The sequence below is a fragment of the Paenibacillus sp. MY03 genome, from assembly GCF_002165585.1.
Taxonomy (GTDB): domain Bacteria; phylum Bacillota; class Bacilli; order Paenibacillales; family Paenibacillaceae; genus Pristimantibacillus; species Pristimantibacillus agaridevorans.
On record NZ_MXQD01000067.1, the window covers coordinates 1 to 48,289 of the forward strand.

At 53.4% G+C, this 48,289-nt stretch carries 44 protein-coding genes; 38 read left to right on the forward strand and 6 right to left on the reverse strand.

All coding sequences use genetic code 11. The annotated features are described in order from the left end of the window. Nucleotides 1-322 precede the first annotated feature (322 nt). The 22 genes from B1748_RS32890 (at nucleotide 323) to B1748_RS32990 (ending at nucleotide 28,837) form a co-directional block, all read left to right on the forward strand. Nucleotides 323-715, forward strand: a complete 393-nt coding sequence (locus B1748_RS32890) for a hypothetical protein (RefSeq protein WP_087572206.1) — start codon at nucleotides 323-325, stop codon at nucleotides 713-715. Nucleotides 716-833: 118 nt separating this feature from the next. Next, on the forward strand, nucleotides 834-1,046 hold the full coding sequence (locus tag B1748_RS32895; protein ID WP_087572207.1) for a hypothetical protein: 213 nt from the start codon (nucleotides 834-836) through the stop codon (nucleotides 1,044-1,046). A 112-nt stretch (nucleotides 1,047-1,158) separates the two neighbouring features. Next, entirely contained in the window at nucleotides 1,159-1,704 is a 546-nt protein-coding gene (locus B1748_RS32900; protein WP_087572208.1) for a GNAT family N-acetyltransferase, read from the forward strand. A 3-nt stretch (nucleotides 1,705-1,707) separates the two neighbouring features. Further along, complete coding sequence (locus B1748_RS37860; protein ID WP_179215944.1) at nucleotides 1,708-2,817, forward strand: GNAT family N-acetyltransferase; 1,110 nt, start codon at nucleotides 1,708-1,710, stop codon at nucleotides 2,815-2,817. Between the two features lie 32 nt (nucleotides 2,818-2,849). Continuing rightward, on the forward strand, nucleotides 2,850-4,622 hold the full coding sequence (locus B1748_RS32910; RefSeq protein WP_087572209.1) for a helix-turn-helix domain-containing protein: 1,773 nt from the start codon (nucleotides 2,850-2,852) through the stop codon (nucleotides 4,620-4,622). 102 nt (nucleotides 4,623-4,724) lie between these two features. Continuing rightward, nucleotides 4,725-5,735 (forward strand): ABC transporter substrate-binding protein, encoded by a 1,011-nt coding sequence (locus B1748_RS32915; protein WP_256976097.1) that lies wholly within the window; start codon nucleotides 4,725-4,727, stop codon nucleotides 5,733-5,735. Further along, the gene (locus tag B1748_RS32920) at nucleotides 5,732-6,793 is read left to right on the forward strand and encodes an NAD(P)/FAD-dependent oxidoreductase (protein ID WP_087572211.1); all 1,062 of its coding nucleotides are present in this window, start codon (nucleotides 5,732-5,734) and stop codon (nucleotides 6,791-6,793) included. Before B1748_RS32915 ends, B1748_RS32920 begins: the two co-directional genes overlap by 4 nt. Before the next feature lie 267 nt (nucleotides 6,794-7,060). Continuing rightward, a complete protein-coding gene (locus B1748_RS32925; RefSeq protein WP_087572212.1) occupies nucleotides 7,061-9,325 on the forward strand; it encodes a helix-turn-helix domain-containing protein in 2,265 nt (754 codons plus the stop codon). A 116-nt stretch (nucleotides 9,326-9,441) separates the two neighbouring features. Continuing rightward, nucleotides 9,442-10,341: an ABC transporter permease gene (locus tag B1748_RS32930; RefSeq protein WP_087572213.1), complete on the forward strand. Its 900-nt coding sequence runs from the start codon at nucleotides 9,442-9,444 to the stop codon at nucleotides 10,339-10,341. A 32-nt stretch (nucleotides 10,342-10,373) separates the two neighbouring features. Then, nucleotides 10,374-11,270, forward strand: coding sequence for a carbohydrate ABC transporter permease (locus tag B1748_RS32935; protein ID WP_087572214.1), 897 nt, complete (start codon nucleotides 10,374-10,376; stop codon nucleotides 11,268-11,270). 73 nt (nucleotides 11,271-11,343) lie between these two features. Then, entirely contained in the window at nucleotides 11,344-12,627 is a 1,284-nt protein-coding gene (locus B1748_RS32940; RefSeq protein ID WP_087572215.1) for an FAD-dependent oxidoreductase, read from the forward strand. A 43-nt stretch (nucleotides 12,628-12,670) separates the two neighbouring features. Then, a complete protein-coding gene (locus B1748_RS32945) occupies nucleotides 12,671-13,849 on the forward strand; it encodes a glycosyltransferase WbsX family protein (RefSeq protein ID WP_179215945.1) in 1,179 nt (392 codons plus the stop codon). Between the two features lie 239 nt (nucleotides 13,850-14,088). Then, nucleotides 14,089-15,726, forward strand: coding sequence for an extracellular solute-binding protein (locus B1748_RS32950; protein ID WP_087572217.1), 1,638 nt, complete (start codon nucleotides 14,089-14,091; stop codon nucleotides 15,724-15,726). A 49-nt stretch (nucleotides 15,727-15,775) separates the two neighbouring features. Then, nucleotides 15,776-16,798, forward strand: a complete 1,023-nt coding sequence (locus B1748_RS32955; protein ID WP_087572218.1) for a Gfo/Idh/MocA family protein — start codon at nucleotides 15,776-15,778, stop codon at nucleotides 16,796-16,798. Between the two features lie 50 nt (nucleotides 16,799-16,848). After that, a complete protein-coding gene (locus tag B1748_RS32960) occupies nucleotides 16,849-17,841 on the forward strand; it encodes a Gfo/Idh/MocA family protein (protein WP_087572219.1) in 993 nt (330 codons plus the stop codon). Next, the gene (locus tag B1748_RS32965) at nucleotides 17,838-18,707 is read left to right on the forward strand and encodes a sugar phosphate isomerase/epimerase family protein (protein WP_087572220.1); all 870 of its coding nucleotides are present in this window, start codon (nucleotides 17,838-17,840) and stop codon (nucleotides 18,705-18,707) included. The genes B1748_RS32960 and B1748_RS32965 overlap by 4 nt, the downstream gene beginning before the upstream one ends. A 325-nt stretch (nucleotides 18,708-19,032) precedes the next feature. After that, nucleotides 19,033-22,767 carry an apiosidase-like domain-containing protein gene (locus tag B1748_RS32970; RefSeq protein WP_179215946.1) on the forward strand — a complete coding sequence of 1,245 codons (3,735 nt, stop codon included), beginning with the start codon at nucleotides 19,033-19,035 and terminating at the stop codon, nucleotides 22,765-22,767. A gap of 197 nt (nucleotides 22,768-22,964) precedes the next feature. Further along, nucleotides 22,965-23,210: a hypothetical protein gene (locus tag B1748_RS37090; protein ID WP_179215947.1), complete on the forward strand. Its 246-nt coding sequence runs from the start codon at nucleotides 22,965-22,967 to the stop codon at nucleotides 23,208-23,210. Continuing rightward, nucleotides 23,186-23,371 carry a hypothetical protein gene (locus B1748_RS36615; RefSeq protein WP_143810432.1) on the forward strand — a complete coding sequence of 62 codons (186 nt, stop codon included), beginning with the start codon at nucleotides 23,186-23,188 and terminating at the stop codon, nucleotides 23,369-23,371. The genes B1748_RS37090 and B1748_RS36615 overlap by 25 nt, the downstream gene beginning before the upstream one ends. After that, the gene (locus B1748_RS32980) at nucleotides 23,334-25,766 is read left to right on the forward strand and encodes an alpha-L-rhamnosidase-related protein (RefSeq protein WP_179215948.1); all 2,433 of its coding nucleotides are present in this window, start codon (nucleotides 23,334-23,336) and stop codon (nucleotides 25,764-25,766) included. The genes B1748_RS36615 and B1748_RS32980 overlap by 38 nt, the downstream gene beginning before the upstream one ends. A 271-nt stretch (nucleotides 25,767-26,037) precedes the next feature. Then, on the forward strand, nucleotides 26,038-26,991 hold the full coding sequence (locus B1748_RS32985) for an ABC transporter substrate-binding protein (RefSeq protein ID WP_179215949.1): 954 nt from the start codon (nucleotides 26,038-26,040) through the stop codon (nucleotides 26,989-26,991). 208 nt (nucleotides 26,992-27,199) lie between these two features. After that, nucleotides 27,200-28,837, forward strand: coding sequence for an AraC family transcriptional regulator (locus B1748_RS32990; RefSeq protein WP_087572224.1), 1,638 nt, complete (start codon nucleotides 27,200-27,202; stop codon nucleotides 28,835-28,837). A gap of 90 nt (nucleotides 28,838-28,927) precedes the next feature. Here B1748_RS32990 and B1748_RS32995 read toward each other — a convergent pair whose 3' ends face one another. After that, nucleotides 28,928-30,157 (reverse strand): aminopeptidase, encoded by a 1,230-nt coding sequence (locus B1748_RS32995; protein WP_256976095.1) that lies wholly within the window; start codon nucleotides 30,155-30,157, stop codon nucleotides 28,928-28,930. A gap of 162 nt (nucleotides 30,158-30,319) precedes the next feature. On the opposite strand from B1748_RS32995, the gene B1748_RS33000 reads away from it, so the two are divergent. Both B1748_RS33000 and B1748_RS33005 read left to right on the forward strand, forming a co-directional pair. Beyond that, a complete protein-coding gene (locus B1748_RS33000) occupies nucleotides 30,320-31,027 on the forward strand; it encodes a DNA alkylation repair protein (protein WP_087572226.1) in 708 nt (235 codons plus the stop codon). Nucleotides 31,028-31,246: 219 nt separating this feature from the next. Further along, nucleotides 31,247-31,759, forward strand: coding sequence for a hypothetical protein (locus tag B1748_RS33005; protein ID WP_087572227.1), 513 nt, complete (start codon nucleotides 31,247-31,249; stop codon nucleotides 31,757-31,759). Between the two features lie 31 nt (nucleotides 31,760-31,790). On the opposite strand, the gene B1748_RS33010 is transcribed toward B1748_RS33005, so the two are convergent. Then, entirely contained in the window at nucleotides 31,791-32,573 is a 783-nt protein-coding gene (locus tag B1748_RS33010; RefSeq protein ID WP_087572228.1) for a class I SAM-dependent methyltransferase, read from the reverse strand. A 625-nt stretch (nucleotides 32,574-33,198) separates the two neighbouring features. On the opposite strand from B1748_RS33010, the gene B1748_RS33015 reads away from it, so the two are divergent. The 9 genes from B1748_RS33015 (at nucleotide 33,199) to B1748_RS33055 (ending at nucleotide 42,039) form a co-directional block, all read left to right on the forward strand. Then, nucleotides 33,199-34,812, forward strand: coding sequence for an ABC transporter substrate-binding protein (locus B1748_RS33015; RefSeq protein WP_087572229.1), 1,614 nt, complete (start codon nucleotides 33,199-33,201; stop codon nucleotides 34,810-34,812). 79 nt (nucleotides 34,813-34,891) lie between these two features. Beyond that, entirely contained in the window at nucleotides 34,892-35,842 is a 951-nt protein-coding gene (locus B1748_RS33020) for an ABC transporter permease (RefSeq protein WP_087572230.1), read from the forward strand. Between the two features lie 39 nt (nucleotides 35,843-35,881). After that, a complete protein-coding gene (locus B1748_RS33025; RefSeq protein WP_087572231.1) occupies nucleotides 35,882-36,754 on the forward strand; it encodes an ABC transporter permease in 873 nt (290 codons plus the stop codon). A 31-nt stretch (nucleotides 36,755-36,785) separates the two neighbouring features. Continuing rightward, nucleotides 36,786-37,802 carry an ABC transporter ATP-binding protein gene (locus B1748_RS33030; RefSeq protein ID WP_087572232.1) on the forward strand — a complete coding sequence of 339 codons (1,017 nt, stop codon included), beginning with the start codon at nucleotides 36,786-36,788 and terminating at the stop codon, nucleotides 37,800-37,802. Further along, nucleotides 37,792-38,784 (forward strand): ABC transporter ATP-binding protein, encoded by a 993-nt coding sequence (locus tag B1748_RS33035; protein WP_087572233.1) that lies wholly within the window; start codon nucleotides 37,792-37,794, stop codon nucleotides 38,782-38,784. Before B1748_RS33030 ends, B1748_RS33035 begins: the two co-directional genes overlap by 11 nt. A 34-nt stretch (nucleotides 38,785-38,818) precedes the next feature. Next, nucleotides 38,819-39,205 (forward strand): OsmC family protein, encoded by a 387-nt coding sequence (locus tag B1748_RS33040; protein ID WP_087572234.1) that lies wholly within the window; start codon nucleotides 38,819-38,821, stop codon nucleotides 39,203-39,205. A gap of 181 nt (nucleotides 39,206-39,386) precedes the next feature. Further along, complete coding sequence (locus B1748_RS33045; RefSeq protein ID WP_087572235.1) at nucleotides 39,387-40,640, forward strand: mechanosensitive ion channel family protein; 1,254 nt, start codon at nucleotides 39,387-39,389, stop codon at nucleotides 40,638-40,640. A gap of 85 nt (nucleotides 40,641-40,725) precedes the next feature. Next, nucleotides 40,726-41,199 (forward strand): hypothetical protein, encoded by a 474-nt coding sequence (locus tag B1748_RS33050; protein WP_087572236.1) that lies wholly within the window; start codon nucleotides 40,726-40,728, stop codon nucleotides 41,197-41,199. A gap of 252 nt (nucleotides 41,200-41,451) precedes the next feature. Continuing rightward, a complete protein-coding gene (locus B1748_RS33055; RefSeq protein ID WP_087572237.1) occupies nucleotides 41,452-42,039 on the forward strand; it encodes a LysM peptidoglycan-binding domain-containing protein in 588 nt (195 codons plus the stop codon). On the opposite strand, the gene B1748_RS33060 is transcribed toward B1748_RS33055, so the two are convergent. Next, complete coding sequence (locus tag B1748_RS33060) at nucleotides 42,036-42,872, reverse strand: helix-turn-helix domain-containing protein (RefSeq protein WP_087572238.1); 837 nt, start codon at nucleotides 42,870-42,872, stop codon at nucleotides 42,036-42,038. The two genes, B1748_RS33055 and B1748_RS33060, sit on opposite strands and share 4 nt — an antisense overlap. A 236-nt stretch (nucleotides 42,873-43,108) precedes the next feature. Here B1748_RS33060 and B1748_RS33065 point away from each other — a divergent pair, with 236 nt between their 5' ends. The 4 genes from B1748_RS33065 (at nucleotide 43,109) to B1748_RS33080 (ending at nucleotide 45,181) form a co-directional block, all read left to right on the forward strand. Beyond that, the gene (locus B1748_RS33065) at nucleotides 43,109-43,468 is read left to right on the forward strand and encodes a GIY-YIG nuclease family protein (RefSeq protein ID WP_087572239.1); all 360 of its coding nucleotides are present in this window, start codon (nucleotides 43,109-43,111) and stop codon (nucleotides 43,466-43,468) included. A gap of 53 nt (nucleotides 43,469-43,521) precedes the next feature. Then, entirely contained in the window at nucleotides 43,522-44,157 is a 636-nt protein-coding gene (locus B1748_RS33070) for a hypothetical protein (protein WP_087572240.1), read from the forward strand. Between the two features lie 5 nt (nucleotides 44,158-44,162). Then, nucleotides 44,163-44,615, forward strand: a complete 453-nt coding sequence (locus B1748_RS33075) for a GNAT family N-acetyltransferase (protein WP_087572241.1) — start codon at nucleotides 44,163-44,165, stop codon at nucleotides 44,613-44,615. Nucleotides 44,616-44,704: 89 nt separating this feature from the next. Continuing rightward, complete coding sequence (locus B1748_RS33080; RefSeq protein WP_087572242.1) at nucleotides 44,705-45,181, forward strand: hypothetical protein; 477 nt, start codon at nucleotides 44,705-44,707, stop codon at nucleotides 45,179-45,181. A 102-nt stretch (nucleotides 45,182-45,283) separates the two neighbouring features. Here B1748_RS33080 and B1748_RS33085 read toward each other — a convergent pair whose 3' ends face one another. Both B1748_RS33085 and B1748_RS33090 read right to left on the reverse strand, forming a co-directional pair. Then, nucleotides 45,284-46,090 carry a DUF4367 domain-containing protein gene (locus tag B1748_RS33085; RefSeq protein WP_087572243.1) on the reverse strand — a complete coding sequence of 269 codons (807 nt, stop codon included), beginning with the start codon at nucleotides 46,088-46,090 and terminating at the stop codon, nucleotides 45,284-45,286. 1 nt (nucleotide 46,091) lies between these two features. Beyond that, the gene (locus B1748_RS33090; protein WP_087572244.1) at nucleotides 46,092-46,661 is read right to left on the reverse strand and encodes an RNA polymerase sigma factor; all 570 of its coding nucleotides are present in this window, start codon (nucleotides 46,659-46,661) and stop codon (nucleotides 46,092-46,094) included. 155 nt (nucleotides 46,662-46,816) lie between these two features. On the opposite strand from B1748_RS33090, the gene B1748_RS33095 reads away from it, so the two are divergent. Next, complete coding sequence (locus tag B1748_RS33095; protein WP_087572245.1) at nucleotides 46,817-47,872, forward strand: M42 family metallopeptidase; 1,056 nt, start codon at nucleotides 46,817-46,819, stop codon at nucleotides 47,870-47,872. 285 nt (nucleotides 47,873-48,157) lie between these two features. Here B1748_RS33095 and B1748_RS38150 read toward each other — a convergent pair. Continuing rightward, a partial coding sequence (locus tag B1748_RS38150; protein ID WP_143810434.1) for an IS3 family transposase occupies nucleotides 48,158-48,289 on the reverse strand: 132 nt, incomplete at its 5' end.

Here is a 48,289-nt window from a genome sequence, read left to right on the forward strand (position 1 = left end):
CCGCATAAATGAGGTTATTCAACAGTCTGAAATCCTCCATCTAATTTATGGAGTATCGGTTGTGGGGCCTAGAATGCTCAGAAATAGAGGGAGCTTTTCCCTTTGTTCCGTTCTATAAGAGCAAATATCTCGAAATAGAGGGCAGTAATCCCCTTAATTGTTCAAGCTGAGGTCAGCCAGTCCCAAATAGCTGGTTTTCCGCTATAATCAACGTGCCAGGTATGTCCGAGGCACGTCGCCCTATGCACAGGCCCATTACCGTGTTATAGTCGGCTTGAAGGTTTTGGAAGATTATCCAGTGATGCGAGAAGGGAGAAGCGGAATGGTCCGATCATTTGGACATGAAATGGGGTTTGCGATGACCATGGGTCCCAAACTTAAGCGCGAAGTTGAAAGACAGCTGCTTCTTGATTTGAACCATTACCATCCATTTCCTGATGAACTAAGGTTTGATTGGTCAGACAGCTGTACTGAGGGCAAATGCTTGAATTATCTGGATGGATCGTTAGACTGTTTTTCCAGCATCTACGTTTACAATAAAGAAGATGAAGTAGTAGGTGACGGATGGATGGATTTTCTGTATGTAGTGGAGATCGATCAACTAATTGTGCACTGGAAATTCCTTGTTATTTATATAGATGAAGCAATGGTTATTGCAAAATCCGACGTTGGAGTACCGGAACATATTAAACAAATATACCGTTTAGGAGGATAGTGGTTAATGATGGAAATCGTAAGGGACAAGTAGAGAAGAGAGAGGGAGCAACGGGAAGGCTCACTCTAACGAATGGTGTGGTCATCATTATGTCACGCAGCGACGAAGAGGAGAATACGTGATAAATAAAAAGTGGCTCGCTGCGGACATCGCTATGAGTATTTCTGGTACATACTACCTGCTGTCCAAATGGGAAAATGCCGAGATTCATAATACTGTTAATGGTTTTTATCGCGGTTTTGTGGCGTTGACGTCGATTATGTGTTGTGGATCGGAAAAGGCAAAAAGGTCGTTTATAGCACCGTTAACTACGGCGATATCGGCGAATTAAAAAAGGGCAGGGATAAAATATTCATAAAGAAGATACAAAACGAGTGGCTCATCACCGAATATCGTTCAGGAGCACCGTGGAACTTGCCCTAATACGAAAGGTGGCTAACGTCATGAATAAGATCCCCGTTATCGAGACGCCGAGGCTGCGGCTTAGGCCGCTAAGGATGAAAGATGCATCTGATGTGTTCCATTACTTCGCTCGGGACGAGGTGACGGAATATTACGATGTGGAGAGCTTCACGGAGCTGGAGCAAGCGGAGAAGCTGATCCAGTTCTGGCATGACAGATTCCACAATCAGCAAGCCGTCCGATGGGGAATTACGCTTCGATCACAAGATCGGGTTATCGGCACGTGCGGTTTCCACAATTGGACCCAAAAGCATTGCAAAGCCGAGGTGGGCTACGAACTGTCTCCCGAGTACTGGCGGCAAGGGATTATGGCCGAAGCTTTGCATGCGATTATGCATTTCGGTTACGGGCGTATGGCGCTGAACCGTATCGCCGCAATCATTCTGCCGGGCAATACGGGCTCCCGAAGACTGCTGGAGAAGATGGGCTTCTATGAAGAAGGCACGCTGAAGGAGTATTATTATAAAAAGGCAAGCTTTAGAGATGCTATTATTTTTTCGAAGCTGAACGCGGGAAAGGAAGCATAACGAATGACCTATCAAAACATCTTGTTCGATCTGGACGGAACCATAACGGATCCCAAGGAAGGCATTACGAAGTCCGTGCAATACGCGCTGGCCAAGCTAGGCATCTACGAAAAAAACCTCGAAGCCCTTACGTCGTTTATAGGACCGCCGTTAGCCCAATCGTTCCGGGAGCTGTACGCGTTCGGCGAATCGGATGCCAGGCAAGCCGTAGAGTACTACAGGGAATATTTCAAGGAGACGGGAATCTTCCAGAATGCGTTATTCGGCGGAATGGTAGACTTGCTGGCCGGGTTGCAGCGGCAAGGGCGCTCGCTCATTCTGGCGACCTCCAAGCCGACCGTATTCGCGAGGCGGATTCTGGAGCACTTCCGGATCGAAAAGTATTTCGCGGAAGTGCATGGCAGCGAACTGGACGGCACGCGGTCCGACAAGACGGAGCTCATCGCGTACATTATGCAACAACATAAGCTGGATAAGTCGGGGACGGTCATGGTTGGCGATCGTAAACACGACATCATCGGCGCCCGCAACAACGGGATATCGTCCATCGGCGTCACGTTCGGCTACGGCAGCCTGGAGGAGTTGACGGGGGCAGGTCCGACGACCGTATGCCATTCCGTAGATGAGTTGAAGAAGACGCTACTTTTGCGGGGGTCTAATCAGGCAACAGTGGCAGAAGTGCGCGCCATTGGGATTCGCGACTCCGAAACCGTGGACCGCCTGACGGCCGTCTGGCATTCCTCCGTGGCGGCGACGCATGATTTTCTGACCGCCGAAGAGATCCGTTCCATTGAACCCGAGGTTCGGCAGGGCTTGCAGCTAATCGAGTATCTGTATGGTTGTTATGACGAAGACAGGCAGCCGCTCGGTTTCGTCGGCATGCAGGGTGACAAGATCGAGATGCTGTTCGTGGAGGCGAAGCAACGCGGGAGGGGCATAGGCAAAAAGCTGCTGGAGGCCGCTCTCAAGCACGAGGGAGTGCGATACGTCGACGTGAACGAGCAGAACGGGCAGGGCTGTGCTTTCTACGCAAACAGAGGTTTCCGGATCGTCGGCAGGTCCGAACTTGATTCGCAAGGCCGACCGTATCCGATTCTTCATTTGGAAATATAGTACATTGTTATGACCTGAGGAGGGAGACATCCATGTCCAACAAACCCGAATTTGAGCCTGCTCGCGCCAAGTCCGCCAGGGTAGCTCCCTCGCTCTATGGGGGAATCCCGGGCGGACGTTTGGATGGATCGTCGTCCCTGCTTCGAGTCCCACCCGGAGAGGAGCTGTTGATCGGGGAGGGACAGCCGCTTGCCTTCCTTCGGCGGGCCGTTCATTATACGGGGCAATGGCCCTCCACAATGAAAAGAAGGCGCGTCGGCGTTTTCGCCCTGCTGTACGTCAAGCACGGCCGTGGCGAATTAACCGTCGACAATGTCCCCATCTCCATTGCCGGCAATCAGCTTCTTCTGCTCACGCCTGGCATGTATATGATCGAACAGGCTGATGCGCTTGCAGACTGGGATGTCCATTACATCGCCTTCAAGCTGATGCGTTCGGTTCGAGAGGATGGGGGTTGGTCGCTTGCACCCTTCGAGCCGTCGCATTTCCCGAGAGGCGGAGCAATGTCCGTTACTGACATGCACTCGATCGAAAGGTTAATCGAACGTCTGCATAAGGGGGCAGACGACGCTGACGGCATGTTTCGTTGGAGGCGCCAGCTGGCACTGTCAGAGCTGCTTTATATGATTCTGTCGGAGCAGAAGGCGCAGCGGAGCCCTTATTCGGCGCCGGATGCCGTAAGGCGCTGCGCGGCTTATATCGACCAACACTATAAGGACAATATTCGAATGGACGAGCTCGCAAGCTGGTGCGGTCTACATCCCAGCACGTTCACGCGTCATTTTAAGGCTGCGATGGGGATGCTGCCCAGCGATTATTTAATCCATGCGCGCATCGAATCGGCCAAAACCATCTTGCCGGGGGGAGGTCCGCTGAGGGAGGTTGCGCGGCAGGTGGGTTTTTGCGATGAATATTATTTTAGCCGGATGTTCAAGAAGGTTGCCGGAGTCTCCCCTTCCGTCTACATTCGAACGGCGGGAGAGCGTTCGCAAGGCAAGGAGCGAAACGGCAGGATATTGAAGCCTGTTAATGTCGCGGTTACGTACGTGGACGAGGTCGACCATCTGATCGCGCTTGGCCTGCTCCCCGCAGCCGTGCCTGCCGATCATCAACCGGATCGGCAAGAGACGGTCATTCCCTATCTGAAGCCTTATATTGCCCATCTCCTGCATATCGGCTGCGAGCTGTCGATCGACATGGAGCGGCTGCGCAAGCTTGCCCCCGAGCTGATTATCGTCGGCCGCTTCATGAAGAGCTGGGGCGTGAACGGCTTTGCCGACATCGCCCCGACCCACTATTACAGCTGGGAGGTAGACTGGCGCAACGTGCATCGCCAGCTCTCGGCCATGCTGGGACGGGAAGCCCACGCTGAGCAAAATATCGCGCAATTCGATCGGCTCGTCCGCTCCGCGAGGGACCGGATGTACGCTGCATGCGCGAGCAAGACGTTCCTCTTCCTGGAGTCGACACGGGAAGGCGTAAGGGTAAGTCCTTATATGAGCAACGGAGGCTGGCTGCTCTACCAGCAGCTGGGACTGACGCCGGCATCGATCGTGAGCGTCAACGGCTGGGAGCATTACGTTACGCCGGAGGAAGCGGCCGCGATTCCGGCCGACTATCTGTTCGTAGGGCAGCGAAGCGGCGCCGCCGACGTGCATCGCGGGTTGTTGGAGGAGCCCGGGATACGAAGGTTAGGTCCCCGTTTAATCGAGCTGCCCCGCTATCCATGGGGGAAGGGCGGTCCGATCGCCTACTCGATGGGCGTGAAGCTGATCCTGGCTTTGTTTGCAAAATTCCACAAATAATTTGCGGAAATCGTACATGGCTTTCCCATCGGAAATGCGTTACTCTTCTTGTTGAGAAGAATTATCATTATCGACTGACGAGGAGAGAAAGCTGTGAAGAGAATGCAAAAATGGGGAATCTTGCTGGCGATGTCGGCACTTATCATGATTCTGTTGGCCGCTTGCGGAGGAGAAAACAAGGCGACAAACGAAGGAGGAGAGGGAAGCTCGGCGCCTGGCAGCGCGAGCCCCTCGCCTGAGGTTATAGAAGAGACGCCGGAGCCGTCGCCAACCGTGCGCACTGTCACGACGCTGGCAGGCACGGTGGACATTCCGGCCAATCCGGAGCGGATCGTACTGACGTATGACGACGACGTCGATCACTTCCTGGCGCTCGGTCTTAAACCTGTCGCCGCTCCGCTCTATGACAGGGACGATAACATTAACGGCTATCTGCCTTATTTGGCGGATCAATTGGAAGGAATGGGAACGTTTCCGCTGTCCACCGATTTCGAGCCTATCGTGGCTGCGGAGCCCGATCTGCTCGTTGCCGGTTATCATCACCGCGAGGTGCTGACGGAGCTGCAGAAGATTGCTCCTACCGTCTACTTCGAATGGGATGTCGACTGGCGGAAGACGCATCTGGAGATGGGACGCCTGCTGAATTTGGAGGAGAAGGCTAAGAGCAACGTCGATGCCTTTAATGCGGAAATGGAAATTACCAAGACGTATGTCGCAGACGCAATCGGAGACGAACCCGTCGCGTTTATCAAGGTCCGTCAAAATCAGCTGGAGCTGTACGGCGGTCCGGGAACCGGTTCTTCCGCTTCCTTTATCCTGTACGATCTGCTTGGCCTGACGCCGGTTAAGGATGCCGCTACGGACACATGGGGCGCGCAGTTCTCGCTTGAGAGCTTTACGGGGCTGGAAGCGGAGCATCTCTTCCTGTTGGTGCAAGGGAACGACGAAAATGCGGCGCTTGTGGACGACTTGCTCAGCAATGAGCTGTACAAAAACGTGCCGGCCATTCGGAAGGGCCAGGTGTACAAGGTGAATAGTTATCCATGGGAGCGCGGCGGTCCAATCGTCTTTACCGAGGGAATGAAGCAGATTCGCGAGATGATCAAGCCATGAGCGGCCCATCTTCGAACGAGACTGGCGGTCTCTACGATCTGACCATTATCGGCGGCGGTCCCGCGGGCATGTATGCGGCGTTTTACGCGGGCATGCGGGATATGAAGGTTAAGCTGATCGAGGGTAAGAACGAACTGGGAGGTTTCCTGCATCACTACGCTGAGAAAATGATCTGGGATGTCGGCGGCATCCCGCCGCTCCGCTGCGATGGACTAATCGAGCGACTCGCGGAACAGGCTAGGACATTCGAACCGGTCATCGTCTTCGGCCAGCGGGTCGACGGGCTGGAGACGCTGCCTGGCGGCGCTTATCGATTGCGCACCGATACCGGAGAGTCGCATGATACGAAGACGATTCTTGTCGCGGTTGGTCGGGGCATTACCGAGATGACCAGGCTGAACATTCAAGGCGCGGACCGTTATGAGCTGACCAATCTGCATTATACCGTCCAGAACCCGGAGTCCTTCCGGGACAAGCGAGTGCTCATATCCGGCGGGGGAAACTCCGCCGTAGATTGGGCGAACGAGCTTGCCGACGTGGCCAAGCAAGTGATCGTGGTGCATCGCCGCGAGGAGTTCGGCGCCATGGAGCGCAGCGTGTCCAACATGCTGCAGGTGGCGGACGTGCGTACGCCCTATGAGCTGCATGGGCTACACGGCGCGGGAGATGTTATCGGCGCGGTCAGCATCGCGCATATCGAGAGCGGCGACACGGAGATGATCGAGGTCGACGCCGTGGTCGTCAGTCACGGCTATACGCGCAGCTACGGGGATCTGCTGGAGTGGGGTCTGGATATCGGCAAGCACGGAATTCATGTCAGCGACCAGACGGCGACGAACCTCCCCGGTATCTTCGCCGCCGGAGATTGCGCCTCGTACTCCAACAAAGTCAAGCTGATAGCCGGGGCCTTCACCGACGCGGTGCTCGCCGTTAACAGCGCCATGAGCTACATCGATGCCGAGGCGCCTAACATGGCATATGTCTCTTCGCATAACGAGAAATTCCGGGAGATGAACAAGCAGTTGCTTCATGCAAGCAAGGCTGTAGAAAAACAATAAAAGACGCGGCAGGGCAAGGTTTCGGTCGTTAAGCTTAGGTAAGACACGGAATGCGGTTCCGTGTCTTATTTGCATTCGAGAATGTGCCAGATTCGGCTATAATACGGAAGGAATCGGTCTCGTACGAATATGACCGATTTGTCAAAAATCGCTCATTTACTTTTCGGCCCCAAATCGATATAAAATGATAAAGGCGCTAGCGATCGTTCTACTTACTTTTTGTAAGCGTTAACAGCATAGAGAAATAAAAAAGGGGCCAAGAAAGTCATGAACAAAAAATCCAGGTTATGGCGAGATTATTTGATATCCTATGTTTTTATTTTTGCCATCCCCTTCCTCATCCTCGGTATGTTTATATACATGAACGCGGTGAAGGTTGTTCAGCATGAGATCGAACAAGCGAACAGCTATAAGCTGAAGCAGGTGCAAAGTTATCTCGACGGCCAGATTAACGGCTTAAAGCATATGGCCGCTAAGATGGCCTTTGATCAACGGCTGACTCCATATGCGGCTAAGCTGAACGACTATTCGGCAGCGGAGACGGTGAAAGAGCTGTCCAGATACAAGGACAACAGCTTGATTTTGGAGAGCGTATTGCTTTACTTCCGCAACGATGATCATATCTATTCCGATGAAGGCGTTGTTTCGCTTGATGTGCTGACCCAAGAGATGTATCCCTTCCCGCTGGCGGAACGCGAAGCATTTTTGCACGATTTGTCTACGAGTCTCCAGATTACATTGAAGCCAGCCGTTCCGGTACAGCTGAGAGGCAGCCGGGAAGAGCGTCTGCTCACTTATATGTTCCCGATTATGCCGAACAATAGCCAACCTTATGGCACGGTGCTGTTTCTGATCAACGAATCGATGCTGACAAGCATGATGAGCAATATGCTGGGCAATGTGCAAGGCGCCGTCTATTTGCTTAATGAGGCGGGTGAAGTGCTTGCCGTCGAGCGAACGGAGGATTCTCCTGAGCTGGAGCGAATTATGCAGAAGTCCGAGCTTAAGACGGGCGAAGTTATTAGCAAAATCGGCTCTACAAGCTATTCGGTCATGAGCGAGAAGTCGGAGCTGACGGGCTGGACGTACATGATCGTGATGCCGACGGATCAATTCTGGTACCGGGTTATCGAGTTCAAGCAGATCGCCGGCCTGGTGCTGTTGCTGGTGCTCGTGATCGGCATTGTTGCGGCCTGGTTCGTTTCCTTCAAAAAGTCGGGCCCGATCCGCGCTCTGGTTGCGCATTTGCAGCATCAGAGCACGCCGGGAAGATCGGAGCGGGGAAGCGCCAACGAGTTCGAGTTTATTCGTGGAACAGTGGATGACCTGCATCATTACACGATGCAGTTGGAGACGAATATGGAGCAGCAACTGCCGCTTGTTATCGATCAAATGCTCTATCGGGCATTAACGGGGAGCGGCTCCGAAGCGGAGACGGGGGCGGACGCGAGCGCTGCCTTGCATCCACATATTCAAGGCCAATATTATTACGTTATGGTTATTTCTTATCGCCAGGATAACCATCCAATCGTTGGCTCGTCCGGCAGCGAGGCGCTGTACCGTCTTCTGAATCGGGTCGAGGCGGCGGGCAGTGACGGTTTCGGCATTGAATTGCTGGATGAGCAGGCATTCGCGCTTGTCATGTCGGTTCAGGAAGTTGTGGCGGATACTAGAGCGCATCAGAAGCAGGCTGCCGACGAGATCCAGACGCTGCTGCGCGAGAAGCTCGGCATCCACTCCTTGATCGGCGTCGGTACGGCATGCGTAGAGCTGTCCGACATTAATCAATCGTTTATCGAAGGCCTTGCCACCATCGAATATCGGCTTCTGTTCCCGGAGGGGCATGTGCTGTTCTTCGAGGATACGGCGAAGCTCCAGGATCATAATCGCCAATATTCGATGGGCGATCAGATGAAATTTACGCAAAGTCTTAGAATGGCCGATCAAGCGGTATGCCTCGACTCCTTGCAAACGATGCTCGACAATATGGCGCAGATGGAGCAGTCTGTGCTGTTGCTTCGTTATATTTGTTTCGATCTGGTCAATGCCGTGCTGAAGGAGATGAGAACTCTGAAGATCGGGATGGATTGGCCGGAGACGAAACGAATGATGGAGTTCCAGACGTTGGAGGATTTGCGGGAAAGCATGCGTATCGTCGTGATCCGGATATGCGAGCATGTGGGCGCGGGCAAACAAACAAAACGGGCCGACCTGTGTGCCAGAATTATAGAGGAGATCGATCAGGGCTACAGGTCGGATCAGCTAAGCCTGGACATGCTGGCCCAGCAATTCGACGTATCCGCTTCCTACATCAGCAGATTAATTCGCGAGCAGACGGGCACATCCTTTATAGAATATGTACAGCAGCTGCGGATCGAGGCTGTTAAACGCGAGATGTTGTCAACCGATCGTCCCATCAAAGATATTATTATCGAAGCCGGCTATCAGGATATGTCGAGCTTTATTAAGAAATTCAAGAAGTCCGAGGGGCTGACCCCGGGGGAATACAGGAAAAAGGCGCGGACGGAATAAGTCATTTGCGACGAAATCCAATATGACCAATTGAACAAAAATCACTCATTTACACTAGACCCCCCTCGAATTTATAGTGAGAACCATCAACAGATGAGGGGAGGCAAAGGTTCTCGATGATCACGCTTTCAAAGAACGTTCGCAAGTATTGGCAGCTGTACGTCTTTATTGTTCCCGCGCTGGCTTACTTTATTATTTTTCATTACATCCCGATTTACGGCGCGCAAATCGCCTTCAAAAACTATTCGGCTGTAAAAGGGATATGGGGGAGCACATGGATTGGCTTTGATCATTTCGAACGTTTTTTTAACTCGTATTACTTCAAGCTGCTGTTAACCAACACGCTGCAGATCAACCTGTACCAGCTGGCGCTGTTTCCGGTCTCGATCATTGTGGCGCTGTCGATCCACGAGGTGACCAGAGCGCGGTTCAAACGATTCGTGCAGCTCGTTACGTATGCGCCGCATTTTATTTCGGTCGTTGTCATCTCGGGCATGATTCTTGTGTTTCTTGATCCGTCCTCGGGTATTGTCAACACCATTATTAAAGCTTTGGGCGGGGAGCCGATTTCCTTTATTACGGAGCCGGGATGGTTCAAGAGCATTTATGTGTTGTCGGGGGAATGGCAGAACCTGGGATGGGGCGCCATCATCTATTTGGCAGCGCTTGCAGGCATCAATCCGGAGCTTCATGAGGCTGCGCAAATCGACGGTGCCAGTCGCTGGCAGCGAATCTTCCATATCAATGTTCCGGGCATTATGCCAACCATTATTATTTTGTTTATTCTTAATCTCGGCAGCTTCATGAACGTGGGCTTCGAGAAGATTTATTTGTTGCAGAATCCGCTGAACATGGAGTCCTCCGAGGTCATTCAGACGCATGTGTACAAAAGTGGTTTGCTGCAAGCGCAGTATAGCTACACGGCGGCAATTGGCTTGTTTAATAATGCCATTAATTTTGCGATTCTGCTTATCTTCAACAGACTGGCGAGAAGGAGCGGCAACAGTCTATGGTAGAATCGAAACGGAAGACCGGGGGGACTTAAACGATGATCAGACAAACATGGGGAGACCGGGTATTCCAGGTTATGAATAGCGGATTTCTTGCGATTCTGGCTTTGCTGGTCTTGTATCCGCTGGTGTATATCATAAGCGCGTCGATTAGCGATCCGTCTTATGTGAATGCCGGCCAAATGTGGTTATGGCCCAGAGGACTAACGTTCGAGGGGTACGAGCGGGTATTTCGTAATCCGGATATATGGCAGGGATACTTGAACTCCGCTTTTTATACCGTTGCGGGCGTATTGATTAATTTGGCCGTCACCTTGCCCTGCGCGTATGCGCTGGCGAGAAAGGATTTGCCAGGCCGCACGCCGGTGACGCTCGTTATTATTTTTACGATGTTTTTTAGCGGCGGCTTAATTCCAAACTACCTGCTTGTGAAGGACCTGGGCATGGTGAACACGTATTGGGCGTTGCTGCTGCCCGCTGCGGCTTCGGCGATTAATATAATTGTATCGCGAACCTTCTTTCAATCGAACATTTCGCGGGAGATGGAAGAGGCGGCGGCTATGGATGGCTGTTCGGATTTCAGAATGTTTTTTGTTATTGTGCTGCCGTTATCCAAGGCGATCATCGCGGTGATGGCGTTATTCTACGGTGTCGGTCACTGGAATCAGTACTTCAGCGCATTAATTTATTTGAGCGACAGAGACATGTTCCCGCTTCAGCTATTCCTGAGAGAGATATTGGTGCAGCAAGAAATTGCGGCGCAAATGCTGATGAACGGCGGCGATATGGAATTGTTGATGGCAGAGCAGACCCGCATATCGGAGCTGATCAAATACGCGGTTATGATTGTTGCCGCACTGCCGCTTATTGTTGTTTATCCGTTTGTTCAGCGTCATTTTGTACAAGGCGTTATGATTGGATCTATTAAAGGATAATAACATTCGGGAACGGGCGAAGCGGGGGATGCTGCGCCCGTTCGTTCGCTTGTAATAGAGGAGGAAGAGGATTATGTTGAAGTCGCAACAACACGTGCAGGAGTATGATGTCGTCGTGGTCGGAGGAGGATCGGCTGGAACGGCGGCAGCGATGCAAGCGGCCAAAGCCGGGGCAAGAACGGCTCTGATCGAAAAAAACGGGATGCTGGGAGGAACGACGACGGTTGGAGCCGTCAATTTCCCGGGCTTGTTCCACGCTTGGGGGAAGCAGGTGATCGCCGGTTTCGGCTGGGATGCGGTTATGCGGACGGCCGAACTGGAGGGCGTGGAGCTGCCGGACTTCTCCACCGTGCCCGAACGGCATTGGCATCATCAAATTCGCGTCAACCGATTCCTGTATTCCGCCGTGCTGGATGAACTGTGCCTGGAGGCCGGAGTGGAATTGAGATTCCATGAAATGACGGCGGCCGCGGAGCCGACCGATTCCGGCATTCTGCTGACCGTGGCGGGCAAGGAGGGGATCAGCCTGCTTCATGCGAGCAAGGTTGTGGACGCAACCGGAGACGCCGATGTATGCGGCTTGCTTGGTTATGAGCGAGTCCAGAGCGAGCATAAGCAGCCCGGCGCGTTAATCAATGAAATCGGCGGGTACGAGATGGACGATATTAATCCGCTTGAGCTGAAGCGGCTTTATGATGAGGCGCTTGTACAAGGGAGTATTCGGATGACGGATCATCCGGCAAGCGATATTCCGTTCTATCATGAATTGAAGGGCGGCTCCATCAGCATGCATGTGCCGGGCGTAGACGGCGGCAGCTCGGCGGCGAGATCGGCGGCGGAGCTGGAGGCGCGCCGGACCTTGCTGCGCATCTACAAATTTCTGCGCACAGTTCCGGGCTGCGAGCGGCTCACGGTACGATTCGCCGCGAGCGAATGCGGCATTCGCGAAACATGGCGGATCCTCGGAGAGGAAACAATCACCGAGGAAGCATATTTGAAGGGTTATGTATGGCCGGACGCGATATGCTACAGCTATTATCCGATTGATCTGCATCACCCGAGCAGCAATACGGTCGAGAAGAAGTATCCGGCCGAGCATGTCGTGGCGACGATTCCGTACGGGGCGCTTATCCCGCAGCGGAGCGAGCATTTGCTGGTCGCCGGACGTTCTATTGCCGGCGATCAGATGGCTAATTCCGCTTATCGGGTGCAGGCTACTTGCATGGCAACCGGGCAAGCCGCCGGAGCTGCGGCCGCTCTGGCCGCGCGGAATATCGTAAACGTCCGGGAAGTGTCTTATCAGGAATTGACGGATTGTCTGCGCCAACATGGAGCAATCGTACCGAATCGTATGTAGAGCTCGGTATAGGATAAACGACTGAGTCAGGGAGATGATCAAGATGTCAGATAAAAACAATCAGCCGACAGTAGCCGTCTATTACTTTCCCAATTATCATATCGATTCCCGTAATGAAGCCGCCCATGGCGAAGGGTGGACCGAATGGGAGCTTGTGAAATCGGCCACCCCGCGTTTTCCTGGCCATCAGCAGCCGAAGGTGCCGTTATGGGGATACTTGGACGAGTCCCTGCCGGAAACTGCGGAGAAGCAAATTGATGCGGCGGCTGATCATGGAATAGATGCTTTTATCTACGACTGGTATTGGTACGAGGATGGACCATTCCTTAATGCAGCGCTAGAGAATGGTTTCTTGCAAGCGGCTAACAATAATCGGTTGAAATTTTCGATTATGTGGGCAAATCATGATTGGATTAATATTTTTCCATACAAGCGGGGGACGGACCACACACTCTTGCAAAAGGGACAGGTTTCTCTGAAGGCTTTCGAAGAAGCTTGCGATTATATGATTCGAAATTATTTTGTCCATCCGAACTATTGGCGTGTCAATGACGGATTGTACGTATCCTTCTACGAGCTTATGAGCTTGATTCAAGGGCTTGGAGGTCGGGAGGAGACGCGTAATGCGTTGGAAGCTTTCCGTGAGAAAGTGCGAGCGGCCGGTCTGGGCGAGTTGCATCTGAACGCTGTTGTCTGGGGGATTCAGAATTTGCCGGGCGAGCGCACATTGGAGAATCCGGCTGAGATGGTGAAGGACTTCGGATTTGACAGCGTTACTTCTTATGTGTGGATTCATAACGTGCCAATGGAAACGTACCCGACGGTATCCTATCCAGAATATGCATCTCTCGCCCAGAAAGACTGGTCTCGATTCCGGGAGCAGTTTAACGTACCTTACTTTCCGAATGTGTCCATGGGCTGGGACTCGTCCCCCCGAACCGTGCAATCGGATGTCCATGCCAATATCGGATATCCGCATACGCCGATCCTGGTCGGCAATACGCCGGATGAATTCCGAAACTCCCTTCTGGCGGTTAGAGACTTTTTGATTGAAAACGCCGCAACGCCGCCGATCGTGACAGTGAATTCATGGAATGAGTGGACGGAAGGCAGCTATATTGAACCAGATACGGTGTATGGCATGCAGTATTTGGAGGCGATTCGCGATGTGTTCGGAATGAGGAAGCAGCATCCGGGCGAATATAAGGGACAAAGTACGTAAGGGAAAGCACGTAAGGAATAGGTCATTTACGACGGAATCCAATATGACCGATTGAACAAAAATCACCCATTTACACCAACTCCCCTCGAATCTATAGTGAGAACCATCAACAGAGGAGGGGAGGTAAAGGTTCCTAATGATTACGCTTCCATAGAATGTTCGCAAGTATTGGCATGGAGCGGCTTTGTACAAGACGTTATGATTGGAGCTATTAAAAATAATAACAGGGAGGTTTTACAATGAGAAAAAGAACAGTGCGCAGCGTAGCTACAGCAGTGGCGCTAATTTTAGCTGTATTGCCGGGTTGCGCGTCGAACGGCAACGAGGGCAATACGAATAAGGGTGCAAATTCGCAGCAAACGGAGAGCCAGAAGCCGTCCGATGCGCCAAAAACATTTAATGAAACGGGCCTTCCGATCGTGGACCAGTCGATCAAGCTAACGATGATGGGGGCCGAGGACATGCAGCGGAATTGGGAGGATTTGTATTTCTTTAAAGGGATGGAAGCGGATACGAATATCCAGTTCGAATTTATGGCTTTGCCAAGCTCCTCCTATAGTGAACGCAAAAATTTGGCATTTGCCAGCAATGAATTGCCGGATATCTTTTTTAATGCGGGACTGAGCAGCAATGATGAAGTGAATTATGGCTCGCAAGGCATGCTGATTCCGTTGGAGCAATTAATTGCGGATTATGCGCCAACCTTGACGAAGCTGTTCGAGGAGTATCCGGAGATTCGCCAGTCGATTACGACGCCGGATGGACATATTTATTCCCTGCCGCAAATCGCGGATCATCCGCGCGACCGTTTCTTCCGCTTGTTCGTGAATGGCGAATGGCTGGACAATCTGAAGATTGACAAGCTGCCTTCGACGGTCGACGAATTTTATGATCTGCTGGTGAAGTTCCGCGACGAGGATCCTAACCAGAATGGCAAAGCCGACGAAATCCCGCTGACCGGGGATAACAAGCTGAATTATATTCGCCCGATTATGTTGTCTTACTTCGGTTATGTGAGCGACTTTATCAATGTGAAGGATGATAAGGCCGTCTTCGTGCCGGCACAGTCCGGTTATAAGGATTATTTGACCTTCATGCATAAGCTGTACGCGGAGAAGCTGCTGGATCCCGAAATTTTCTCCCAGAATAGAGCGCAGATGACGGCCAAAGGCGAGAATGAGCTCTACGGCGTCATGGGCAACAGCCTGCCGGTCTTCGGCGGGAAGGACAGACAGGTTGTGCCGAACAACATCCTTGACAATCCACAGATGCCGCCGCTCGTAAGCGAGGCGGGCGCAACGCCGATCTATCTGGAGCGTGACACGATTCGCCGCGGCATGTTCGCCATTACGAGCGCGAATGATCATCCCGAAGCAACGATCCGCTGGCTGGATCACCTCTATTCGGAGGAGGGGTATCTGCACGCGCAATACGGTATAGAGGGAGAAAGCTATCGCTGGTCCGATACGGATCCGAAGTATGTGGAGTTTATGGTTCCGGAGGGAATGCTGGAGAACGACTTCAAAAATACGAAGGTATCTAATCTGGGTTACGGCTTCGCCAACGAGGAGCTTGAGAAGAAGTTCCTGAATTCGAGCTGGCTCGGATTCGTGTTGAACGATCAGGTCGGACAGTATGAGGAATACGGCCAGAAGGCGTTCCCGCTTGCTTACTTCACAGAGGAAGAGCTTCAGCGGGTTAATGCGATTACGGTCGATCTGCAAACCTTTATCGAACAAATGGAGGCGAAGATCGTCGTTGGTCAGGACCCGGTATCGAAATGGGAAGAATACGTGCAGACAATGAACAAAATGGGGGTAGAGGAACTGGTAAGCATCTATCAAGCCTCCTATGATCGCTGGAAAAACGCAAAATAATAATCGGCAACGTGAACGAAACGTCAAATAAAAGAAAGGAATGAGCGCAATGGGAAACTTGACATTCGCAATCGTCGGCAGCGGCTGGGTGGCGGGCGAATATATGAAGGCAATCGATGCGTCGTTGCATGCGAAGGTTGGCATGGTCGTCAGCGGCAACCGCGCCTTCGCCGAGGCCAGACTGGCGGAGCTGGGGATCGCCGCCACCGTGACGGAGCGTTATGAAGACGCGGTATCCGATCCGCGGATCGACGCGATCGTGCTGTGCTCGACGCCCGAACTGCGACCGCAGCATGTGGAGCTGGCGGCGCAGCACGGCAAACATTTGGTCATCGAAAAACCGCTGGCGATGAACCGCCGCCAACTGCTGCAGATGGCGGAGGCGCTCGAGCGTCACCCTGTGCAGACTGTGGCGAGCTTCGTCCTGCGCTGGAATCCGTCGTTCAACAATACGAAGGCGCTCATTGCGGATGACGCCATCGGTCGCATCTATATGGCCCAGATCGATTACTGGCATCATGTTGGCCCGCAGTACCCGCAATATCGCTGGAGCAAGACGAGGGCGCTCGGCGGCAGCAGCATGCTGTCCGCCGGCTGCCACGCGGTCGATGCGGTGCGTTATTTCGCCGGAGAGATCGCCGAGGTGAGCGCCTACAGCTGCCGGACATGGAGCGATTCCGACTATGAATTCGATCCGAATGCGATTGCGATCTTCAAGCTGCGGAGCGGGGGAATCGGCAAGGTATCCTCCTCGCTGGAGTGCAAGACGCCGTATAAATTCAACGTGCATCTGCTGGGGGAGAAGGGCGCGATCATGAACAATCAACTGTTCAGCCACAAGCTGCCGGGGCAGACCGATTACAGCGTCATCCCGACGATCCTGCCCGACAGCGGCGATGTCTCGCATCACCCGTTCGAGGATGAGATCAACGAGTTCATCGGCGCGATTCGCGGCGAGGGCGAGGTGCGCTGCTCATTCGCTGATGCGTACAAAACAATGGAGGCCTGCTTCGCCATCGACGAATCGATCGCCGATGGCAAGCCGGTCGCCCTTCCGGATTCGAACTACTAAAAAGGTTCATTAACAAGGTTAATCCCTTAAAGAAAGGTCTGAAATTATCTATGACTGTAAAAATCGGTATCATCGGCGCGGGCGGGATCGCGCGCAGTCACATCCGCGCTCTGGCCAGTACGGATGAGGCGCGCGTCGTCGGCGTCTACGACATCAGCGAGGAGGCGGCGGCGGAGGCCGCCGCCGAAGCCGGGGAAGGCGCGGAAACCTTTGCGACGACGGATGCATTGCTTGACCGCAACAAGATTGACGCGGTCATGATCTGCGTGCCGCAATTCGCGCGCGGCGATCTCGAGGAGACGGCCGTCGCGCGTGGCATTCATCTATTCGTGGAGAAGCCGCTCGGTCTGGAGATGGCGGAGGTGCGGCGAAAGGCGGCACGGATCGAAGCCTCCGGTCTGATCAACGCGACGGGCTATTGTCTGCGCTATTATGACACGGTGGAGCAGGCGCGCCAGTACCTGGAGGGCAAGCGAGTACACTTGATTCAGGCGCATCGCTTCGGCACGTCGCATCCGAGCGCCTGGTGGCTGCAGCTCGATCGCTCGGGCGGGCATCTGGTGGATGCCGTCACCCATCAGGTGGACATGATCCGCTATCTGGCGGGTGAGCCGATCGAGGTGAGCGCCCGATTCGGGCGCGCAGCTCTGGACCGCATCCGTCCGGAGACGACGATCCCTGACGCCGGCGCGTTGACCTTCAGCATGGCGTCGGGCGGAGTCGGCAGTATCACCGAATCCTGCGTGTCGTCTTATCACGGGGGATCGGAGATCAAGCTGTTCGGAGCTGACTTCTTCGTGCAGATCGTCAACAACAGGACGGTCACGATCATCGATGACCAGCAGCAGGTGACTCGGACCTCGAAGGTGAACGAGATGGACGCGCAGGTCCTCGCCTTTGTACGTGCAGTGCGCACCGGCAAGCAGGAGCTCGTGCGCAGCAACTACGCCGAGGGGGCGCGGACGCTGGCCTTCACGCTGGCGGCCAATCGCGCGGCCCGCGAGGGGCGCGCCGTAACTGTGGCAGAGGAGGCGGAGCGTTGAGTATCGGGATTAGTACTTATAGTCTGATGCGGGCGCTGCGTGCGGGCGAGATGACGATCGAAGAGGTCTTCGAATGGGCGGCGGCGCACGGGGCCGCGCATATCGAGATTGTCCCGAGCGGCTTCGAGCTGGGCGAGGACGAGGCGCGCGCAGACGCGCTGAGGCGGCATGCGGAGCAGTGCGGCATCGCAATCTCGAATTATACGGTATCGGCGAATTTTATCGCCGATTCGGAGTCACAGTTCAGGGCGGAGATCAAGCGTGTATGCCGGCAGGTGGATATCGCGCATCGGCTCGGCGTGCGCCGGATGCGGCACGATGTCGCCGAGCGGCCGCTCGGCGAAGCGACGATCCTGCGCTTCCAGAGCGATCTGGGGCGACTGGCTGAGGCATGCGCCGAGGTGGCCGATTACGCCAGCCAATACGGCATTGTGACGAGCGTAGAGAATCACGGGCGTCATATGCAGGCCAGCGAACGCGTGCAGATGCTGTTGCATGCCGTGGATCGGCCGAATTTTTGCACGACGCTGGATATCGGCAACTTCCTTGTCGTCGACGAAGATCCGGTCGCGGCGGTGAAGCGTATGATCGGGCAAGCTTCGATGATTCACTTGAAGGACTTCTACGTGCGCTCGGCCCGTCTCGATCCAGGGCAGGGCTGGATGCGCAGCAACTCGGGCCGCTATCTGCGCGGAGCGATCTTCGGCCACGGCGATGTCGATGTGCGGGAGATCCTGCGCCTGATCAGAGCTTCCGGCTATGACGGGGACTTGTCCCTGGAGTTCGAAGGCATAGAGGATTGCAAGCTAGGCACGCAGATCGGACTGGAGAACGCGCAGCGTCTTTGGGACGAGGCGGCGCTCTAGCCGCTTCACGGTGCGGGTTTCATCGGCGCGACCTGCGGAGGTGATCCGATGTCCCGCATCGGCGTCTCCTCCCGCATCGGCGTCTCCTGTCATATCGTGCGTGAGGCCGATATGACAGGAGATGCTTAACGGCGTGCATGTTTACCGAAGTGATGATCGCCAACTGACTATGAGGAGTGAATTGTCCATGGTACATACGAACTCTTACGCTGTATATCGAAATAAAACAAAAAGGCTCTTCTCCTGTTTACTTGTTATTTGTTTATTAATCGTTTATGCAGCTCCAGACAGAGCAGGCGCCACTGAAACAAAGGATTATACAGAGTTGCCCGCCGGGCTGCATCTGGTGTCTCACGGGGCGCCGGTGACAGCTTACAATGGCATGGTATTCAATGACTCGTTGCAGGGAAACCCGACCGGATCTCGGAAAAATTTGACGGACGGCAACCTCACGACCAAGGCAGGCGGGTATGGAGCTGTTGATTTCTATATCGACCTCGGCACTATCATGCCTCTGAACTATGTCCAGGCCAATTTCAGTCGATTGTGGGATGGAACCAACAAAGTTTATGTATCTGACGATGCCGCGAATTGGACAGAGGTCATCAGCGGTAATGGCAGTCAGTACGAGTATTTAAGTGACGAAGCGGCAACCAATAGCTTGACAGAGCCGAATGTTTTCGGAGCGTTGTTTCCAGTCGGAACGGAAGGCAGGTATGTGAGGCTGACTGCGAAGTCATGGGCGGATCTTTTCGAATTCCAGATCTATTCCAGCCTTGATCCGTTCCCGGACTATTTGGAAGTGCCCGCCGGCATGCAGCTGATTTCCCAAGATGCATCGGTCACAGCGTACAATGGGATGATATTTAACGATGGGTCGCAGGGCAACCCGACTGAACCGCGGGAGAATATAACGGATGGCAGCCTGACGACGAAAGCCGGCGGATACGGAGCCGTGGATTTCTATATCGATTTGGGCCAAATATTACCTATTGATTATGTGAAAGTGTACTTTAACCGTTTGTGGGATGGAACGAACAAGGTTTACATTTCTGATGATGCAGAGAGCTGGACTGAGGTTCTCAGTGGAGATGGCAGCATCTACACCTATTTGCGGGATACCGCAGCAACGAACAGCTTGACACAGCCCAATGAACTCGGCGCCTTGCTGCCAGACAATAGTTCGGGCAGATATGTAAGGCTCGTGACCAAAAATTGGGCCAATATCTATGAGCTTCAAGTTTATACTTCACATACGATACCAGCGGAACAGATTACGGTGACAGGACCTATTAATGGAAGCGTTATCAATGGCTTCTCGACTCAAATGAATGCAAGCATTACGCCAGGCGTGGCTTCAGATTCCAGCGTTACGTGGAGTGTTTACACGCCGCCGGGATCAGACGGCGAGGCTTCGATTCACGCCGGAACGGGATTGTTATCAGCAATTGCTCCCGGGGTTGTGACTGTACAGGCGACAGCGAATGACGGCTCCAATGTTGTCGGACTCATGGATGTGCTCATAACCTCAACGGTAGAGAAATGGCGTGACATGGAATTTTCCCTGACAAGCTCCAATACCTATATCGATCCCTTCATGGATGTGGAGGTTACAGCGACCTTTACAGGTCCGAATGAGGAAATACTGACACGCCCCGCATTTTGGGACGGAGGACATACATGGAAAGTAAGATTTGCCCCGACAGCAGTAGGGAGTTGGGAGGTAACAACGCAGGCGACAGACATAACGGACACCGGACTGAATATAAGTGTTCCGCTTTCCTTTGAAAGTGTGCCTTATAGCGGGGGACTGGATATTTATAAGCGAGGTTTTGTGCAATCCGTTCCGAATGAACGTTACTTTTCATATGACGATGGAACCCCCTTCTTCTATCTGGGAGATACGCACTGGCTTATGCCGGTCGAGGATTACGACTCTTCTAACGTAGAGGGCATTGACTCGCAATTCAAATATGCGGTGGATCATCGAGTAAGCCAAGGCTACACAGTCTATCAATCGGAACCACTTCAGCTAAATAGCAAAGGAATGGATGTTTCACAAGGAATCCTTGCGAAAGGATTGGCATTTCTTCAAGACATAGACAGGAAATTTCAATATGTTGCCGACGCCGGCCTTGTACACGCCAATGCTTCCTTCACATATACACCAGCTTTGAATGTGACGGATACTACTCTTCTTGAGAAGCTCGGTCGTTATTGGCAAGCAAGGTACGGAGCTTATCCCGTTATGTGGACCATTGCTCAGGAGAGCGATCAGAACTTTTACAACGGTATCGACCCTCAATACTGGCAGACGTTTGCCGAAGCTCTCTATGATAGCGATGCTTACAAACACCCTATAAGCGCACATGTGGAAGCGATTACAACATTTGCGACGACATGGGGAGACAAGGATTATCATACCTGGTTTGCCGGACAACCAATCCTCACGACAAAGGATGTTTTTGAATCCTTCTGGAACTATCCGATTACCAAACCTTTTGTCAGCTATGAAACGGGTTATGAGTTTAACAATGTAACTTCAAATGAAGCCCGGGCATTCGCTTATAAAGCTTTTGGCAATGGCTCTTACGGTATCGGTTATGGTGTTCAGGGCCAGTGGGCGGTCAATAATTCCCCGGATGATTGGTTTCGTTACGGTCCTTATTACAGATGGTTTGACGGGTTGCATGCACCGGCAGGAAGCCAGATGACTTATTTCAAAAATTTTTATTCGAGCATTCAATGGTGGAAGCTCGTACCAACCTTTAATGATACATTATACGGCGAATTGTCCAGCAACCAGAACTCTTATCTAACTACGGAAGGCAACAAAACCTATGTTGCCTACTTCTCGGGAGGAAGTTCTGTTCTTACCGGCAAGCTGAAAAGTATGGCTGATACGATCTATGAAGCGCGATGGTTTAACCCAAGATCCGGAGCGTACACACTCATATCCGATCAGATTGAGCCAACGAACGGAGAGTGGATCATTCCGGCGAAGCCGGACGATAAAGATTGGGCGTTATTGGTTACGTCCAGCCAATCCTCGCTTGTTGCCAACCTTGTCGTGTCCAGCGCTAATAATGCAACAACCATTGTCACACAAGGCGGAACGCTGCAGATGTCAGCCTCGTTAGGGACGGATTCGAACATCGGAACGATAAGCTGGGATGTAACAAATATGGATGGAACGATTACAGACCTGGCTGCAATAGACGGGAATGGTGTGTTGACAGCGATAAAAAACGGGGTTGTGAAGGTGATCGCCTCAACTTCGGGTGGAGCTTTTGTGGGTTCCAAGTCGGTTATTCTTGTCAGACAGGATGATCCCAATCCTCCTGCACAAGCACTTGGGCTTTCGATTAAACGAGACATAAAAGGCAACCAATTGCTGGCCTACTTTGAGCCAAGTCATACATTGGATCAACGAGTCTTATGGGAAGTGTTCGAAATCGATGGAATAACGCCGACTGACAAGGCTCTCATTAGTGAATTTGGCGTTGTTGTGCCAATACTGGAAGGTACGGTCCGTGTGGTTGCTACTGCGCTCGATGGTTCTGGACTTTCGGCTTCGTATGATTTCGTCATCCCGCCGTTTAACGATGTCATTTTGAATCCGTTGTTTACGGGAGCCACGGTGACCGCATCCTCGACCGATTACAAGAATGGCTACCGACCAATCAAAGCGATTACTAGCCAGCATGGCTCTTGGTCGGGCTGGGCGTCCGATACGGTTACGGGTGTGACCTCTTATGCAAATCCGCAATGGCTGCAAGTAGAATTCGCAGAGCCTACGACGTTTAATCATTTGGAAATCTATACGACGAAATCGGGTCCTAATGGATTCCAAATGAGAGATTACGATGTGCAATATTGGGATAATGATGAGTGGGTAAATCTGTATTCCGTACAGGATAATCAACTCGCTTCCGCGGTTGTGTTATTTCCGGAGGTTACAACGAGCAAGATCAGGGTCATATGTTATGAAGGCGACAGGATGGGGATCGCACGGGTTGACAGTATAGAAGTTTATCAGGATATAGTGGAATCGCAATAAACGCCCACTATTTTCCAAGAAAAATCGTTTTGTCTTCTGCAGGATTAGGACTTGCTGAAATGGTGGATTCGTCAAGCGTGATGGACAAGCTGGCCGCCCATTGATGGAAATCGAGGGAGGCTCATGAGAGCTCTCCCAGAATGACGCGTTTGATCATGTGATCGTCAATGATTCGATGTTTGTTCTGTGAGCCATAGATGAGCGCATGTGTACAGGCTTTGTTAATCAGACGGGCCGCAGCGTTGGAGCAGATAGATGTCATTGATCGCCCCGTCCGTAAAGATGCCGTCATAAGCATCCATGTGCCGGTCGTAGACGGCGGCAGCTCGGCGGCGAGATCGGCGGCGGAGCTGGAGTCGCACCGGACCTTGCTGCGCATCTATAAATTTTGCGCACGGTTCGGGCGCAGGCCGCTTGTATGGCAATCGGGCAAGCCGCCGTAGCTGCGGCTGCGCTGGCCGCGCGGAATTACGTGAACGTTCGGGAATTGTCTTATCAGAAATTGACGGATTATCTGCGCCAATATGGTACAATCGTACCGAATCATACGTGGGGGGGGATGCAAGGTGGAGAAACGTTGGACGGCATTATGGATTACGGATGAACGATTCGCCGATCGTCCGAAGCTCGATCTGTTCCATAAGGAGATGGATGACGGACAGGCGTACAGTCACGAGGACAACTTGACGAACGTTCATATGCTCGTCCGCAAATCGTTCGAACTGGACCGGGTTGGCGAGGAGGCCTGGCTGGATATTACAGCGGACGATTATTACAAGCTGTATATAAACGGGCAGCCGGTTGGTCAAGGTCCGGCTCAAAGCAGCTACGATCATTATTATTACAATCGTTATAACGTTGCGTCATACTTGAAGCCGGGAACGAACGTGATCGCCGTTCATCTCTATTATCACGGGCTTGTTTGCCGCTCTTACAACAGCGGCGATTACCGCCAGGGCATGATCGCGGAATTGGAGATCGACGGACGGCTCGCGGCGGTTACCGATGAGACATGGTTGTGCCGGATAGCGGAGGAATACGGCAGCGGCGGCATTATCGGCTATAATACGCAGTTTCTCGAAGCGATAGACAGCCGGAAGAAACAGGCCGATTGGCGGGAGCCCGAAGCTTCTCTTGCCGATTGGAAGCCGTGTCGCACGCTTGCGGGCCATGATTATACGCTGATTGCCCAGCCGACGCCGCCGCTCGCGGTTTATTCCATCCGCCCGAAGCGCGTTGTTCGGTTATCGGAGGGCGGCCTTTGGATAGATTTCGGTCATGAATTGACCGGACAGCTGCAGTTGCAGGCGCGCGGTCAAGCGGGAGATATCGTCGAAATTCGCTGCGGCGAGGAACTGCTTGAGTCCGGGGACGGAGCCGGAGCCGGTGCCGGTGACGGTGCGGAGGACAGAGCCGGTGACGGTGCGGGGGACAGAGCCGGAGACGGTGCGGGGGACAGAGCCGGAGACGGTGCGGGGGACGGAGCGGAGGACAGAGCCGGAGATGGTGCGGGGGACAGAGCCGGAGACGGTGCGGGGGACGGAGCCGGAGACGGTGCGGGGGACGGAGCGGAGCAAGAGCCTCGGCGCGTTCGCTTTCAGATGCGCTGCAATTGCGATTACCGGGAGCTCTGGACCTTATCGGGCGCGGTGGACGAACCTGACTTCTATGACTACAAAGCGTTTCGTTACGCCGAAATTATTGCGCCGTCTTCCGTTGTCATCGATATAGACAGCATTCATGCCATCGCGAGGCATTACCCGTTGAATGAACAAGCGAGCCGATTCCGCTCCTCCAATGGTTTGTTAAATCAGATCTGGTCGATTTGCGGCAACGGCGTGCAATGGGGTTCTCAAGAAAACTACGTGGACTGCCCTAGTCGAGAGAAGGGGCAATATCTGGGCGACAATACGATCATTACGCATGCCCATGCTTATCTCTCGGGCGATTTGCGGCTGTTCCGCAAATCCTTGCTCGATTTCCGGCAATATTCCCTTAAGGTATGCGAGGGTTTTACGGCGGTTGCGCCGGGACATCATATGCAGGAAATTGCCGACTTTTCGCTGCAATGGCCTATGCAGCTGCTGCAATATTACAGGCAAAGCGGCGATGCCGACTTTCTGCGCGAGATGCTTCCGGCGGCCGAAGGCATTCTCCGCCATTTCGCGCAATTCGAACGAGAGGATGGCCTGCTGGAGCGGGTAACGGACAAGTGGAATTTGGTGGACTGGCCGGTTGGGATGAGGGACGACTACGATTTTCCATTGACGCTGCCGATCGGCGAGGGCTGCCATCTTGTTGTAAATGCCTTTTATTACGGAGCTTGGAGCGTCGTGCTGCAAATGCGGGATATTCTGGACGCCCAGGTTCAGGTTCAGGGGGATTCTCAAGATAAGCAAAAGCAGGTGCAAAGGCGCGAGTCGTTCCGAACGCAGTTTTACGATCCGGAGCATCGATTGTTTGTGGATGCGGCGGGCTCCAGCCATCATTCTTTGCATGCCAATGCGCTGTCGCTGCTATTTGGACTTGCCGACGAAGGGGAAGAAGTACAGTCGATTGTGCGGTTCATTAGCCAAAAGAGGCTGAGCTGCGGCGTCTATATGGCTTATTTTGTTCTTCAGTCGTTGGCGAAGGCGGGAGCATACGACTTGCTTTACGAGCTGATTGTATCCGACGACGCCAATTCCTGGAGCACCATGATCAAGGAAGGAGCGACAACCTGCTTCGAAGCCTGGTCGAAGGAAGCAAAATGGAATACAAGTTTATGCCACCCTTGGGCAAGCGCCCCGATTCCGATGCTGATCGAACATATCGCGGGCATTCAGCCGGCGGAGCCGGGATGGACAGAGGTGAACTTCCGGCCTCGAATTCCTGCAAGTCTTGAGGAGCTGCATCTATCGTTCCAGACGGTTGCCGGACCCTTTGTGCTGGAGCATGGGAAGGAAGGAACGTTTTTACTTACGCCTGATGGTGTAAAGATACGCAGCGAGCAGCTGTAGGCGTTAAAAACGCCGATGGACCGTAAAGTAACTCTGTTTAGCAGCCATAGTCGTTAATAACGCTTATGGCTCTAAAAAGTAGGCGAACGAGCAGCTGTATTGACTACAGTCGAATGCCTGCAAAAGCAACCCTGGGCTGCAAATTCGTACAAAATAACAAGGTTTTGCCGGAAAACGGTCAATTCTAGCCTAATAATCTATTGTTTGAGGTATACTCGCCCTCCTATAATGGATGATAATGAGAACTATTATCACGTTGGAGGGTTTAAAAATGCAAGTACACAGAATGAAGCATGTATTATTGGGGGTCGCGCTAACGTTAATCGTAACGGCGCTTAGCGCTTGCGGCGGAAACGGAGACGGCGAGAAGAAGGCGGAGACACGCGTGGTTAGCACGGTCAACGGGGATGTCGAGATTCCGGCGGAGCCGAAGCGCATCGTCGCGCTGTATTATCATCATCTCTTGCTGGCGTTCGATATGAAGCCGGTCGGGGCGAACTTGACCTGGTGGGGCGGAAGCCCGTTCCTGCAGGAACTGGAGTCGGACGGTATCGTGGACGTAGGAGGCCCTCCGTCGCTGGAAGCGGTAGCGGCGCTGGACCCCGATCTCATTATCATGAACAGCAACAACGTCGAGGACTACGACCAATATGCCAAAATCGCTCCATCCGTGCTCATCCCTTACGATGCGGCAAACAGCACCTACGACGATGCGAAGCTGCTGGGCGAAGTGCTCGGCAAACCGGAAGCGGGCGAGGAGCTGCTGAAGAAATTCGAGGAGAAAGCGGCGGCTGCCAGAGAGAAGATCGCAGGCAAAATCGACGAGAACGCCAAGGTCGCCATCATTCGAATCGAGGGCAAGGGCAGCCAATTCGCCATCTTCGGATACAATTACGGACGCGGCGGATGGTCTGTCTATCGCGGGCTTAATCTGAAGCTGCCGGCCCGCATCGAGAAGGAACTGAACGATCAGAACGCCCAAATCGTTCAGCAGTTGTCGATGGAGCTTTTGCCGGAATATGTAGCGGACGCGGACTATATTCTGGTTTCCAATGAGGGCGAAGGCTTGGAGCTCGTGAAGGACAGCGACACATGGAAGACCATCCCGGCCGTCAAGAATAACAAAGCGATCGAGCTGGACGGAAAACAATATTTTTATTTCGACCCTATTTCTATCGAAGCCCAGCTTGATCTGATTACCGAGCTTTTGCTAGAGCATTCGTAAGTAATCGCATCCGTCCCGGCGGATGTCCGTCCTTGCTTAGAAGAAGTCTTTGCTTAGAAGAAGTCCTTGCTCCGTCATTCCGGCGGACGAGGGCTTCTTTTTGCAAGTGCCCGAGGTTGATAGGAGCGCCCGGTGAGGTTACAATGGAGGCTAACAGATATTTGATAATTGTTCTCATTGTATCCGACGAGGAGTTGATCCGCTCTCCATGAAACATATTGAGCTATCCTTTCGGTCCCATTTGTTCACGTTCGTGGATATGGATTACCGGGCGTGTTCCCCCGAGAATTTGTCTCAGAAGTTGTTCGTCCATCATTATTCGCTGATCGCGGTCATGCAGGGCAGGGGAGCGGGGAGGATCGACGGCAAACGCATCAGGCTGATCAAAGGACATTGTTTCCTGGCCGCGCCCGGCGCTCTGTTGGAAGTGGACGGCGCGGAATCCGAAGGGCTGGCCTTCTACCGTCTGGCGTTCCGCATCGAACGAATCGCGAGCACGGAGGAGCAGGGGATCGGCTTGAAGGAGCCGGATGCGGAGGAAGAGATTTTGCGACTGGAAGACAAGCTTCACGTGCAGCCATTCGGCCAATGGGCCTCCATGCTTGAGGAGCTGTACCGGCACCGCGAGCATAAGACGGGGTTGGAAGGCTACCGGCAGCATATTCGCCTGCAGGAGCTGCTCTATTATTTGTGCGAGCGCAATGACGGGCAGTCGGAGCGGAATCCCCGAAGCGCCGTGAGCGGGAGCATCGACAAGCTGCATGAGGACATCACGCGTATCGCGAGCGTGAAGCAACTGGCTCAGCTGGCTAACATCGGGGTTAGGCAATACACGTACCTGTTCAAGGAGCTCACCGGTCGCAGTCCCGTCGATTATATGACGGAGCTTCGGATGAACGAAGCGAAGAAGCGGCTGCTCGTCTCGAACGACGATTTGAACACGATCGCTCGCAATGCAGGATTCCAGGACGTGTATTACTTCAGCAGGCGGTTTAAGCAAATGGTAGGGATGGCGCCCAAACATTTTGTGGCCAAGCGTCGCCGCGAACTGAGAATCGTTGCACTCTATTATGCCGGCATTCTAATGTCGATGGGCGTCAAGCCGGTAGGCGCGAACCTGACCTGGTGGGGAGGCAGCGAGTTCCTGAAGGAGCAGGAGCGGGACATCGTCGACGTGGGAGCGCAGCCCTCCCTGGAGAAGATAGCCGGGCTCGAGCCCGATCTCATTCTGATGAACGACACCCATTCGCAATATTACGGACAGTTCTCCAAGATTGCGCCCACCGTCATCATTCCGTATGACGGCAAACGCGGCATCTACGAGGATATCCGGCTGGTCGGCGAGCTGATCGATCGTCCGCAGGCGGCGGAGCAGTTCGTCGCCCGTTACGAATTGAAAGCTGAGAAGGCGCGGGCCGCTTTAACGGAAGCCGGTATAACGGGCGGCGACTTCCCGGCCACGATCATCCGGTTGGAGGGCGGAGGCAGCCAGTTCTCCGTCTTTGGCGACAACTACGGGCGTAGCGGTTGGGCGGTCTACAGGGGGCTCGGGCTTGCGGCGCCGGCGAAGGTGCGCCAACTGATCGAGAGCGGCACGCAGATCGTTCAAGGCCTCCCCATCGACCGGCTGCCCGAATATGCGGAGTCCTCCCGCTATTTGTTCGTCGTAAATGAAGGCGAGGGCATCGGGCTTATGCGGGACCGCGATCTCTGGAACGGGCTAGCGGCGGTACGAGGGGACCGGGTATTCGAGTTGGGCAAGGAACAATTCGCCTACTTCGACCCCGTCTCGGTAGAAGCGCAGCTGGAGCTGCTGACGGAGATGCTGATCTTCAGGGGCAGTTGAACGAGGCGATAAGAAGGGCGAGAGGGACGAAAAAACCACGCACCGGAAAAGTCCGACGCGTGGCTGCCGACCCGCAGAATCGTTCGAAAGCTAGAACGCCCAGTTGCCATTGCGGAACACGGGCTCCCGCACGCCGTCCGCCGTAATGCCGTCGATGTCCATATCAGCCGAGCCGATCATGAAGTCGACGTGCAGAATGCTCTGGTTCAGCCCTGCTTGCTCTAGCTCTTCGCGCGACATGGAGGCGCCGCCTTCGATGCAAGTAGGATACGCATTGCCGAGAGCCAGATGGTTGGAGGCATTCTCGTCGAACAGCGTATTGAAGAAAATCAAGCCGGAATTCGAGATCGGAGAATGATGCGGCACCAGCGCAGCTTCTCCCAGATAACGAGATTGGCCGTCCAGATCCAGCATCGTCATCAGTACCTCATAACCCTTCTCCGCTTCAAAATGAACGACCCGTCCTTGCTCGAAGGTCAAGCTGAAATTTTCGATCAGCTTCCCTTGATAGCTCAGAGGTTTGGTGCTTCGCACGAAGCCGTTCGTGCCGGTTCGAAGCGGCGCGGTATAGACTTCCTCGGTGGGCACGTTGGGATTAAAGGCAGCGCCCTTCTCGTTCCAGGAAATGCCGCCGTTCCAGCGATGCCGCTCCGGCAATCCGATGACCAGATCCGTGCCCGGCCCCCGGTAATGGAGCTGCTTGTATTGTTTGGCGTCCAGATAAGCCCGCTTCGCAAGCAGCTCGTTGTTATGCCTCTCCCATGCCGCGACGGGATCGTCCTCGTCCACGCGAACGATTCGGAGAATGGCCTCCCATAACGTTTCAACGGCTTCATTCGGTTCAAGCTGCGGGTAGACGAGCCTGGCCCAACCCTCCGAAGGGACGGCAACGATGGACCAGGTCATGCGCTTCGACGACATGTACGACCTGAAAGTAGAAAGCGCCGCGGAAGAGATGCGGGAGTAGTTCGCTATCCGTCCGGGATCGACGCCTTTTAGCAGCTCGGGGTCCTCCGAGTGGATGAGCAGGTAGGCATCGCCTGCCTCGGCCAAGTCCGTCATGGCCTGCGCCCGCCAGGCGGGATATTGCTCGAACGCCGCGTCCGGTGCGAGGCTGTAGTGCAGCTTGGTTACTTCCTCGTCGCGCCACTCCACGTGCACTTGCTTGGCTCCAACCTCGTAAGCCCGTTTTACGACGAGGCGGACCAGCTCCGGCACATGGATGGGCGCGTTGATCCAGAGCGTCTGTCCCGGCGCAATATGGACGGCGGTGCGGACGATCAGATCGGCATATTTGGTTAACTCCGTTACTGTTGGCAAGATGGATTCCTCCTCTTCTGAACCAAAGTGTATCACATTTCGATTGTTTTCTTCATCCGCAATAGTCGGAGGGCGGGCCATAGCTTGAACTATTCAATTGAACCTGTTAAGTTTTTTAGTACATGCTTTTCCCCACAATGATCCGAAAGGAAGTGTCCATACATGAATCTGGAATCGGTTATGCAAGAGCTCGAAGCGCTTGGCAAGGAGCGCACCAAAAAAATCTATATGTCCAACGGCGCGCATGAACCGTTGTTCGGCGTTGCCACGGGCGAGATGAAGCCCATCAAGAGAAAGATCAAGCAGAATCAAGCATTGGCGGACGAGTTGTATGACACGGGCAATTACGACGCCATGTACTTCGCCGGCGTCATTGCGGATCCCAAAGCAATGACCGAAGCGGATTTCGATCGCTGGATGGACAGCGCGTATTTCTATATGGTTGGCGACTACGTAGTTGCGGTCACGCTGGCGGAGACCGACATCGCGCAGGAAGTGGCGGACAAGTGGATCGCGAGCGGCGACGAGCTGCGGATGTCGGCGGGCTGGAGCTGCTATTGCTGGCTGCTGGGCAGCCGACCGGACAGCGAGTTCTCCCGGAGCAAGCTGGAGGGCCTGCTTGAACAGGTAAGCAAGACTATACACGAGGCGCCTGCCAGGGCCCAATATTCGATGAGCAATTTCCTGTATACGGTCGCCGTGTCGTACAAACCGCTCCATAAACAGGCTTTTGAGACAGCCAAATCGGTGGATCCCGTGGAGGTCCAACTGGACAATGGCAAAAGCAAAATTCTTCAGGCGCCAGCCAATATTCAGAAGGCGATCGACAAGGGGCAGATTGGCTTTAAACGCAAATACGTTAGATGCTAATGATTTTGTCCATTAGGTTTATGGGCGGAACCTGCCAGACCGGTACGGGAGCGTTTGCCGTGCCGTTTTTTTTAGGGAAGTATATGATTTCGCCATCGGCTTAACGCTGTTTATTCTTTGACAGAACGACAACCAGAAACGGTCAGTCCCAATTCGTCAAGCAGGCGCGAATGGTATAGGGGGCTTGTCCGTGACGACCGATAGAGGGGATGAACAGTAATGGAACCTGTAATAGTGACAGAAGAAGAAATGGTGTTGGAGGCGGTAGAGTTCTCTAACGTGTATCCCATTCTGATTAATGAAATTGATCATATCGAGCGTTTGCGGGGGAAGCTGAACGACTTCCAGCTCATGTTGGCCGTCTCGCGAGCCAAGGACGCCATGTCGATCCTGGGCTGGGAGCGTAGGCAAACCGTGAATGCGACCCTGGAGAGATATGCGGGCATCTACCGGGAATACGGCAGGAAAGCGGCGGACAGGTGGGTGCTTGAGACCTTCGGCTTCGTGCTGGAGGCGGGCGATGAAGAGGAGCTGGAGACATCCCTTGAAGAAGCCGGCGAGCTGGAGCAACCGGAGCATCCAGAGCATTCGGAGCAAGGCGCGGAGGCGGAACAAGATGAAGAGGACATCCGCCTCAGCATGCAAGAAATATCCAGTCTGATCGCCGTTAAGGAGGCGGAGCTGCTCCAGCTCTATCGGGAATTCTATCGGTTGTCCAAGCCGAATTCCTGACAGCATCCGTCTGCCTTCCGCTATGAACCCGCTATCTCTTCACGGCTGCAATCCGGATGCGCCGGTAGTCGGCGATCCATTCGCCGTCGCGGAACAGATGAGGGGCAAGATCATTAACGCATCGCGTAATAATGGCGTTCCGCTCTTCTTCCCGAAAGCCTTGCAGCAGCGGTCCCGCGAAGGCGCGCAGCCAATTGCGCATGCCTTCATCGCCGCTGCCGAGCGGGGTAGGACGATCATACAGCTCCGCGTAACGAACCTCGAAGCCTTGGTTCTCCAGCAGTGGGGCGTATTCGCCAACTGTGGGGAAATACCACGGAAACCGAGCCCTCCAATCCACGCGAGCCAGCTCCAGTTGCGTCGTCAGAGCCGCAATAATGGTACCGACATTGCCGCTGCCTCCGAATTCGGCGACGAATCTACCGCCTGGCCGAAGCGCTTGCCATACGGAGGAGATCACTTCCTGCGGTTTCAGCATCCAATGCAACGCAGCATTCGAGAATACGGCATCGTACGGCTGTTCGCCCGCCTCTAATCGGAACTGCTCCCCGTCGGCTACGCGGAACGACAGTTCGGGGTATTTGCTCCTGGCGGCTTTAATCATATCCTCCGAGTAGTCGAGACCGACGCAAGCCGCGCCGGTATTCGCGATCTCTTGCGCAAGATCTCCCGTTCCGCAGCCAAGATCGATGATACGTTCTCCTTGCTCCGGCTTTAGCAGCTCGATTAGTCCTTTACCCAGCCTCGATACGAATCCGATTCGATCGTCGTAATGTTTGGCATCCCATGCCTGGCCCTTCTCCGCTTGCTCCATATTTGCTCATCCTTTCCGTCTTTGATGTCTCTTATTATCTGCCTGCTTATGGCTAGGGGGAAATAGTTATTCGGAATGATCTTATAGGTAAAATGAATAAAGATAAGACTCTTTATTGAGGGGAAGAAAGGACTTCGACACTTACTTAGTAGTTACTCAGTAGCCGTCGGAGGTTAACGTCGTCCGGCCTCTTTTTGGTTGGAGCAACAGTCATTGGAGAGCATTCACGAAATGGTCATGATTATGGAAAAGGTTAACACGTTTGCGCGATTGGGTCGGGTTACTTTCAAAACGGAAAGAAGTCCATAAAACATATCACGATCGAATCCACATCTTGTCAAGCCAATTAGATAGAATGATACAAGAATCCCATTATCTATGTGAATTATCAACAAAGTGAATCATTCGCATTGTCTCATTAATTCCATTATGAAATTAAGTTTAATTTAGTTCTAAAATGATTATATTTGAGCCAATACTATCGAAAATTCCGTCGTTGACAAGATCTATATCGTGTATTACGATTTCATCTATCTACTAATCCAACAAAACAGCTATGAATTATTGGTTTTAGCTTTTTCGGATGAAATAGGTTATCTCACATAGGATCGGGGTTGACAGAAGAATGACGAAGAACAGAAAAAGATGGGTGCAAGTATTAACGGTGGTCTTGTTGCTGGCAATCGCAACGGCTTGCTCCAAAGAAAACACACCATCTCCTTCGGCCACGGCCGCAAACGGAGGTCAGCAGTCGGAAGCGACGGCGGCGCCGGAGGAGAAAACATATCGCGATTCGATTAACGTTGCATTGACGGCGCAGCCTCCGACATTGGATACGGCCATGACGGTATCCGCGGTGGCGCTCGATACGGCAGGGAATATTTTCGAACAATTGTACACGCTGAACGCGAATTACGAGCCCGTTCCCGTTCTTGCGGAGTCGGTGGAAATCAGCGAGGATGGTTTGACGTATACATTCCCTCTCCGCCAGGGAATCAAGTTCCATAACGGCAAGGAGCTGCTCGCCGAAGACGTGGTCGCGTCGATGAACCGTTGGCTGACGACATCTTCCCGCGCGAAGGTGCTGTTGACGAATGCCAAGTTCGAAGAGGTTGATCCGCATACGGTGAAGCTGACGGTGGAGACGGCTACTTCCGACGTACTCATTCTGATCGCGTCGCAAGCCCAGTTCCCGTCGATCACGACGAAGGAAATCATCGATAACGCGCCTGCGGAGGGCATCACCGAATACGTGGGCACGGGTCCTTACAAATTCCAGGAGTGGAAGCAGGACCAATATATTCATCTGGTCAAATACGCGGATTACCAATCGCCAGAAGGCGAAGCAAGCGGCTTCGCGGGCAAGAAGGAAGCTCCGACGGAGAACCTGTACTTCCACTTCGTGACGGATCATGCCACGAGGATCGCGGGGGTTAAGACGGGCCAGTACGACGTAGCCGACAGCATTCCGCTGGAGAGCTACGACGAGCTTGCTGCGGTCGAGGATCTGGAGCTGCAGTCCTTCCCGGGCGGCGCGCTGACGGCGTTCTTCAACACATCGGAAGGTCTGCTGGCCGACGTGAAGATCCGCCAAGCGCTTCTGGCCGCATTCAACAACGAAGAAATCCTGTTGGCGAGCTTTGCCAAGCCGGAACTGTATTCGCTGGCGCCGGGTTACCTGAATACAAACCAAACTTCGTGGTCGAACGAGGCCGGAGCGGAATACTACAACCAGTCGAATCCGGAGAAAGCCAAGCAGCTATTGGCCGAAGCGGGCTATAACGGCGAAGAAATCACTTTGCTGACGACGAAGGATTATAACGAGATGTACACGGCAACTCTCGTCATCCAGGAGCAACTGCGCCAGATCGGCGTGAACGTCAAGGTAGAGAACTTCGATTTCCCTACCTTCCTGGAGACAAAGGACGACCGGACGAAGTGGGATATTTTCGTAGCAAGCACGGGCTATCAATTGACGCCTCCGCAGCTGCTCGCGGTTAACCCCGACTGGGCGGGCTTGAACGACGACACCGTGAAGCAGGCGCTAAAGGACATTCGCAGCGCGGCGACGCAGGAAGCGGCAAAACAGGAATGGGAGAAGCTGCAAGGTTATCTCTACGAAATCGCGTCTTCGACCGTTATCGGACATTACAACGGCATCGTGGCCGTCAACAAGGCGCTGGAAGGCTTCGAATTGTTCGAGGCTCCGGTCGTATGGAACGCCAAGCTGGAACAATAAAGTCGGGAAGAGGGTGTTCGAAGTCGCCGGCGGCTGGAACGCCCTCTGCCGTTCATTAAAGCGCAAATGAGGGAATCAAGTGCTGGCTTACGTCGCTAAAAGGTTGTTGTCGCTCGTTCCTGTCCTGTTCGTCGTCACGATCGCGCTGTTTCTGATCATCCACGTGACGCCCGGGGGACCGGCCGCATCCATTCTTGGATTGGAGGCATCCGGGGAGGAGATCGCCGAGCTCAACCAGGAGCTCGGACTCGACCGTCCCATCGCCTTGCAATACGTCAGTTGGGTCGGAAAAGTGCTCAGAGGCGACTTGGGGAATTCCATCTTCATGAACCAGTCCGTCGCGCAGGCGATCCGGGAGCATGCCGGTCCCACGCTTTCGCTGGCGATTATCGCCCAATTCATCGCCATCGCGCTGGCGATTCCTTTCGGCATATGGGCCGCGTACAAACGGGGCACCGCCGCCGATTTCACGCTTATGGGCATCTCCTTGCTCGGCATGGCCGTTCCCGGTTTTTTGCTGGGGTTGTTCCTGATGCTGCTCTTCGGCGTCCATCTGCAATGGTTGCCGGTCGCGGGATACAAGGAGCTGAGCGCGGGATTCTGGGAGCATGTGAAACATCTGATCTTGCCGGGACTGTCTCTCGGGACGATCCAGGCGGCGCTCATTACGCGCATGACCCGTTCTTCCATGCTTGACGTGCTGAATTTGAATTATATCAAGACGGCGCGATCCAAAGGCTTAAGGGAGTCCGGCGTGTTGCTCAAGCATGCGTTCCGCAACGCGTTCCTGCCCATCCTGACCGTGCTGGGTCAAACGTTCGGCACTTTGGTCACGGGCGCCGTTGTGGTGGAGAGCATCTTCAACATTCCGGGTCTCGGCCAATTGATCCTGAATTCCATCGCGCGCAGGGATTATTCGGTTATTCAAGGCGTCGTGCTGGTCGCGACGCTCCTGTACGTGGGCATTAATCTGATCATCGATTTGCTGTACGGCGCCGTGGATCCTCGCGTGCGGCTGGACCGCAAATAGGGGGAGAAGCAACTGGAGACGACGGAAAGCAAGACATCTATGGCGGAATTGAGCAGAGCGATGCGCAGGGAGCAGAGGTCCTTGGCCATCCGCAGAATCGGCGGCAGCCCGGCGTTCGTCGCGGGAGCCGCGATCTTCCTTCTGCTGGCGGCGCTGGCGTTGTTCGCGCCATGGCTGACGTCCTATGGTCCTTACGATATGAAAGTGACGGAGCGGCTTAACGCGCCAAGCGGCACTCATCTGCTGGGGACGGACGAGTTTGGCCGCGATCTTCTCACTCGCCTGATGTACGGCGCGAGAGTGTCGATCGGCGTAGGGCTTGTCGTGGCGTTGCTGTCTTCGCTGCTGGGATTGCTGATCGGCGTTTATGCCGCCTATTACAAAACGCTGGACCACGTGCTGATGCGCATCTGCGACGGCCTGGTGGCCATTCCCGGCATTCTGCTCGCGATTGCGCTTATGGCGGCGCTGGGGGCGTCGGCGCTGAACGTGGTCATCGCGCTCACGATCGTGTTTACGCCCAATATCGCCCGGGTTGTAAGGTCGAGCGCGCTCATCGTTAAGGAACAGACCTATATTGAAGCCATGCGCGCGCAAGGAGCGGGCGATCTTCGAATCATCTGGCGTCATATCGTGCCCAATACGCTGTCGCCGCTGCTGGTGCAGGCTTCCTTTGTATTCGCGGAAGCCATTATCTCGGAGGCCGCGCTCAGCTTCCTGGGCGCGGGCGTTCCGGCTCCCGAGCCGAGCTGGGGCAACATCCTTCAAGCGAGCAAGCTCGTCATTTACAAGGCTTGGTGGATGGTCGTCTTCCCCGGCGCCATCATCGTGCTGTCGGTGCTGAGCCTCAATCTGCTTGGCGACGGGCTGAGGGATTGGCTGGACCCCCGGGTGAAGGGGAAACGAACTTAAACCGCGCGAGCGGACAAAGGAGAGGGGACGCATGCCGACGCCGCTGCTTGCCATCAATCAACTGAAAACCCACTTCCATACGGAGCGCGGCAAAGTAACCGCCGTTAACGGCGTAAGCTTCTCCGTGGAGCAAGGCGAAATTATAGGAATCGTCGGAGAGTCCGGCTGCGGGAAAAGCGTCATGTCGCAATCCATCGTCCGGCTGCTGGACCATACCGACGACATCAGCTACGAGGGGGAGGTCCTGTTCGACGGAAGGGATTTGCTGCGGCTGTCCCCGGCGGAGCTGAGAGCCGTTCGCGGCAACGACATCGCGATCGTCTTTCAGGATCCGCAGGCCTCGCTTAATCCGGTGTACACGATCGGAGAACAGATCGGGGAAGTCATCCGTCTGCATCAGGGACTGTCCAAGAAGCAAGCCCGGCAGAGAACGATCGACATGCTGCGTCTGACGGGCATACCTTCGCCGGAAGTCCGCGTCGACGAATATCCTCACGAGCTTTCTGGCGGGATGCAGCAGCGGGCCATGATCGCGATGGCTCTCTCCTGCGAGCCGCGCCTGCTGATCGCCGACGAACCAACGACGGCGCTCGACGTCACGATACAAGCCCAAATATTGGATTTGATCGTATCGCTGAACGAGCGGCTGGGGATGGGCGTGTTATTCATTACGCACGATCTGGGCGTCGTCGCGGAGATCTGCACCGGAGTCAAGGTGATGTATCTGGGGCAGATCGTCGAAGAAACGACGACGGAACGGCTTTTCGAGTCTCCGCTGCATCCGTACACGCAAGGGCTGATCGCGTCCATCCCCAGATTGGACGGAGACAGACGGGAGAAGCTCCATGTCATCGAGGGTTCCGTGCCTTCGCTGGCGAACGCGCCGAAGGGCTGCGGCTTCTCCACGCGTTGTCCTTACGCGGACGTGAAGTGCCGCGAGACGGAGCCCCCTTTGCGGCAGCACCGAAGCGATCACGGCGTGAAGTGCTGGCATTACGAAGCCATTGCCGAAGGCTGGAGAGGGGAGGCGGCTGACCATGGTCGATAACGGCGCGGTCGAACCGAAGGTTCTTCTGGATGTGCAAGGCCTGGAGAAGAAGTTCCCCGTCTACGGGCCGTTCGGGAAGTGGCTGGGAACGAGCTCGCACGTCCATGCGGTGACCGACGTATCGTTCCGTTTGCACGAAGGGGAGACTTACGGCTTGGTAGGAGAATCCGGCTCGGGTAAAAGCACGACGGGAAGAACGGTGCTGGGACTTCTCCCCCCTACGGGCGGACAGGTCCGTTACAGGGATCGGAATCTGGTCGAGCTGTCCAAGGCCGAGATGAACAAACTTCGCAAGGAGATCCAGCTGGTATTCCAGGACACGTATTCATCGCTGAATCCTCGCAAGCGGATCGGCTCGATTCTGGAAGAACCGCTTATCATTCATAAGCTAGGAGACAAGGCGGAGCGACGCCGGCGAGTCTTCGACATTCTGCGTACCGTGGGGCTCCAGCCGGAGCATTATTACCGGTATCCGCATGAGTTTTCGGGCGGCCAGCGCCAGCGGCTGGGACTGGCCCGTGCCTTGATCCTGAATCCCAAGCTGATGATTTGCGACGAACCGGTGTCCGCGCTCGACGTCTCCATTCAATCGCAAATTCTGAACATGCTGCGCGACCTGCAGAGGGAGCTTGGACTGACGCTCCTCTTCATCACGCACGACATCGGCGTGGTTCGTTATATTTCCGACCGGATCGGGATTATGTACTTGGGCCGAATCGTGGAAGAGGCTCCGACGGAAGCGCTGTTCGATCGGCCGCTTCACCCTTACACCCGGGCCTTGTTCTCCGCCGTGCCCGACTTTGCGCGCAAGACGCTGAAGAAGCGCGTTATTCTGCAAGGGGAAATTCCTTCCCCGCTTTCGCCGCCGTCGGGGTGCGTGTTCCATACGCGATGCCCGCATGCGACCGAGACCTGCCGGAGCGAGGTGCCGGAGCTGCGGGAGCTTGGCGAGGGGCGACGGGTAGCCTGCCATCTGGCTTGAGCGGACTAATCATACACAATGGGAGAGAGTAACGATGACAACGATCAAAGTAACCGACGGTCAAGATCACATTTTTAACGATGCCGGACTTCAATTAATCGGCAGCCGGTCTCCCAACTCGGAGGGGCTGTCGCCGCGGGAGCTGCTGGAAGCATCGCTGGCGTTATGCGTATCCATTTCTCTGCAGAAAATCATGGATTACGATGGCGTCGACTATGACCGCAACGAAATCCTTATCGAAGTTTCGGCGACGAAGCCGGAGGATAAAAGCAATCGCTTCAGCGATTTCAAAGTTACGGTAACTCTTCCTTCCGGTCTGGACGGGGCTTACAAGGAGAAGCTGAAGTCGGTGACGGAGCGGGCTTGCACCATCGGCAATACGCTTCGCGCGGGAGCGGTTGTCGAGCTGGTTGAGGTTTAGGTTTTGAATACGACGGCGGCATGGGGGAAATCCTCGTGTCGCTTTTTTGTATGCTCTTTTGCCGAGAGCCTGGCCGAATTGACGCGGAAGGCAGGTTTCGTTAGGATAAAACGATACGGCATCGATGAGCCGAGTGCTTCGCGCAACCAGATTAGAACGTTCAAGCAGTAAGGAGGCAAACATGTCATACATTCTCGATTTTCTCATTGATTTAGGCATTCAGAAGAAGATGGCGAGTTATCTCGCGACGATTATCACGATTGCGGGGATCGCGCTGATCTGCATGTTGGCCAATTGGCTGACCAAGAAGGTCGTGCTTCGCGTCATCACGCCTTATGTAGGCAAGAGCAAGCTTCAGTGGAGACGTTTTTTGCTGGAACGAAGAGTCATCCATAAGCTTTCGCACATTGTTCCGGCCATCATTATTTATTATTTCTCATTCAGCTTCCCGACCTATCAGCATTTGATTGCTAAAGGCGTCATGATTTATATGGTCGTCGTTATGTTAATCGTCTTAGATGCCCTATTGGATATGCTGAACGACGTATACACCACTTACGATATTTCCAAAATGAGACCGATCCGAGGTTACATTCAAGTGGTCAAAATCGTCGTCTTCATTGTCGGAGGCATTCTGGTCATCTCGAGTCTGATCGGCGAAAGCCCGATTATTCTGCTTAGCGGAATCGGCGCCTTATCGGCTGTTGTCATGCTCATCTTCAAGGATTCCATCCTGGGACTCGTGGCCGGCGTCCAGCTCACCTCCAACGACATGGTACGCGTGGGCGATTGGATCAGCATGCCGAAATACGGAGCGGACGGAGACGTTTTGGACATCTCCCTGAACACCGTCAAAGTGCAAAATTGGGACAAAACGATTACGACGATTCCCACTTACGCCTTGATCTCGGATTCCTTCATTAACTGGAGGGGGATGCAAGCATCCGGCGGCCGCCGCATTAAACGTTCCGTCCATATCGACGCCGCCAGCATCGGCTTCTGCACGCCGGAGATGCTGGAAAAGTTCAAGGGCATTCATCTATTAAGCGACTATATCCTCGACAAGGAACGGGAAATCCGACACTATAACGAGGAGCATGAGATCGATACGGCGAACAGGGTAAACGGAAGAGCTCTTACGAACATCGGCGTATTTCGGGCTTATTTGCAGCGTTACATCGAAGAGCATCCTAAGGTGCACAAAGGCTTGACCCGTATGGTTCGACAATTGGAGCCAGGGGAACATGGACTGCCGCTTGAAATTTACGCGTTCTCTAACGATACGGCATGGGCGGTCTATGAAGGCTTGCAATCCGACATTTTTGATCATATTTTTGCCGTGGCGCCCGAGTTCGGTCTTCGTATCTTCCAAAGTCCTTCCGGTGCGGATATGAGGGGAATGCTGCAGGGAGAACGATCCTCCACAAACTATTAAACAGAACGTTTGTTCCCTTTTTTATTGACAAAAAAAGGTCGAATTATGGTATACTGAATCCAATCGCAGAATGGAGGTCAGGGTCATGTCGGAGCAGCTCACTCGAATCGAATCGTTGTTGGTCACCTTAACCGAGCAAGTCATGGACAAGTTCGACAAAGTGGATGTCAGGTTTGAAGCAATGGATCAGAGGTTTGAAGCAATGGATCAGAGGTTCGAAGCAATGGATCAGAGATTCGAAGCAATGGATCAAAAGTTCGAAGCTCGGTTCCAAGTCATGGATAACCGTTTGGATGAGTTGGATGGTGAAATGAAGCACCGCTTTCAGACGATGGATACTCGGTTTGACTCCATGCAGGCTCAGCTCGATCGAATGGAAGAGGCACAGGCTGAAGATATTTTAGGCATTCTCCAGATGACCGACGCCAAGCTCGATACCGTGAAGGCGCTGTGCGAGCATACGTTAAAGGAACAAGCTTTGCTAAAGTATGAGCTGGACAGGCTGAAGCCATCCATTTTTTCGCAATCCAACAAGCTGTTTATGAACGACTTGGAATAATCCATTGATGATCAAGGCAGTGAAATATAAGCGGGCAGACGTCTCCGACGTCTGTCCGCTCTTTTCTTTTAAGTGCGGATTGATTGGGAGGCTCGGGACGCAGTCCTTACGCCCCGAGTTTTGCGGACGTGTCCGGGCAGCCTGTTACGATTGGATTATTTTCCCGGGACGCTTGCGAAATTTAAAGGATTCTTGCCGTATGGCGGCGAAAGCAGTGAGCCCCAAATATTATGGCAGAAGGTGTGATGAAGGATGACGAGAATGCGAAAATGGGTCATTAGTCTGGCTGTACTCGCGCTTGCATCGTCGCCGAGTTTCGTTCAAGCGAAGAGCGGGCAGGCCGATGCGGGGATTAGCATTTATTACGGGGTCAAGGCCGGGGATACGTTATACGGCATATCGAAGCGGCATTATTTGACAAGCGACTACGTTAAGGTAGCGAAGCAGAACGGTCTCGATCCCAAGGCCAAGCTAAAAGTGGGCGCAAGGCTGAAGCTGAAGGATCCCCTTGTGCTGGATCATTATACCGTGGCCAAAGGCGACACTTTGTTTGCCATCGCCGGCAAATATTTTAGCCAGAGCAATTATATCGGCATCCTGATGCAGGTTAATGGCTTGACGGGAACCACGGAAATTAAGAAAGGCAGGACGCTTAGTATCCCCATGCCTTCCGGACAGCGTTCGTATCAAGTGAAAGAAGGAGACACTCTGCAAAGTATCTCCGCCAAGTATTATAAACAGTCGGATTACGTGGCCGCGATTGCCAAGAGCAACGGAATCGACGGCGTCTCCGGAACGATCAAGCTTGGGCAATCGCTGCTAATTCCGAATCCGTTCTAAAGAGAGGAGAGAGCCGCGACTTTCTTCGCGATGATCGTTGACATCGCATGTTGATGGGGAATGCCTGACGAGTTGCAGTCGAACACAGTCTCGGAGCTGTCTTCGATATACCAATCGCGGTAGTGGGACAACAGCTCGCCGGAATGCCATTTGTAGGCGTAAGGCTCCTTCTCGGGCGGAGGCGCAATAAACGGCTTGTCGACAAACACGTTAAAGCAGTGCATGCCGTTTGGACTCGTGAAACGTTTGTAATTGTCGAAGATATCCTCTCTGAAGTCCGGCTTTATATAATGGAGCACGCCGCTGGAGTACAGAATGTCGTAGTGCGCATTCAGGCGGTAATCCAGAATGTCGGCTTTGAACACATTTACTTGGACGCCTGCCTGCTCGGCGAGACGTTTCGTCTTGCCGATGCCGGCGTCCGTCACATCGAACGCGGATACATCGTATCCGTTCCGCGCAAAGAAAACGGCATCTTTCCCTTCGCCGCAGCCAATATCCAGCAGCTTAAGCCTTTTTACCGGAGGCATCGCTTTTAGCACCTCGTAGCAAGCCGCATTCGGCTCCGTCCCCCAATAATAGTCTCCCGATTGATATTCTTCCTCGTAGATCGTAATCGATTTCTCCTGCAAGGCGTAACCCAGCAGCTTGTCAATGCTGACCTGAAGCGTCCTCGACAGCTCCGGCAGCAGGGCCACATCCGGCATGGATTGAGCGTTTTCCCACTTGGACACAGCCTGGAACGACAGGCCGAGTCTCCGGGCCAGCTCCTCTTGCGTCAAGCCTCTTTCTTTACGGTATATACTGATGTTTCTCGCCAACATTTCCTTCATGCTGTACGCTCCTTCTTTTGCTTTGTTCTCATTGTAGGCGAGAAGGATCCCCGGAACAATAACCTGTAAATTGAGCTTTTCGAAAATTCAACCAGGAGTTGAGCGATCATCTAAAGATTGATGGATTGACGATGAGAGGAAGTCGTTTTATAATAAACGAGTAATTTACTAAATTACTAAATTACTAAATCTGAAATGCGATATGAGAAGGATAAGTAAGGAGGCTGGGAACTCAAATGGATCGGAATAGGCGGAAGGAATTGCAGGAAGCATATAAGGAAATGAAAACCTATATGGGCGTCGTGCAAATCAAAAATAAGGAGAGCGGCAAGTTGTATATTGCCAGTTACCCTAATCTCAAAAATAAATGGCCGAGCATAAAAACGCAGCTTGAGATGGGGAGGTTCAAGAATCTCGAACTGCAGAAGGATTGGCGCGAGCTGGGGGAAGCGGCGTTCGCGTTCGACATTCTGGAACAGAAGGATGCAAGCGACATTACGGATATAAAGTGGGCGTTGAAGCAGTTGGAGAAGCCATGGCTTCAAAAGCTTCAGCCATATGGCGAGAAAGGATATAACAAGCCGCCTCGAGAATGAGGACTGGAGCAATGCGGCCCGGTAGTGATATGATGGTAGTGGGTGATGCTGACATGTCTAAAGAGACGACCGAGCCGGAAACACAAGCGTCCGGCAATGACAATCAAACAAATGACAACAACGAAAAGATGGTAGAGCTGCTCAAAGCCGTATATCGTAACGGCATGACGGCATTAAAAATGTTTTTCGAAGAGGTTGCTGGCCAGATCGTCAATCAGGAGCGATACGGGCCGATCTTTGTATTCCAAGTGCGGGATGCATCAAAGAGCGTGTACGCATGCGGATTTTTCCTGCAGGAGCTGATTCAGAGATTCCAATCGGGCAATGACCCGGCGCAGTGGCTGTCTTCCTTCTTCTTCGAGATGATGAAGCAGGAAGGCGGCAAAGGACTGCCGAATCCGCCGACGGGCGAAGAAGAGACGAAGGCGTTGATCGACAAAACGCTTGTCCCGCATTGTATTGAGGCCGTACGCGAGGAATTCGCTCCCGAGCAGGTTCATGCGGGCTTGGGCTTCGTACCCGAACACGGCCCTGTATTCGAAGCGGGATTCCCGTCGATAAAAGATGGCAACAACGTATGCGCCATTCCGCTGCATGTTCTGATTACGCATCATCTGCTGAACCGCGATCCGGCAGAGATTCTGATCCAGGGACTGTATAATATTCGGGAGCAACACGGTCTGGAGTAACGACTATGATTCATCAGCTTGAGCACGGGAATTCAACGATCGCTGCCGCTATTCTGGACGTACAGCTTCCTGCTTATCGGATAGAGGCGGAACTGCTCGGATTCGACGGCATTCCCGCTCTGCGGGACACCGTCGCGGATATTATGGCATGCAACGAAACTTTTGTCGGATATCGCGAAGGGGAAAATCTGCTGGGACTTATTGCTTATGAAAAATCGGGGCCGGAGCTCGACATATGCCGACTGGTCGTCCATCCTTCAGCCTTTCGAAGGGGCATCGCAACGAAGCTGTTGGAGCATGTATTGGAGCAGGAGGCGCCGGACCGTGCGACCGTGAGCACAGGCAGGGAGAACGCTCCCGCGATCGCATTGTACAAGCGTTTTGGATTTACGGAGAAGAGGGAGACAGAGGTTGCTCCGGGATTTTTTATTTCATCATTAATCAGAGAAATGAAATAAAATATTTTTTGCAATTTTAACAACCTAAACCATGATTGCGGTGTTTTACCATTGTAGGACTATTCTCATAAGAGAGAGGGATGGTAAACATGGTAACAAAGGGTCTTCGTAAGTCGTTTTTCCTAATCCTGGTCATGCTCGTTACGCTTATGGCAGGTGGACAAGCTGTTTTAGCGGACAATGGGGAAACAAAACCGCTCACAGCGCCGCCGCCCGACATGATTCAGCCGCTTGCGCTCTATACCGGGTATACTTATTTGCTCGGGTCGTCGATTGCTGTACAGGATAATACCGGATCTATGCGCATCTCGGTAACGACTTCGTCGAAGAGCAGCGTGACCACTATAGGCGCGACGGTCCAATTGCAGCGTTATACGGGAACGGCCTGGATTGACGTCGGCTCATCGACAACGCGTACGGCCAGCAATACGAGTTATTTGAGCGATTATGTCGACAAGGTGGTAAGCACAGGTTATTACTACAGGGCCAAAGTCACGCATTACGTCACGCATGGCAGCGTTAATGAATCCGAAATCGAATATTCGGTCACGGTTCTAGCTAGTTAACAAAAGGACTGCCCCGAAGCATCGTCTGCCCTGGGACAACTTTGGCTGGCCGATCGTTTGGAAGCCTCACGAAATTTTTTCGTGAGGCTTGTCTATTTTTAGCTAACGCCATTGAATATTGCTGCCGATCTCCATGATCACTTCCTGGTCCAAAATGCCGAAAATATTGACAAGCAGATCGTTAGCGAAATACTGAAGGCTCGCATATCCTTCGTTGGTGATTTGGAGAAAAGCCTCGTATCCGTTAATGGTGGTCATTTCCGATTCAATGTCGGGGTCGTCCGATGAAAGCTTCATTCGCTGATCTTTTTCCAACTTTCGGATGGAAATGCGATATAGACCGCTCTCCCCCGACTCCCGTTCGTACAGAAGCGACAATTGATCGCCTTTGTTCGAATCTTGATGGCGGTAGGATATTATTTCGGTAAGCGTAAACGACTCCGGAACATGACCGATACTCGGCAATGCGAAATTCAGATGCTTCGCCGCTGCCTTAAGCGTATCATGTCGAATGGGAGTTGTACTGCGGTACGAAAGATCCTGACCGTCGGTCTTATTCGATCCGCCATCCTCCGCAATGCCGGGAGGGGGAGCCGTTTTGGGAAGCGTGCCGCTTGCCTTCGGTTGTCCGATTGTCATTTCCAGGACCCCGTCCTTGATTGTGGCAACCGCTTCGATGACGGGCTTGAAGGCAGTGGTTACGGCGGGTGTTCCGAACAGGTAGGCTCCCAGCAGGAAGGAGGCGGCGATATAAGGTACAAGCTTTAAACGGCGTTTTATTGCGGCCCTTCGGGCCAATTTCTTCTGAATTCTGGCCCAGGAAGGCCCGGGGTCGGGTACAAGCTGGGAGCTGTGCGCAGCTTCGTCGAAGGCTTGATCGAATAATTGATCGAATTCCTCGCGATTCATTCTATTCCCCCCATCTTTTCGAAAAATGTTTTTTCATCGCTTCTCTGGCCTTGTATAACTTGTACTTCACTTTGTCCTCCGTCGTATCGAGCTCGGCAGCCATTTCCTTGTAGCTGAGCTGCTGCTTCCACCTTAGCTCGATCAGCGCGCGGTATTCCGGCTTGAGCTCCGTCAGGCAGGAGGAGAGCTCCTCCGCCATCAGCTTGATTTCGATCTCGTCCTCCAGCGCAGAGGAATCGGTTGCCAGTTCTGCATTTTCTTTAATATAAACACTGTCAGAATCGATTACGTTGCGATTTTTTTTATGTTTTCGAAAATAATTATAGATTTCGTTTTTGACGACGACCTTCATCCAGCCTTTGAGCTGCGCTTCGCTCTCAGCTTGCGGCACGTTCCGAATGATTTTCATAAACGCGTTCTGGATAATGTCCTCCGTCGTCGCATGATCTTGTACCATATAAATAATATTGGGGTATACGTATCGGTAATATTCTTGATAGATCTCCCTCTGGATATTTGGGGATAACACTTCAAAGCGTGCTGTGGTCAGGTGGAACATCGTGCTTTGCATCTAGCCTGGATACCCCCCTCTTTGGCATAGGCCGCTTCTCTGCGGCACTCTATCTTCCGTCATTATAACGTATCCGATCCCACTTGTGAGCGTAGATTTGCGTCCTTCAGATCGTGGCGATACAATGGAGGCTGATAAGAGGAAGGAGCGAGCCTATGACGAATTCGCTAAACCCAAGTTTAGACGGAGAATATATGGTGCGGCAGCTTGAAAAGCTTCTTGGTATTCCAAGCCCAAGCGGTTATTGTATGGAGATTATGAATGATGTGGGAGAAGAGGCGAGGAGACTCGGGTATGAAATGGAGCTGACGCCCAAAGGCGTGGGCATCATTACAATACCGGGCGAAGACGAGTCGACTGTAATCGGCATCTCCGCGCATGTCGATACGCTCGGCGCTATGGTGCGGTCGATCAAGCCGAACGGCATGCTTCGCTTTACACCGATCGGCGGTTATTCGATGAACAGCGTGGAAGGCGAATATTGCCTCATTCATACGAGGGATGGACGCAAGTACGAAGGAACCGCGCTGACGACGAAGCCATCGGTTCATGTCTATTCGGATGCGCGCGACTTAAAGCGCGAGGAAGCCCATATGGAAATCCGGATCGACGAATCCGTGAAGTCGAAGGAGGAAACAGAGAAGCTCGGTATCTCCGTCGGCGACTTTATCTCCTGGGATCCTCGCACGAGGGTGCTGGATAACGGCTGGATCAAGTCGAGGCATCTCGATGACAAAGCAAGCGTAGCGGCATTGTTCGGACTTATGGAATGGCTGAAGCGGGAGGGGAGAACGCCGAAGCATACGCTGAAGCTGATCATCTCTACGTATGAGGAGGTCGGCCATGGCAACGCCTACATCCCGCCCGACATTACGGAGCTGCTGGCAGTCGACATGGGAGCGCTTGGCGATGATCTATCCGGCTCCGAGCGGCATGTGTCGATCTGCGCCAAGGACTCCGGCGGGCCTTACGATTACGGCATGACGACCCGCCTGATCGAGCTTGCAAAGCGCGAAGGGCTGCCTTATGCGGTCGATATCTATCCGCAGTACGGCTCCGACGCCACGGCCGCGTTACGCGGGGGAAGCAACATCCGAGCGGCGCTGCTCGGACCCGGCGTTCATGCGTCGCACAGCATGGAGCGCACGCATAAGGAAGCCGTCATTAATACGGCGGCGCTGCTGCTCGCTTACGTCATGGAATCCAGGTGAAACGGCAGTCGCCGCCTTCTGGCGGCTCAGTGCGTAACATTTATGAGAATAGTAGGCCAAGTATGGAGAACATCTAACTGTCCTATTATTGCACGATATACGGTTAAGCCCGTTAAGGGTTTGGCCGTTTTTTGTTTTTCTTGCCCAGTTGGCGATAAACCTCTTCCCGTTAAACGTATGGATAATCCGAAAATAGAGGGAAAAGCTCCATCAAATCTTAAAAAATCGCGTTGTCGGGATGTTATAACGGGAAAAGTGGACCTCTGTCAAGAAAGTAGACATCATTTATGCCGCTTTTCTCTTATTAAATTTTGCAGCGTACCGGACTGGTGACAAGTACCCCAGTGCACTGTGGATCCGTTTACGGTTGTAAAAAAACTCAATATATCTGTAGATTTCTTCATAGGCCTGTTGCTT

What these genes read in the sequence shown, in the direction of transcription:
- B1748_RS33055 (WP_087572237.1), top strand. Translation starts at nt 41,452, where the DNA reads ATGACGAGAATGCGAAAATGGGTCATTAGTCTGGCTGTACTCGCGCTT.
- B1748_RS37090 (WP_179215947.1), top strand. Translation starts at nt 22,965, where the DNA reads ATGAGCGCATGTGTACAGGCTTTGTTAATCAGACGGGCCGCAGCGTTG.
- B1748_RS33035 (WP_087572233.1), top strand. Translation starts at nt 37,792, where the DNA reads ATGGTCGATAACGGCGCGGTCGAACCGAAGGTTCTTCTGGATGTGCAA.
- B1748_RS33005 (WP_087572227.1), top strand. Translation starts at nt 31,247, where the DNA reads ATGGAACCTGTAATAGTGACAGAAGAAGAAATGGTGTTGGAGGCGGTA.
- B1748_RS33060 (WP_087572238.1), bottom strand. Translation starts at nt 42,872, where the DNA reads ATGAAGGAAATGTTGGCGAGAAACATCAGTATATACCGTAAAGAAAGA.
- B1748_RS33090 (WP_087572244.1), bottom strand. Translation starts at nt 46,661, where the DNA reads ATGCAAAGCACGATGTTCCACCTGACCACAGCACGCTTTGAAGTGTTA.
- B1748_RS33080 (WP_087572242.1), top strand. Translation starts at nt 44,705, where the DNA reads ATGGTAACAAAGGGTCTTCGTAAGTCGTTTTTCCTAATCCTGGTCATG.
- B1748_RS32925 (WP_087572212.1), top strand. Translation starts at nt 7,061, where the DNA reads ATGAACAAAAAATCCAGGTTATGGCGAGATTATTTGATATCCTATGTT.
- B1748_RS32945 (WP_179215945.1), top strand. Translation starts at nt 12,671, where the DNA reads ATGTCAGATAAAAACAATCAGCCGACAGTAGCCGTCTATTACTTTCCC.
- B1748_RS33045 (WP_087572235.1), top strand. Translation starts at nt 39,387, where the DNA reads ATGTCATACATTCTCGATTTTCTCATTGATTTAGGCATTCAGAAGAAG.
- B1748_RS32900 (WP_087572208.1), top strand. Translation starts at nt 1,159, where the DNA reads ATGAATAAGATCCCCGTTATCGAGACGCCGAGGCTGCGGCTTAGGCCG.
- B1748_RS33070 (WP_087572240.1), top strand. Translation starts at nt 43,522, where the DNA reads ATGTCTAAAGAGACGACCGAGCCGGAAACACAAGCGTCCGGCAATGAC.
- B1748_RS33095 (WP_087572245.1), top strand. Translation starts at nt 46,817, where the DNA reads ATGACGAATTCGCTAAACCCAAGTTTAGACGGAGAATATATGGTGCGG.
- B1748_RS32890 (WP_087572206.1), top strand. Translation starts at nt 323, where the DNA reads ATGGTCCGATCATTTGGACATGAAATGGGGTTTGCGATGACCATGGGT.
- B1748_RS32910 (WP_087572209.1), top strand. Translation starts at nt 2,850, where the DNA reads ATGTCCAACAAACCCGAATTTGAGCCTGCTCGCGCCAAGTCCGCCAGG.
- B1748_RS32930 (WP_087572213.1), top strand. Translation starts at nt 9,442, where the DNA reads ATGATCACGCTTTCAAAGAACGTTCGCAAGTATTGGCAGCTGTACGTC.
- B1748_RS32955 (WP_087572218.1), top strand. Translation starts at nt 15,776, where the DNA reads ATGGGAAACTTGACATTCGCAATCGTCGGCAGCGGCTGGGTGGCGGGC.
- B1748_RS33085 (WP_087572243.1), bottom strand. Translation starts at nt 46,090, where the DNA reads ATGAATCGCGAGGAATTCGATCAATTATTCGATCAAGCCTTCGACGAA.
- B1748_RS32935 (WP_087572214.1), top strand. Translation starts at nt 10,374, where the DNA reads ATGATCAGACAAACATGGGGAGACCGGGTATTCCAGGTTATGAATAGC.
- B1748_RS32990 (WP_087572224.1), top strand. Translation starts at nt 27,200, where the DNA reads ATGAAACATATTGAGCTATCCTTTCGGTCCCATTTGTTCACGTTCGTG.
- B1748_RS33025 (WP_087572231.1), top strand. Translation starts at nt 35,882, where the DNA reads ATGGCGGAATTGAGCAGAGCGATGCGCAGGGAGCAGAGGTCCTTGGCC.
- B1748_RS32915 (WP_256976097.1), top strand. Translation starts at nt 4,725, where the DNA reads ATGCAAAAATGGGGAATCTTGCTGGCGATGTCGGCACTTATCATGATT.
- B1748_RS33010 (WP_087572228.1), bottom strand. Translation starts at nt 32,573, where the DNA reads ATGGAGCAAGCGGAGAAGGGCCAGGCATGGGATGCCAAACATTACGAC.
- B1748_RS32940 (WP_087572215.1), top strand. Translation starts at nt 11,344, where the DNA reads ATGTTGAAGTCGCAACAACACGTGCAGGAGTATGATGTCGTCGTGGTC.
- B1748_RS32985 (WP_179215949.1), top strand. Translation starts at nt 26,038, where the DNA reads ATGCAAGTACACAGAATGAAGCATGTATTATTGGGGGTCGCGCTAACG.
- B1748_RS33030 (WP_087572232.1), top strand. Translation starts at nt 36,786, where the DNA reads ATGCCGACGCCGCTGCTTGCCATCAATCAACTGAAAACCCACTTCCAT.
- B1748_RS33050 (WP_087572236.1), top strand. Translation starts at nt 40,726, where the DNA reads ATGTCGGAGCAGCTCACTCGAATCGAATCGTTGTTGGTCACCTTAACC.
- B1748_RS33000 (WP_087572226.1), top strand. Translation starts at nt 30,320, where the DNA reads ATGAATCTGGAATCGGTTATGCAAGAGCTCGAAGCGCTTGGCAAGGAG.
- B1748_RS32920 (WP_087572211.1), top strand. Translation starts at nt 5,732, where the DNA reads ATGAGCGGCCCATCTTCGAACGAGACTGGCGGTCTCTACGATCTGACC.
- B1748_RS32950 (WP_087572217.1), top strand. Translation starts at nt 14,089, where the DNA reads ATGAGAAAAAGAACAGTGCGCAGCGTAGCTACAGCAGTGGCGCTAATT.
- B1748_RS36615 (WP_143810432.1), top strand. Translation starts at nt 23,186, where the DNA reads ATGGCAATCGGGCAAGCCGCCGTAGCTGCGGCTGCGCTGGCCGCGCGG.
- B1748_RS33015 (WP_087572229.1), top strand. Translation starts at nt 33,199, where the DNA reads ATGACGAAGAACAGAAAAAGATGGGTGCAAGTATTAACGGTGGTCTTG.
- B1748_RS32960 (WP_087572219.1), top strand. Translation starts at nt 16,849, where the DNA reads ATGACTGTAAAAATCGGTATCATCGGCGCGGGCGGGATCGCGCGCAGT.
- B1748_RS37860 (WP_179215944.1), top strand. Translation starts at nt 1,708, where the DNA reads ATGACCTATCAAAACATCTTGTTCGATCTGGACGGAACCATAACGGAT.
- B1748_RS33075 (WP_087572241.1), top strand. Translation starts at nt 44,163, where the DNA reads ATGATTCATCAGCTTGAGCACGGGAATTCAACGATCGCTGCCGCTATT.
- B1748_RS33065 (WP_087572239.1), top strand. Translation starts at nt 43,109, where the DNA reads ATGGATCGGAATAGGCGGAAGGAATTGCAGGAAGCATATAAGGAAATG.
- B1748_RS33040 (WP_087572234.1), top strand. Translation starts at nt 38,819, where the DNA reads ATGACAACGATCAAAGTAACCGACGGTCAAGATCACATTTTTAACGAT.